General features: G+C 61.5%; 50 protein-coding genes and 1 tRNA gene (1 of these 51 running past the window's edge). 19 read left to right on the top strand and 32 right to left on the bottom strand.

Annotated elements, in window-relative coordinates; genetic code table 11:
- A protein-coding gene (locus CVS30_RS09560; RefSeq protein ID WP_110485107.1) for an ROK family glucokinase crosses the window boundary here: on the bottom strand, nucleotides 1–387 show its beginning. 618 nt of this gene lie to the left of the window's left edge; 387 of the gene's 1,005 nt are visible here — the first part of the coding sequence; the start codon lies at nucleotides 385–387; the stop codon falls past the left edge of the window.
- 194 nt (nucleotides 388–581) lie between these two features.
- Between CVS30_RS09560 and CVS30_RS09555 the strand changes: the two genes are divergently transcribed.
- Nucleotides 582–2,396, top strand: a complete 1,815-nt coding sequence (locus tag CVS30_RS09555) for an AMP-dependent synthetase/ligase (protein WP_110485106.1) — start codon at nucleotides 582–584, stop codon at nucleotides 2,394–2,396.
- Nucleotides 2,397–2,477: 81 nt separating this feature from the next.
- Here CVS30_RS09555 and CVS30_RS09550 read toward each other — a convergent pair whose 3' ends face one another.
- Complete coding sequence (locus CVS30_RS09550; protein ID WP_110485105.1) at nucleotides 2,478–5,873, bottom strand: pyruvate carboxylase; 3,396 nt, start codon at nucleotides 5,871–5,873, stop codon at nucleotides 2,478–2,480.
- A 652-nt stretch (nucleotides 5,874–6,525) separates the two neighbouring features.
- Here CVS30_RS09550 and CVS30_RS09545 point away from each other — a divergent pair.
- Entirely contained in the window at nucleotides 6,526–7,362 is an 837-nt protein-coding gene (locus CVS30_RS09545; protein ID WP_110485104.1) for a ParA family protein, read from the top strand.
- Between the two features lie 108 nt (nucleotides 7,363–7,470).
- On the opposite strand, the gene CVS30_RS09540 is transcribed toward CVS30_RS09545, so the two are convergent.
- The 5 genes from CVS30_RS09540 to gcvH form a co-directional block, all read right to left on the bottom strand.
- A complete protein-coding gene (locus tag CVS30_RS09540) occupies nucleotides 7,471–8,064 on the bottom strand; it encodes a MerR family transcriptional regulator (protein ID WP_110485103.1) in 594 nt (197 codons plus the stop codon).
- A 268-nt stretch (nucleotides 8,065–8,332) separates the two neighbouring features.
- On the bottom strand, nucleotides 8,333–8,842 hold the full coding sequence (locus CVS30_RS09535; protein WP_110485102.1) for a bifunctional nuclease family protein: 510 nt from the start codon (nucleotides 8,840–8,842) through the stop codon (nucleotides 8,333–8,335).
- A complete protein-coding gene (ftsR, locus tag CVS30_RS09530; protein ID WP_110485160.1) occupies nucleotides 8,842–9,564 on the bottom strand; it encodes a transcriptional regulator FtsR in 723 nt (240 codons plus the stop codon). The genes CVS30_RS09535 and ftsR overlap by 1 nt, the downstream gene beginning before the upstream one ends.
- 48 nt (nucleotides 9,565–9,612) lie before the next feature.
- Nucleotides 9,613–10,095: an FHA domain-containing protein gene (locus tag CVS30_RS09525; protein ID WP_110485101.1), complete on the bottom strand. Its 483-nt coding sequence runs from the start codon at nucleotides 10,093–10,095 to the stop codon at nucleotides 9,613–9,615.
- Between the two features lie 162 nt (nucleotides 10,096–10,257).
- Nucleotides 10,258–10,644: a glycine cleavage system protein GcvH gene (gcvH, locus tag CVS30_RS09520; protein WP_110485159.1), complete on the bottom strand. Its 387-nt coding sequence runs from the start codon at nucleotides 10,642–10,644 to the stop codon at nucleotides 10,258–10,260.
- A 208-nt stretch (nucleotides 10,645–10,852) separates the two neighbouring features.
- Here gcvH and CVS30_RS09515 point away from each other — a divergent pair, with 208 nt between their 5' ends.
- Genes CVS30_RS09515 through crcB form a run of 4 tightly spaced genes read left to right on the top strand, consistent with a single transcriptional unit; the run spans nucleotide 10,853 to nucleotide 12,887 of the window.
- Complete coding sequence (locus tag CVS30_RS09515) at nucleotides 10,853–11,548, top strand: TMEM175 family protein (protein ID WP_110485100.1); 696 nt, start codon at nucleotides 10,853–10,855, stop codon at nucleotides 11,546–11,548.
- A gap of 9 nt (nucleotides 11,549–11,557) precedes the next feature.
- Nucleotides 11,558–12,079 (top strand): universal stress protein, encoded by a 522-nt coding sequence (locus tag CVS30_RS09510; RefSeq protein WP_110485099.1) that lies wholly within the window; start codon nucleotides 11,558–11,560, stop codon nucleotides 12,077–12,079.
- On the top strand, nucleotides 12,076–12,510 hold the full coding sequence (locus tag CVS30_RS09505; RefSeq protein WP_181419762.1) for a fluoride efflux transporter FluC: 435 nt from the start codon (nucleotides 12,076–12,078) through the stop codon (nucleotides 12,508–12,510). Before CVS30_RS09510 ends, CVS30_RS09505 begins: the two co-directional genes overlap by 4 nt.
- Nucleotides 12,507–12,887: a fluoride efflux transporter CrcB gene (crcB, locus tag CVS30_RS09500; RefSeq protein ID WP_110485098.1), complete on the top strand. Its 381-nt coding sequence runs from the start codon at nucleotides 12,507–12,509 to the stop codon at nucleotides 12,885–12,887. The genes CVS30_RS09505 and crcB overlap by 4 nt, the downstream gene beginning before the upstream one ends.
- Before the next feature lie 6 nt (nucleotides 12,888–12,893).
- Here crcB and CVS30_RS09495 read toward each other — a convergent pair whose 3' ends face one another.
- On the bottom strand, nucleotides 12,894–15,416 hold the full coding sequence (locus CVS30_RS09495; RefSeq protein ID WP_245934537.1) for a helix-turn-helix transcriptional regulator: 2,523 nt from the start codon (nucleotides 15,414–15,416) through the stop codon (nucleotides 12,894–12,896).
- Between the two features lie 481 nt (nucleotides 15,417–15,897).
- On the opposite strand from CVS30_RS09495, the gene CVS30_RS09490 reads away from it, so the two are divergent.
- Nucleotides 15,898–17,694: an acyl-CoA dehydrogenase family protein gene (locus tag CVS30_RS09490; RefSeq protein WP_110485096.1), complete on the top strand. Its 1,797-nt coding sequence runs from the start codon at nucleotides 15,898–15,900 to the stop codon at nucleotides 17,692–17,694.
- A gap of 53 nt (nucleotides 17,695–17,747) precedes the next feature.
- The gene (locus CVS30_RS09485) at nucleotides 17,748–18,470 is read left to right on the top strand and encodes a lysoplasmalogenase family protein (RefSeq protein ID WP_110485095.1); all 723 of its coding nucleotides are present in this window, start codon (nucleotides 17,748–17,750) and stop codon (nucleotides 18,468–18,470) included.
- A 181-nt stretch (nucleotides 18,471–18,651) separates the two neighbouring features.
- Here the strand turns inward: CVS30_RS09485 and CVS30_RS09480 are convergent, their stop codons facing one another.
- Complete coding sequence (locus CVS30_RS09480) at nucleotides 18,652–20,778, bottom strand: HNH endonuclease signature motif containing protein (RefSeq protein ID WP_110485094.1); 2,127 nt, start codon at nucleotides 20,776–20,778, stop codon at nucleotides 18,652–18,654.
- Nucleotides 20,779–20,946: 168 nt separating this feature from the next.
- On the opposite strand from CVS30_RS09480, the gene CVS30_RS09475 reads away from it, so the two are divergent.
- Entirely contained in the window at nucleotides 20,947–21,639 is a 693-nt protein-coding gene (locus CVS30_RS09475; protein WP_110485093.1) for an HAD-IA family hydrolase, read from the top strand.
- A 151-nt stretch (nucleotides 21,640–21,790) separates the two neighbouring features.
- Here the strand turns inward: CVS30_RS09475 and CVS30_RS09470 are convergent.
- The 9 genes from CVS30_RS09470 to CVS30_RS09430 all read right to left on the bottom strand — a co-directional run bounded on the left by CVS30_RS09470 (nucleotide 21,791) and on the right by CVS30_RS09430 (nucleotide 29,716).
- Nucleotides 21,791–21,864, bottom strand: a tRNA-Pro gene (locus CVS30_RS09470).
- Between the two features lie 99 nt (nucleotides 21,865–21,963).
- Nucleotides 21,964–23,520, bottom strand: a complete 1,557-nt coding sequence (der, locus tag CVS30_RS09465) for a ribosome biogenesis GTPase Der (protein ID WP_110485092.1) — start codon at nucleotides 23,518–23,520, stop codon at nucleotides 21,964–21,966.
- Nucleotides 23,517–24,239 (bottom strand): lysophospholipid acyltransferase family protein, encoded by a 723-nt coding sequence (locus CVS30_RS09460; protein ID WP_110485091.1) that lies wholly within the window; start codon nucleotides 24,237–24,239, stop codon nucleotides 23,517–23,519. The genes der and CVS30_RS09460 overlap by 4 nt, the downstream gene beginning before the upstream one ends.
- Nucleotides 24,236–24,955, bottom strand: coding sequence for a (d)CMP kinase (gene cmk, locus CVS30_RS09455; RefSeq protein ID WP_110485090.1), 720 nt, complete (start codon nucleotides 24,953–24,955; stop codon nucleotides 24,236–24,238). The genes CVS30_RS09460 and cmk overlap by 4 nt, the downstream gene beginning before the upstream one ends.
- Nucleotides 24,952–26,055 (bottom strand): prephenate dehydrogenase, encoded by a 1,104-nt coding sequence (locus CVS30_RS09450; protein ID WP_110485089.1) that lies wholly within the window; start codon nucleotides 26,053–26,055, stop codon nucleotides 24,952–24,954. The genes cmk and CVS30_RS09450 overlap by 4 nt, the downstream gene beginning before the upstream one ends.
- A gap of 7 nt (nucleotides 26,056–26,062) precedes the next feature.
- On the bottom strand, nucleotides 26,063–27,220 hold the full coding sequence (locus tag CVS30_RS09445) for a pseudouridine synthase (RefSeq protein ID WP_110485088.1): 1,158 nt from the start codon (nucleotides 27,218–27,220) through the stop codon (nucleotides 26,063–26,065).
- 36 nt (nucleotides 27,221–27,256) lie between these two features.
- Nucleotides 27,257–27,910 (bottom strand): SMC-Scp complex subunit ScpB, encoded by a 654-nt coding sequence (scpB, locus tag CVS30_RS09440; RefSeq protein WP_110485157.1) that lies wholly within the window; start codon nucleotides 27,908–27,910, stop codon nucleotides 27,257–27,259.
- A 14-nt stretch (nucleotides 27,911–27,924) separates the two neighbouring features.
- Nucleotides 27,925–28,866 (bottom strand): segregation and condensation protein A, encoded by a 942-nt coding sequence (locus tag CVS30_RS09435; protein ID WP_110485087.1) that lies wholly within the window; start codon nucleotides 28,864–28,866, stop codon nucleotides 27,925–27,927.
- Between the two features lie 13 nt (nucleotides 28,867–28,879).
- Nucleotides 28,880–29,716, bottom strand: coding sequence for a ParA family protein (locus CVS30_RS09430; RefSeq protein ID WP_110485156.1), 837 nt, complete (start codon nucleotides 29,714–29,716; stop codon nucleotides 28,880–28,882).
- A gap of 240 nt (nucleotides 29,717–29,956) precedes the next feature.
- Between CVS30_RS09430 and CVS30_RS09425 the strand changes: the two genes are divergently transcribed.
- Nucleotides 29,957–30,697 (top strand): ABC transporter ATP-binding protein, encoded by a 741-nt coding sequence (locus tag CVS30_RS09425; protein ID WP_110485086.1) that lies wholly within the window; start codon nucleotides 29,957–29,959, stop codon nucleotides 30,695–30,697.
- A 3-nt stretch (nucleotides 30,698–30,700) separates the two neighbouring features.
- A complete protein-coding gene (locus CVS30_RS09420) occupies nucleotides 30,701–32,374 on the top strand; it encodes a DUF6297 family protein (RefSeq protein WP_110485085.1) in 1,674 nt (557 codons plus the stop codon).
- 293 nt (nucleotides 32,375–32,667) lie between these two features.
- Here CVS30_RS09420 and CVS30_RS09415 read toward each other — a convergent pair whose 3' ends face one another.
- A complete protein-coding gene (locus CVS30_RS09415; RefSeq protein ID WP_110485084.1) occupies nucleotides 32,668–34,032 on the bottom strand; it encodes a cation:dicarboxylate symporter family transporter in 1,365 nt (454 codons plus the stop codon).
- Nucleotides 34,033–34,159: 127 nt separating this feature from the next.
- Here CVS30_RS09415 and CVS30_RS09410 point away from each other — a divergent pair, with 127 nt between their 5' ends.
- The 3 genes from CVS30_RS09410 (at nucleotide 34,160) to CVS30_RS09400 (ending at nucleotide 38,038) form a co-directional block, all read left to right on the top strand.
- On the top strand, nucleotides 34,160–35,815 hold the full coding sequence (locus CVS30_RS09410) for a sensor histidine kinase (RefSeq protein WP_110485083.1): 1,656 nt from the start codon (nucleotides 34,160–34,162) through the stop codon (nucleotides 35,813–35,815).
- Nucleotides 35,812–36,522: a response regulator gene (locus CVS30_RS09405; RefSeq protein ID WP_110485082.1), complete on the top strand. Its 711-nt coding sequence runs from the start codon at nucleotides 35,812–35,814 to the stop codon at nucleotides 36,520–36,522. Before CVS30_RS09410 ends, CVS30_RS09405 begins: the two co-directional genes overlap by 4 nt.
- 232 nt (nucleotides 36,523–36,754) lie before the next feature.
- Entirely contained in the window at nucleotides 36,755–38,038 is a 1,284-nt protein-coding gene (locus tag CVS30_RS09400; RefSeq protein WP_110485155.1) for a dicarboxylate/amino acid:cation symporter, read from the top strand.
- 96 nt (nucleotides 38,039–38,134) lie between these two features.
- Here the strand turns inward: CVS30_RS09400 and CVS30_RS09395 are convergent, their stop codons facing one another.
- Nucleotides 38,135–40,036 (bottom strand): AMP-binding protein, encoded by a 1,902-nt coding sequence (locus tag CVS30_RS09395; protein ID WP_110485081.1) that lies wholly within the window; start codon nucleotides 40,034–40,036, stop codon nucleotides 38,135–38,137.
- A 202-nt stretch (nucleotides 40,037–40,238) separates the two neighbouring features.
- Here CVS30_RS09395 and CVS30_RS09390 point away from each other — a divergent pair, with 202 nt between their 5' ends.
- From CVS30_RS09390 to CVS30_RS09370, 5 genes are all read left to right on the top strand, one after another.
- Nucleotides 40,239–40,874 carry a GntR family transcriptional regulator gene (locus tag CVS30_RS09390; RefSeq protein ID WP_110485080.1) on the top strand — a complete coding sequence of 212 codons (636 nt, stop codon included), beginning with the start codon at nucleotides 40,239–40,241 and terminating at the stop codon, nucleotides 40,872–40,874.
- A 40-nt stretch (nucleotides 40,875–40,914) separates the two neighbouring features.
- Nucleotides 40,915–42,435, top strand: a complete 1,521-nt coding sequence (locus CVS30_RS09385) for an MmgE/PrpD family protein (RefSeq protein WP_110485079.1) — start codon at nucleotides 40,915–40,917, stop codon at nucleotides 42,433–42,435.
- Between the two features lies 1 nt (nucleotide 42,436).
- Nucleotides 42,437–43,366, top strand: a complete 930-nt coding sequence (prpB, locus tag CVS30_RS09380; protein WP_110485078.1) for a methylisocitrate lyase — start codon at nucleotides 42,437–42,439, stop codon at nucleotides 43,364–43,366.
- Nucleotides 43,367–43,398: 32 nt separating this feature from the next.
- Nucleotides 43,399–44,538, top strand: a complete 1,140-nt coding sequence (locus tag CVS30_RS09375; RefSeq protein WP_110485077.1) for a bifunctional 2-methylcitrate synthase/citrate synthase — start codon at nucleotides 43,399–43,401, stop codon at nucleotides 44,536–44,538.
- A 155-nt stretch (nucleotides 44,539–44,693) separates the two neighbouring features.
- Complete coding sequence (locus CVS30_RS09370) at nucleotides 44,694–45,023, top strand: cupin domain-containing protein (protein WP_110485076.1); 330 nt, start codon at nucleotides 44,694–44,696, stop codon at nucleotides 45,021–45,023.
- A 20-nt stretch (nucleotides 45,024–45,043) separates the two neighbouring features.
- Here the strand turns inward: CVS30_RS09370 and CVS30_RS09365 are convergent, their stop codons facing one another.
- The 12 genes from CVS30_RS09365 to CVS30_RS09310 all read right to left on the bottom strand — a co-directional run bounded on the left by CVS30_RS09365 (nucleotide 45,044) and on the right by CVS30_RS09310 (nucleotide 57,292).
- Nucleotides 45,044–45,556, bottom strand: coding sequence for an 8-oxo-dGTP diphosphatase (locus tag CVS30_RS09365; protein ID WP_110485075.1), 513 nt, complete (start codon nucleotides 45,554–45,556; stop codon nucleotides 45,044–45,046).
- Nucleotides 45,549–45,986 (bottom strand): rhodanese-like domain-containing protein, encoded by a 438-nt coding sequence (locus CVS30_RS09360; protein WP_110485074.1) that lies wholly within the window; start codon nucleotides 45,984–45,986, stop codon nucleotides 45,549–45,551. The genes CVS30_RS09365 and CVS30_RS09360 overlap by 8 nt, the downstream gene beginning before the upstream one ends.
- Nucleotides 45,987–46,095: 109 nt before the next feature.
- Complete coding sequence (xerD, locus tag CVS30_RS09355; protein ID WP_370800752.1) at nucleotides 46,096–47,025, bottom strand: site-specific tyrosine recombinase XerD; 930 nt, start codon at nucleotides 47,023–47,025, stop codon at nucleotides 46,096–46,098.
- 53 nt (nucleotides 47,026–47,078) lie between these two features.
- Entirely contained in the window at nucleotides 47,079–47,711 is a 633-nt protein-coding gene (locus CVS30_RS09350; RefSeq protein ID WP_245934535.1) for an NUDIX domain-containing protein, read from the bottom strand.
- A 60-nt stretch (nucleotides 47,712–47,771) separates the two neighbouring features.
- A complete protein-coding gene (gene pyrG / locus CVS30_RS09345) occupies nucleotides 47,772–49,478 on the bottom strand; it encodes a CTP synthase (RefSeq protein ID WP_110485072.1) in 1,707 nt (568 codons plus the stop codon).
- Nucleotides 49,479–49,538: 60 nt separating this feature from the next.
- A complete protein-coding gene (recN, locus tag CVS30_RS09340) occupies nucleotides 49,539–51,266 on the bottom strand; it encodes a DNA repair protein RecN (RefSeq protein ID WP_110485071.1) in 1,728 nt (575 codons plus the stop codon).
- Entirely contained in the window at nucleotides 51,263–52,336 is a 1,074-nt protein-coding gene (locus CVS30_RS09335; protein WP_110485070.1) for an NAD kinase, read from the bottom strand. Before CVS30_RS09335 ends, recN begins: the two co-directional genes overlap by 4 nt.
- A gap of 89 nt (nucleotides 52,337–52,425) precedes the next feature.
- Entirely contained in the window at nucleotides 52,426–53,250 is an 825-nt protein-coding gene (locus CVS30_RS09330) for a TlyA family RNA methyltransferase (RefSeq protein ID WP_110485069.1), read from the bottom strand.
- The gene (locus CVS30_RS09325) at nucleotides 53,247–53,453 is read right to left on the bottom strand and encodes a hypothetical protein (RefSeq protein ID WP_110485068.1); all 207 of its coding nucleotides are present in this window, start codon (nucleotides 53,451–53,453) and stop codon (nucleotides 53,247–53,249) included. Before CVS30_RS09325 ends, CVS30_RS09330 begins: the two co-directional genes overlap by 4 nt.
- The gene (locus CVS30_RS09320) at nucleotides 53,450–54,460 is read right to left on the bottom strand and encodes an HAD-IIA family hydrolase (protein WP_110485067.1); all 1,011 of its coding nucleotides are present in this window, start codon (nucleotides 54,458–54,460) and stop codon (nucleotides 53,450–53,452) included. The genes CVS30_RS09325 and CVS30_RS09320 overlap by 4 nt, the downstream gene beginning before the upstream one ends.
- Nucleotides 54,450–56,699, bottom strand: a complete 2,250-nt coding sequence (locus tag CVS30_RS18140) for a hypothetical protein (protein WP_220033904.1) — start codon at nucleotides 56,697–56,699, stop codon at nucleotides 54,450–54,452. The genes CVS30_RS09320 and CVS30_RS18140 overlap by 11 nt, the downstream gene beginning before the upstream one ends.
- A gap of 104 nt (nucleotides 56,700–56,803) precedes the next feature.
- Nucleotides 56,804–57,292, bottom strand: coding sequence for an SRPBCC domain-containing protein (locus tag CVS30_RS09310; protein WP_110485066.1), 489 nt, complete (start codon nucleotides 57,290–57,292; stop codon nucleotides 56,804–56,806).
- Between the last annotated feature and the right edge of the window lie 379 nt (nucleotides 57,293–57,671).

Below are 57,671 nucleotides of genomic sequence, written 5' to 3'. Positions count from 1 at the left end.
GGCCGCGTCGGCGTCGTTAGTTACTAGGACGGGGCGGTGCAGCATGGCCTCGAGCGTGTCGCGCAAGGGTTCGTCGCGCCAGGCGAGGTGGGGGCTAAAGACGACCCGGGCGCCGTCGAGGTCCATCCATCCTGCGGCACCGATACCCACGGATTCAATGGCGTGCCGGGAGCCCAACTCGGCGACGAGGTCGACGATGACCTGCTCCACGGCACGAGCATCGCGACCCGGCGTGACACGCCTGAGTTCTTCCACGATGACGCCGTGGCCATCGACCACACCAGCGGCGACCTTTGTCCCACCGATGTCGATCCCCAGGGCCAGCGGCACAGCGTCGGCGGCGTGGGAGCGTGCGGCGGAGATGGATTCGGAGCTAAAGGCAGGCATTGAACGATTCTACCCAGCACTGCTTCGCGGCATGCGCGCCCCGCTCCCGCGATGATGACTGGCCACCGAAATGGAAAGTATGAGCTCGATCACATAATGTTACTGGTAAGTAATATAGTTCGCCGCGCCAAACACGCGTTTCGCGGATAGAGTGAAGCAACACGATCGCAGAGCCACATATCAAAGGAGCTATTGTGCAAGAGATTTCCGTCCCGGCCAAGGTCGTCAGTCCCCCGACCATGAATACGACCGAGTTTGTGCTGCGCCAAGCCAAACTAGCCGCCAATCCCGCACTATTCTCCAAACGCAACGCTGACAACGTCTGGATAGATGTCTCGGCGAAGGAATTCCTTGCCGACGTCAGTGCGATCGCCAAGGGCCTGATTGCCTCGGGTATCAACGTTGGCGACTGTGTCGGGATTATGGCGCGCACCCGATATGAATGGTCACTCGTTGACTTCTCCATCTGGTTTGCCGGCGCCGTCTCCGTGCCGATTTATGAAACCTCGTCCCCGTCGCAGGTGGCATGGAATCTTGGCGACTCCGGGGCCGTGGCCGTGTTTGCCGAAACGGGAAGCCACGAAAACATCATTCGTCAGGCCGCACACAACGAGGGCCTGACCGCTTTGCAGCACGTCTGGCAGCTCGAGGGCGACGGTCTGGATGTTTTGCGTGAGGCCGGAGCGGATGTCAGCGACGAAACCCTGGAAGCGGCACGCACCGCCAACGGGCTCGCCGACGTGGCAACCATCATCTACACCTCCGGCACCACGGGCCGCCCCAAGGGCTGCATGCTCACGCACTCTAACTTTGTCGAGCTCAGCGAGAACGCCTTGGCCGTACTAGGTCAGAGCGTGGTTCCGCCTGGCTCACAGACCATCATGTTCCTGCCCCTGGCACACGTCTTTGCCCGCTACATCTCGGTCCTGGCCGTGGCCGGTGGCGCCAAGGTTGGCCACACCCCGGATATCAAGAACTTGCTCAACGATCTGCAAAGCTTCAAGCCATCGTTTATCTTGGCCGTGCCGCGCGTCTTTGAAAAGGTCTACAACTCGGCTTCGCTCAAGGCCGAGGGCGAGGGAAAAGGCAAGATCTTTGGCCTGGCCGCTCATACCGCGATCGATTATGCCCGTGCCGCGCAGGCGGGCAAGGTTGGCATCGTTCTCAAGGCCAAGCACGCCTTGTTCGACAAGCTCGTCTACAGCAAGCTCCGCGCCGCCATGGGTGGCAATGTCCGCCATGCCGTCTCCGGTGGTGGCCCGCTCGGCGAGCGTCTGGGCTACTTCTTCCAGGGCATCGGCCTGCAGATCCTCGAAGGCTACGGCCTCACGGAAACCACGGCCCCCATCACCGTCAACCGACCCGAGCGCATCAAGATTGGCACCGTCGGTGCGCCTCTGCCCGGCAACGCGGTGAAAATTGCTGACGACGGAGAGATCCTCACCCAGGGCGTCTGCGTCATGAAGGGGTACTTCGGCCGAGACGATCTGACGGCCGAGACCTTCATTGATGGCTGGTTCCGCACGGGTGACATTGGCGAGCTCGATGAGCAAGGCTTCCTGAAGATCACCGGACGCAAGAAGGAAATCATCGTCACCTCGGGTGGCAAGAATGTGGTTCCGGCCCTGCTTGAGGACCAGATCCGCGCCGATGCCATCGTCTCGCAGTGTGTTGTCATTGGTGAGCAGCGGCCCTTCATCGCCGCGATCGTCACCCTCGATGAGGAGGCGCTGCCGCAGTGGGGCAAGGCGCACGGCCTGAGCAGCGTCATCACAGTAGCCCAGGCAGCTAAGGATCCGATCGTGGTGGCCGCCGTGCAGAAGGCCGTTGACCGCGCGAACGGCACTGTCTCTGCCGCCGAGGCCATCAAGCAGTTCCGTATCGTCGACACCGACTTCACGGAGAACTCCGGCCACCTGACCCCGTCCATGAAGGTCAAGCGCGGCCAGGTCTTGCAGGATTTCAACACCGTGGTGGAAGAGATTTACCTGAGCAAGAAGCCGTCCTAAGCCCTGATCGGCTTAAGCAAAAGGGCCTCGGCGGTTCCGACCAGATCTGGTCGGAACCGCCGAGGCCCTTTGTGTCTCTGGCTAGCCGATGACGAGCAGCAGGTCCCCGCCTTGCACCTGGGCTACCCCAGAGACGGCCAGACGAGAGACCGTGCCGCCGACCGGCGTCGTAATGGAGGCTTCCATCTTCATGGCCTCAATCGTGGCGATCGTGGCGCCCGCCTCGACGACGTCGCCGACGGCCACCTTGACGCTGACAGCGCCGGCGAAGGGTGCCGCCACCTGACCCGGCACGGTTTCATCGGCCTTCTCGGCGGCCTTGACGGTGCTTTCGATGCTGCGATCGCGCACCGTGATGGGGCGGTTCTGGCCGTTGAGCTTGCACACCACCGTGCGCATGCCCTTTTCGTCGGCCTCGGAGATGGTCTCGAGCACGGCGATCAGGCGCACGCCCTTGCCCAGGTCAATCGTATGTTCCACGCCACGGCGCAGACCGAAGAGGTAGTCACGCGTATCCAGCACCGAGACATCGCCGAAGTCCTTGCGGATGGCCTCGAAGTCCTTCGTGGGGCCAGCGAAGAGCAGACGGTTCAGGGCCGCGCGTCGCGTGGGGCTGTCGCCAGTGAGTTCGGCGCTGTCCTGCTCGCTCAAGGTACCCATGCGTTCCACCACGGTACGTCCCTGAAGCGCCTTCGTGCGGAAGGGCTCGGGCCAGCCGCCGGGAGGAGTTCCCAGCTCGCCACCGAGGAAGCCGATGACGGAGTCCGGGATGTCGTAGTTCTGCGGGTTCGCCTCGAAGTCGGCCGGGTCGGCCTTGATGCCCACCAGGTGCAGGGCCAGATCGCCCACCACCTTGGACGACGGCGTGACCTTGACCAGGTGCCCTAGGATGCGGTCCGCAGCCGTGTACATGTCCTCGATTTCCTCGAAGCGCTCCCCCAGACCTAGGGCGATCGCCTGCTGGCGCAGATTGGACAGCTGACCTCCCGGGATCTCGTGGAGGTACACGCGGCCCGTGGGTGCGGCCAGGCCCGATTCAAACGGGGCGTAGAGGCGACGAATTGCTTCCCAGTAGGGTTCCAGCGAGCTGACGGCCGCCAGATCGATGCCGGTGTCACGCTCGGTGTGCGCCAACGCGGCGACCAGGGCCGAGGCTGAGGGCTGGCTTGTGGTGCCGGCCAAGGCAGCCGAGGCGACGTCGACGGCGTCGACCCCGGCATTGATGGCCGCCATCAACGTGGCGAGCTGGCCGCCTGCCGTGTCGTGGGTGTGCAGGTGGACCGGAAGCTCAAAGCGCTCACGCAAGGCCGTGACAAGCTTGGCTGCGGCCGCCGGGCGGAGCACCCCTGCCATGTCCTTGATGGCCAGGATGTGCGCTCCGGCGTCAACAATGCGCTGCGCCAGTTCCAGGTAGTAGTCCAGCGTGTAGATGGTTTCGGCGGGATCCAGCAGATCGCCCGTGTAGCAGAGTGCCACCTCGGCCACCGCGGTGCCCGTGGCCCGGACGGCCTTGATAGCCGGTTCCATCTGAGCAACATCGTTGAGCGCGTCAAAGATGCGGAAGATGTCGATGCCACTCGCGGCAGCTTCCTGGACAAAGGTGTCGGTCACTTCGGCCGGGTACGGCGTGTACCCCACCGTGTTGCGCCCACGCAGCAGCATCTGCAGGCAGACGTTGGGCAGGGCCTCACGGAGTTTAGTCAGACGCTGCCACGGGTCTTCACCCAGGAAGCGCAGGGAGACGTCGTACGTGGCGCCGCCCCAGGCCTCAACGGAGAGGAGCTGCGGCGTCAGCACCGATACTGCGGGTCCGGCGGCGAGCAGGTCCCTTGTGCGCACCCGGGTCGCCAGAAGCGACTGGTGCGCGTCACGGAAGGTGGTGTCGGTGACAGCGACGGCGGTCTGTGCGCGCAGGGCTGCAGCGAAACCTTCCGGTCCAAGCTCGGCGAGCAGCTGGCGCGATCCCGCAGGCGCCGTGGCCACATCGACGGCCGGGAGTTTGCTGGCAGGATCGGCCAACACCGAGAGCTCGCCGTGGGGCTTGTTGACGGTCGTGTCGGCGAGCCAGCTCAGCAGCTTCGTACCACGGTCCGAGGACACCTGGGCGTTGAGCAGTTCGGGACGTTCGTCGATGAAGGACGTGGCCACGTCTCCGGCATTGAACGCCGGATCTGCCAAGACGGCCTGCAGGAAGGAAATGTTGGTGGAGACGCCTCGGATACGGAACTCGGCCAGGGCACGACGTGCGCGGGCAACGGCTGTCTTGTAGTCGCGTCCACGGCAGGTGAGCTTGACCAGCATGGAGTCAAAGTGCGGGCTGATCTGGGCACCGGCGTAAATGGTTCCGCCGTCGAGCCGGACACCGGCACCACCTGCGGAACGGTACGTCGTGATCTCGCCAACGTCAGGACGGAAGCCGTTAGCCGGATCTTCCGTGGTGATGCGGCACTGCAGCGCGGCGCCCTTGACCTGAACGGTGTCCTGACTCAGGCCGAGATCGGCCAGGGTCTCACCGGCGGCAATGCGCATCTGCGCCTGCACGAGGTCCACGTCGGTGATTTCTTCGGTCACGGTGTGCTCAACCTGGATGCGCGGGTTCATCTCGATGAACACATGCTGTCCGGCACGCTCACCCACCGTGTCAACGAGGAACTCAACGGTTCCAGCGTTGACGTACCCCATTGCCTTGGCGAACTTCACGGCGTCGGAGTGCAGCGCCTTACGGATGCCCTCGTCTAGGTTCGGGGCCGGGGCGATCTCAACAACTTTTTGGTGGCGGCGCTGCAGCGAGCAGTCCCGCTCAAAGAGGTGGATGACGTTGCCTTCGTTATCGGCAAGGATCTGGACCTCAATGTGACGGGGGCGCAGCACGGCCTGCTCGAGGAACATGGTGGGGTCCCCGAAGGCAGCATCGGCTTCACGCATGGCGGACCTGAGGGCTTCTTCCAGGTCCTCAGCCTTCTCCACGCGGCGCATGCCACGGCCACCACCACCGGCAACGGCCTTGGCGAAGATGGGGTACCCAATCTTTGCTGCAGCGCCGAGCAGGTAGTCCAAATCAGCGCTGGGCTCGCTGGACTCCAGAACCGGGATCCCAGCCTCGCGGGCAGCGTTGATGGCGTGAACCTTATTACCTGTCAGCTCCAACACTTCAGCGGGCGGGCCAACAAAGGTAATTCCAGCGTCCCGAGCCGCAGCGGCCAGGTCCGGGTTTTCAGAGAGAAAGCCATAGCCGGGGTAGATGGCATCCGCGCCGGCTTCTTTGGCGACGCGGATAACCTCTGCCACGTCCAGGTAGGCACGAACAGGGTGGCCCTCTTCACCGATCAGGTAGGCCTCGTCGGCCTTCTGGCGGTGGATAGACGTCCGGTCCTCATACGGGTAGACGGCCACGGTCTTGGCGCCGAGCTCGTAGCTGGCACGGAATGCCCGGATCGCGATTTCACCGCGGTTGGCAACCAGAATTTTCGAAAACATCTCACTCCTGTGTGAACATTGGTGGCGAAACGCGTGCCCCACACTTGGCAGGTACGCGCCTCACCCGTGAGGGCTGCGGCGCTGGCCCGGGAGGCCAGAAACGTGCCGCACTAAAAACCGCCCAGTAGAAATTTGCTGTAGTTCTGTGACACAAAGTGGTGCCAGTGTGACCCCTGGAACTATTTCACAGCAAATCGTGTGGTGCACATCACTCACGGTGGCGTAACAATACGGCATGGATCACTCATCCCTCCGACCACCCTCGCGGACGGCGGCTGCAGCACAACCTCCGACGCCAGCACGCCACCTTTTTGCGGGCTCCCCTTTAATCGTTCCAGAGGTGTGAGTCTCGTAACGATTTTGATCCAGATGGATCGATTTTCGCACCTCGTGCCTCGAAAGCTCCCCCAAAGAAGCAAATCCCAGTGTGCGCCACATATGATGAAGGTGGGGCTGCGCAGCAACCCCACCGCGCCGATCAGAAAAGTCGGCCACCATCAGGTTGTTTGCGCTCTGGCGATCCGGCAAATTCTCAGCGTTGTTTGTCAAGGGGTTCTCCACATCGCGAACGTTCCACAGCTATTGTATGTGTTGTAGCTAACAGCAAACGGCGCATGATTGAGTAAGCAACGCAAAGGGTAATGGTTCATCCGTGCAAGTAGTGAGTATCAGCAGCCTCAAGGGCGGCGTCGGCAAGACCTCAGTCACGCTCGGCCTAGCCTCAGCGGCTTTGGCAGCCGGCATCCCCACCTTGGTGATCGATCTCGATCCCCACGCGGATGCCACGACCGGTTTGGGCGTCAATGCCCGCGACCAGCTCGATATCGGCCAGATGATCAAGAACGCTCGCAAGGCAGATCTGGGTGCCAATGTTGTTCCCAGTGGCTGGCTTGCCGCTCACCAGCACGACGGCGGGACCACGCCAACGCTCGACGTCGCCATGGGCTCTGCCTTCAGTGGGATTTACGACCGCCCCGACTTGGGCAAGCGCGATCTTCGTCGCCTCTCAACCGTGCTGGCCAATGCCGACCGTGATGGTCGTGCCCCGTATCAGCTGGTTCTCATCGATTGCCCACCATCGCTCAATGGTTTGACGCGCATGGCCTGGACCGCCAGCAGCCGCGTGTTGCTGGTTGCTGAACCCGGGCTCTTCTCGGTAGCTGGCACGCAGCGCACGCTTCGGGCCATCGAACTGTTCCGCACCGAATTTGCCCCGGCACTGGTTCCGGCGGGCATTGTGGCCAACCGCGTCCGTACCGGTTCCAATGAGCACGCTTACCGTTTGGGCGAGATGAAGACCATGTTTGGTGATTTGCTACTCTCCCCTACGATTCCAGAGCAGGCTAACTGGCAGCAGATTCAGGGTGCCGCGCATCCCGTGCATCAGTGGCCCGGAGACTCGGCCAAGAACGCCTCGGCACTCTTTGATCGGCTTCTGGATTCCGTCCTGACGCAGAGCGCAACGAGAAGCCGCCTCTACCGCGGCTAGACGCAGGGCGTCGGGGAGCGATCTGGGGCATTCCGCCCTGAGTGCTGCGCAAGGTACCGCGCCGGAATGTACCCCGTTGGAAGGTACCGGATTGGGTGAAGAGTTAGCTTAAGAGATCTTGCGTGCTACGCGGCGCTGGCTGAGCTCATCGTCAGGGAAGGCCTCAAGGGCGGCATGTTCGCTGGGCAGGGCAGCAAGGCTACCTTCTACCTCGCGCCAGACACGCCCAACGGCAATGCCGAAGACACCCTGTCCACCCTGAACGAGGTCAATGACCTCATCGGCCGAGGTGCACTCGTACACTGAGGCGCCGTCGCTCATCAAGGTGATCTGCGCCAAATCTTCCACGCCACGTTCCCGCAGGTGCTCCACGGCGGAACGAATCTGCTGCAGGGAGACGCCAGTATCGAGAAGTCGCTTGACGACCTTCAAGACCAGGATGTCGCGAAAACCATAGAGTCGCTGTGAGCCGGAGCCGGCTGCGCCGCGAACGGCAGGCTCGACGAGTCCCGTGCGCGCCCAGTAGTCGAGCTGACGGTAGGTGATTCCGGCGGCCTTGCAAGCCGTAGGGCCACGGTAACCGGCATTGAGGTCAAGGACGGGCAGGTCCTCTGTGAACAGCAGACCCTGCGAACCTGCGCGCAGTGCAGCACTGGAGGCAGCGACCATCGTCGGCTCGCCGGCATCACTCTTAGCACTCACGTGGATCCTCCTGTTCACAGTCCCCCTGCAACGGTTGGCCAGTAGGCGTCGGAAAGAGCGCAATGCACTTCTGAGGGAGCGCCGCTGGGGGCGCTTAACTCAAGTGTGCCCGCGCCAGCCGAAGCCTGCAATGGGGAACTCTCTACTTTGACGTTAGATCCCAGTCGGGGCAAGGTCAAAGACGTGCGCACAACATTTTCATCGTGTCGAAAGTTTCAGGCTCAGCTTTAAGGTTAGGTTAGGGCAAAAATCCGCGTGATTTCGCGGTTTACTTGTCAAAATCCTCGGGCTCGACGTCATTGAGAAATTCTCTAAATTGACGAACCTCACGTTCCTTCGCCTCGTCATCATCAGCGACCACGTCGGTGGATTCATGCGCCTCGTCACCGCCAATCACCACGCCGGCCTCCTCGATGAGGGATTCCGCGGCCAGAATGCGGCAGGGGGCGCGTTGGGCAATCGCAATCGCGTCCGAGGCCCTGGCCCCAATCGTGATCCCATTCTCGAAGTGCAGTTCGGCAAAAAACACGCCGTCTTCCACCTTGGTCAGGGCAACGTGGCGAATGCTGTGCCCCAGGGCCCGAACGACTCCGCACAGCAGGTCATGAGTCAGCGGGCGGGGCGGTACAACGCCTTGTTCGGCGAGGGCGATCGCCGTGGCCTCTGCCGCCCCAATCCAAATCGGGATGTGCCGTTCCCCTGCCTTTTCACGCAATAAGACCAGGGGTTGGTTTGAGGGCAGCTCGATTCGTACGCCCACAATCTCAACCTCAATCATCAGGATTCCATCTCCGCAATGCGCGTCTGCACGAGGGCGCTGTGCAGGCTCAGGCACAATTCGGCAATCTCACGGGCCGACTCTGCGGCACGCATCGCAGCCGTGCTGTCTTTTCTGGCCGACACCGGGCCAACAGCTCGTTCGACCAGACCGAATTCCCGATCCGCGGCAGCCTGAAAGGGCCGCAGATGCCGGGGCTCGAGTCCGTGGGCCGCCAATGCGGTACAGGCCTGGGCAACCTTTAAGGCATGATCGTCAAAACTGCCCTCGTGTGAGGCGATCAAGCCGTAGCTGATCATGGTGTCAAAGAGTTCCGCTCCGCAGCCAGATTCCGAACGTAGCTGTTCGGCAGTCAAGCGGCGTGTTCGGCCCTTGAGCTCACGGAGCACCTCGTCGGAGACCATCCGTGGGGCGATCGAGACCCCGGAGGGCAGATTCTGCGGCGTCAGTCCCTGATCAATGGCATCTAGGTATTCCCGAATGACTTTCAGGGGAAGGTAGTGGTCGCGCTGGAGCGCCAGCACAAACCGCAGGCGTTCGACGTCGGACTCCCGGAACTGGCGATATCCCGCGGCCGTGCGCTGCGGGGTAATGAGTCCCTTTTCTTCATAAAAACGAATCTTCGATGCCGTCACCGAGGGGAAGTCGGCGGTCAGTTGCGCCAGAACCTCACCGATGTTCAGGACAGCGGTGGCACCGGTTCGCCGGCTGGTGGACTGCACGTCCACCAGCCGGCGCCCCGCACCAGTCGTCACACTTGCCACAGCGCCCTAGGAATCTGCGGCGCTGGTGTTGGAGCTGAAGTAGTAGGTGAGGCGGAACTTGCCTATCTGTACTTCATTGCCGGTTCGCAGACGCACAGCGTCCACGCGATCGCCATTTACATAGGTGCCATTGAGGCTTCCTGCGTCAATTGCCTCAAATCCGCCGTCAATCTTGTTGAAGTTCACGTGGCGGCGCGAAACCGTCACGTCATCGAGGAAGATATCCGCGTCGGGGTGACGGCCGGCCGTGGTGACCTGACTGTCCAGCAGGAAGCGTGCCCCTGCGTTGGGCCCAACATGCGCGATGAGCAGTGCCGAACCGGCCGGAAGCGAGTTCACAGCGGCCTGCTCGTCGGGCGCCAGAACCGGCACCGTGGAAGGTCCGGTCTGGACGGGAGGAAGCTGAATTGAGGTTGTATCTGTCGCACCGGGCTGATCTTGGGAGATCGCCTGATCATTCACCCCGGCGCCGTTACCCGCGTCAACCATTGGTACTCCTCCTTGTTGAAAAATTCTTGCAGAGAAAGCGGTCGCTTTCTCAGTTACTAACAACGTATAAGCCGATACTGAAAATCATCTGGAAGGGAGAGCTGCTGCCGTATTACTCAACGGAATACCTTGAGTCGATCCCTGCCACATAATTCTTAGCTACTAGCCTACCTTTTCTTGGTACGCAGCTGCGCTGAGCAGGCTCTCCACACTGGAGGCATCGGCGAGCGTGATTTCGACCAACCAGCCGGCGCCGTACGGATCGGAGTTGATCAAGGACGGATCCGAGTCGAGGTTTTCATTGCGGGCCGTGACGGTTCCCGTCAAGGGAGCGTAAATATCGCTGACGCTCTTCGTGGATTCCACCTCGCCAATGACCGTATCTGCGGACACTTCGGTGCCCAAGTCCGGAACCTGAACATAGACAACGTCGCCGAGTGCATCCTGGGCAAAATCGGTGATACCAACCCGCACCACGCCCTCAGTCGAAGCGGCCTGAACCCATTCGTGTTCGGCGGTGTAGGACAGCTCTGCTGGAATATTGCTCATGATGCGCACCTTTCGGGATTCTTCGCGTGAGAGCGCGAGGAAAAAGTGAAGTCTAAAGTGAAACTAAAACACATTTGGCCGTGGATTTCTCCTTCGATCCACAACCAGTCTTTAGTGTGTGGACGTTCTTGACAAGTCGAAGGTACTTTCTAGCATTTTTATACGAAATGACGCAGCCTGTTGGCGGCAATTCTGAGATGATTCATCCATGACTGATTCCGCAGCCCCCACCCCGATTCCCGACACCGGCGATTCTAAGCCCCCGAGCGACACCCTCGGCAAAAAGAAACTGCCGGTGTGGCTTTTCCGCACGATTCTTGGCGCGATCATTGCCGTGATCCTCGTCGTTGGCTACTTGATCGCCTCCGTCACGGTTCCCCTCTACTGGGCCAAGTCGATCGGCAGCCAAATTGGGGACCAATGGGGCAATAGCATTCCCTTGGGCATGTTTTACGGTTTCGTCTTCTCCTTCATCCCCGTTCTAGTGGCCTGGCAGGCACACCATCGCAAGCTCAACAAGTGGGTGCGAATCTCCCTGGTGGTCTTGGGCATCATCCTCACGATCCCTAACCTGCTCACGCTCGGCGTACTGTTCGGGACCACTCAAACGGCGGTCAACGCCCGAGCCATCTGGGCCAATAGTGCCAATTGGTTTGGAACCTGGAGCAAAATCTTCATGGTCGTCGGCGTGGTGTGCGCCGTCGTCGTCATTATCCTGAGCCGCATGTGGCTTCGTCGGGGACGCAAGATCCGGGCCATCAAATCCGCCGAAAAGCTCGTCCGCGACAATGAAAACGCCAAGCTTCGGGCCGCTAGGAAGGCAGCCAAGGACCAGCCTGTTCCCACGTCCGACGGCGGGTTCCCGGCTTCGGCACCTTCCCCCACCGACACCCCCGAGGCCTAGGCGCAACATATGTCCTCGTCCGTGCCGTCTCCTACTGGGTCAGTTGTTCTCGTCGGTGTTCACTCGGGCCAGCTACCCGCCGTCGTGCTTGAGGCCGCCAAGCTGGCTGCCGCCTTGGACTGCCCGCTAGTCTGCGCCTACGCAAATCCGGCGCGCTTTGCTGTTCAGGAGTTGGACGACGGCACGGTCATTGCCGAGGCGCTCGACCCCGACTATATGGATCAACAGTCCTTGAGTGGACAGGCCGAGGAATTCCCCGAGCAACTGGCTGGCGAATTAGCAGAGGCGCTGCAGCTGTGTCGCGTCCCGTGGCGGAGCGTGCTGTTGGCGGGAGATCCCGCCCGCGCCTTGGCCCACTGCGCCGAGACCGTGGGTGCCAGCATGATTGTGGTGGGCACGCACGCAGACACACGGACTCCGCTGCGGGAGATCCTGCGGCTTTCCGTAGCGGCGCACCTGACCCGGCTGGCGAGCTGCCCGATCCTCGTGGTGCCCGTGCACCGCGACGGCACTGACAAAGGACGGCAGTGAAGCCCCCACTGATCCAATCCTTGATCTTGGTCGGCCTTGGCGGATCCTTCGGTGCTGCCGCACGGGAGGGACTCGTTCTGGCGATTCCGAACGACGGCGGCGTCCCCTGGGCCATTCTCCTGGCCAACATCGTAGGTGCCTTGATTCTGGGGCTGTTGCTCTCGACGCTGACGCGGCATGCGAGTCATGACCTGTCTCCTGCGCCACCTCGTCGAGGCGCCATTTTGCCACGCCGAAGGAGCCTGCAACTGCTGCTGGGCACCGGATTTTGTGGCGGTTTCACCACCTACAGCACCCTGGCCGTGGGATTCGTGAGCTTGTCGGGGACCGCATCACAGGGCCCAAGCGTGGCCGTTGCTTATGGCCTGGGCACCGTGGTCCTCGGCGGCGTGGCCACCTGGCTCGGCATGGCGTGGGGTAGCCGATCATGACACCCTGGGTTTTTATCGCCCTCGCAGTGACTGGCGGGATGGGCGCCGTCGGTCGTTTTCTCGTCGACGGCGCGATCGGCCGCCGTTTTCAAACGACCTTCCCCTGGGCCACCTTCAGTATCAATGTCTCCGGTTCTTTCGCGTTGGGGCTCCTCACCGCTCTTGCTGCGGGGCATCTGGTGAGCACCGAGTGGGCGCTCATCCTCGGCACAGGTTTCCTCGGCGGGTATACGACTTTCAGCACCAATAGCTACGAGACCCTTCGCCTCCTGAACGAAAAGCGCTACGTCGCCTCACTGGCCAATGCTCTGGGCACGCTGTTGGCAAGTGTGGCCGCAGCCGCTCTGGGTTTCTGGCTAGGTACCGTTATTTCCTGAGCCGGCTTATGACGAGGCGGTGAGTGCCGTCGCCAGTTCGGTACGATTCGCAATTCCGAGCCGCACGAAGATGTTCCCCATGTGGGTATCGACCGTGCGAACCGAAAGCTGCAGCTTCAGCGCGATGGCCTTATTCGACATGCCAGCTCCGGCCAGGGCAGCAATTTCGCGCTGCCGCTGCGTCAGGGTGGCAAGCTGCACAGGTGCCGGCAACCAAATTCCGACAGCGACAAGGCCGGCACCGCCGGCAGCGATCATGCCCGCGTCGCCCGCGATCAACGCCGCGGCGTGGCGCAGCATCGCTTGCGGAATCAGTCCCTCAATATCTTCGGCGGCGAGCTCAAGGGCGGGAAGCAGCTCGGCCCGCTCCCCCGGTTCGGCACACACGATGAGTAGATGCCGCACGTACAGCACACCGAGCGCGTGACCTTCCCGGGTGGCCCAGAGGAGGTAGGCGTCAAGGAAGTCGGCGAGCTGCGGGTCTCCCACAGCGTAACGCGCGAGCAGGATGCGGTATCTACTGTCGACCTCGATGCTGCGATTCATGACGGGTGCCACGCTGAGATAGTGTTCGACGGCGGCGCAAGCCAGTGCACGCTCCCCACACATGGCATAAGCGTGCGCCAGGCCCGCCCACGCCATGGCCTCGAGGCCGGTCGGGGCCATGAGCCCTAGGCGTGAAAGTCCGCCACGGAGCTGTTCTACCGCCTGCACCCAATCGCCAAAGATCAGGTAGATGTAGCCTTCACCGATTTGGTAGAGCCCCGAATGATGCCGCTGACCACCAGCGCCATCAAGGTCCGGCACGGTGAGCGCCATGGCCGGTTGGCCGGCCCAGACGGCCGCCCAGAATCTCGCCGCGACCAAGTCCGTGCGAGCAAAGGGATACCGCGCATGATCCGGACCAATGAGTGCCAGTTGTGTTTCGGCCACCGCCAGAGCGCTCTGGGCCTTTCCTGTTTGCCCTAGGGCATAGATGTACGACGGCGACAAGGTAATGTTCGCGGGTAGATCCGCTGCCGCGACTTGGGCGGCCCAGCCCGCCAATACTTCCGCGTGTCGCCCGCCGTGGCCAATTCGAGCCAGCTGGTCGATCGCCAATTCGGTCGCGGCATTTCCGGAAGGATCCAGGGTTTTGGCCGCGGCGGCTAACCCTTCGAGCGCACCATCTAGGTCTCGATAGTGGAGCTCTTGAATGTCTGCCCGGATCCTGGCAGCGTGCACCACGATGTCTTCCGCACGCTCCGGAGCTGCCGTGACCGTAACCTTGGAATCCTGACTTTCTTCCAGCAGGATCAGTAGTGAGTCAAGGTCGGCTTCGGCACTTTCGGACCATCCGGCGTCGCGATTAGACCGTGCACGCAGCAGGAGCGCCTCGATCTCCTGCTCCGCAGGAAGGTGTGGGTGTTCCAAGGCCAGCGTTGCGAGGGTCACGGCGCGTCCCGGTTGCGTGAGCTCCTCGGCGGCTGTGCCTGCGGCGATGAGCGTGGACACCCCGGGCATGACGTCACATTCCAATGCCCAATCAACCCAGCGCAAGAGTTCCTGCGGGCCGTGTTCTGGGCCCGGCTCGGGCATGAAGTCAAAGAGTTCACGTTTCCGCCGCGGGTACAGCAGAGAGCGCAACGTTTCTGCATAGAGGGGGTGGGCAATACTGACCGTAGCGGCGCCGTTGCCGTCTGTGACGAGGATGAGTCCGCGTTCGACGAGAAACTTCAGGTCGTCGTCGTTCGCTTTTGACGTCAGGATCCGAAGCGGCACCATTTCGGCCAGGGCCAGTAGGTCCATGACATCGCGAGCCGGGCCACCTAATGTCTTCAAATCCGTCGCGAGAAGGTCGACGAGACGACGATTTGCGCGGAGGGGCGCAACCCAGATCCAGGCATGCTCGGCATAAACCACATCCCCTGTTTCCACGATTGAATACAGCAGTTCTCGCACGTGGAGCGGATTTCCGGCCGTGGTCAACCAGAGTCGATACGCCATGTCATTCGACGCGGGGTCGGGCAGGACGGCGCGCAGGATCAGGCGCACACTGTCATAGCTCAGGGGAACAAGATCGCTCCGGTCAAGATGACCGCTACGCCACAGGGCATCGAGGGCACTGGGCAGTCCAGGATCTTCCCGGCAGGTTGCCACGAGTCGGATCTGTCCCGCCTCCACCAGGCTACGAAACACAGCTGCGCTAAATACATCGAGTAGGTGAATATCATCCAGCGCAAGGATGGGCGCCAGTGCGACTTCTGCAGATACTTCCGGATCGCCGGACGTGCTCGACGTGCTCAACAGTAGCTGGCCCAGGATTTGGGTGGCAACCATATCGACAGAGACGGAGCTGGGAATGGGAACACCAAGCCACTGCTCGATATAACTCGCCGAGGAGTCGCGTTCCAACGGGGCGGGGAGGCGCATAGCGCGCTGACCTATGGCATCAATCTTGGTTAACACCGCGGCCATGACGGTCGATTTCCCGAGGCCCGGGGCTCCCATCACGATGACGCCACCACTGCCAGCAACGAGACGTTGCATCAAGAGTTCAATGTCTGCTTCTCTGCCGACGATGGGCCAATTCGACCGCGGGGGCAGGGATTGAAGCAATGAGCCATGCGAGACCATAGGTTTTCCCTATTGAAGATTAGAGTAATCAAGCTGCGGATAGATGCCGCGCGTCAACCGTAGTTCTCCACCAAGGAGGACTTCAAGCGCGTTACGTGAACCACACTACAGCCCGAGAATGCCCTAGATTGCCCAAGAAAGGGACTTTAAACTAAGACGACCCGCAGAGCATCGGCGAGATACTCGTACGGGCCTAACCGCCGCTAACTCTGAGATGAGCGCCTTGGCTACAAAGAACATTACCTGCAGGAGATCCAATTGCTTGCACCCCGGGCCAACAATGAGCGCCAATTCACATTTTTCACTCCACGATTAGGGGTGTGAGGTGCGCAACAATACCGGCAAGTAATGAAAACCCGAGACAAATAAGTTACTCGAGGGTACGCTGACGAACATGAACGACTATCAGCCTCCCATTGCCGACATCGCCTTCGCCCTTGAGCATGTCGTGGGTTATCCAGACATCGCCGCTCTGCCAGGCTTCGAACACGCTGACTTGGATACCGTCGTCGAGCTCCTTGAGCAGTGTGGCGAGTTCATGGCCGAGGCAGTAGCCCCGACAAATCGTCAGGGCGATATTCAAGGATCCCAACTCCAGACCGACGGCAGCGTCGTGACTCCGAAGGGATTCAAGGAGCTGTATCAGCAGTACGTCGAGGCTGGTTGGGGATCCGTGCCGCTCCCAGAAGAATTTGGCGGAGGCGGCTTCCCGCGCACCATTGGGCTCGTCATCCAGGAGCTCATGACAAGCGCCAACATGGCGTTCTCACTGTGCCCCTTGCTGACCCAGGGAGCCATCGAGGCACTACTGCACTATGGCAGCGATGAGCTCAAAGCACGATACTTGCCGCCCATGGTCAGCGGCGAGTGGACGGGCACCATGAATCTGACGGAGCCTCAGGCCGGATCAGATGTTGGCGCCCTGACAACTCGTGCCGTCAAGAACGACGACGGCAGCTACGCCATCACAGGGCAAAAGATCTTCATCACTTATGGGGATCACGATATGGCCGATCAAATCGTCCACCTCGTCCTGGCGCGCACCCCCGGCGCCCCCGAGGGTACTCGAGGTATTTCTTGCTTCATCGTCCCGAAATTCCTGGTCAACGACGACGGATCTCTGGGCGAGAGAAATGGCATCAAGACTGTCTCCTTGGAGCACAAGATGGGGATCCACGGCTCCCCCACCTGCGTCCTGTCCTATGAGCAGGCCACCGGCTACCTCATCGGCGAAGAAAACAAGGGCATGCGCATTATGTTTGTCATGATGAACAGCGCACGACTTGGCGTTGGCGTTCAGGGCGTGGCGCTGGCCGAACGCGCCTACCAGCAGTCGTTAAGCTATGCACAGGATCGGCTGCAGGGTGTGGCCACTGGGTCGAAGGGAGCTAGCTCCCCCATCATTGATTTCCCCGATGTGCGGCGCATGCTGCTGACCCAGCGCGCATCCATCGCGGCACTCCGGTACCTCACCTTGCAGGACGCCATCTATGTGGATCGCAGCACCAACGATCCCGACCCGGCCGTGCGTGCCCGGGCAGATGAAATGGTTGGCATTCTTACCCCGATTTGTAAGTCCTTCGGGACGGACCTCGGAAATGAAATGACCTCGCTTGCCCTGCAGATCCACGGCGGAATGGGATTCATCGAAGAAACCGGGGCAGCGCAGCATGTTCGCGATGTGCGCATTGCCGCCATCTACGAAGGAACCAATGGAATTCAGGCCGCCGATCTCGTGGGCCGCAAATTGGGTATTCGAGGAGGCGCCTCAATCCTTGACTTCATCACCACCATGCGTGAGGTCGATGCAGAGCTGGAGACGGCCGGATCAGACTTCACGAGCATTCGGGAGGAGTTAGTCCGCCAATTCGACGCCTTGGAAGACGCGACCCACTGGATGCTCCGGACTGGGCAGGAAGATCCAGACGGAGTCCTCTCAGGTTCCACACCGTATCTGCGCATGTGGGGGCTGTGCACGAGCGCTTGGATGTTGACTCGGGCTGCCGCTGCGGCAGCTCGAACGGATGATGCTGATCTCGCCCATGAACAACTGGTCTTGGCGAGATTCTATGCTGCACAGATTCTGCCGCAAGCCTCGGGTCTTCTGGGTGCTGCTACCGCTGGATCCGATGATCTGTTCGCACTTGATGCCCAAGGACTTTCGGGTCATGCCCGCAAGGCCCAGCGCTGACGCGATCAGTTCCCACAGCGTCACCGTTCACCGCCTGCACTTAAGGAATGCCCATGGGGTCTGCAGTGACCATTCCGATCCACGAAACCCGACGCATCATGATGGGGTTCATTCCCTACGTCATCGCTAGCGTTGTCCATGTTGGTGCTCGTTTTGCCAATAATGAAGCCCTCGCAGCACCCACCAAGCTATTGCTCCTACCCCTGCTGATTGTGGCGGTTTTGGTGTCGCTGCGCTCCCTGGGCGGTGACTTTAGCGAACGGTACTTGGCCTCCAAAGGGGCCTGGACCTTGCTACTCCTCGGGCTGTTCTTCTCGTGGCTGGGCGACGGGGCGGGCACCTTCTTTCCGTTCGCGCCAACTGTGCCGATGATGCTGCTTTGCTTTGGCCTCGCCCACCTTTGCTATATGCGGCTCTTTTGGAAACATCTGACTGTCCGGGCCCTGTCGTGGTGGGCGTTGCTGTTCGCCGGATGGTGGGTGGTGCTCTTGATCATCATGTGGCCACGGGCCGGAGGGCTTGCCGTTGCCGTGGCCCTCTATGGGTTGGTGCTGGGCGGTACCGCCGTTCTTTCAACGAGGTGTCATGCCCTCGTGTTGTTCGGAGGTCTGTTCTTTCTTTCATCCGACACGATTCTCGCCTTTAGGCTGTTTGCCCTCGAGCTCATGCCAGATTGGACGAGCGGAATGGTCATGCTGACGTACACGATTGGTCAGGGCTTGATCACCGCAGGAGCCATCTTGACGTTGCATCAGATTCAAGCTCGTCGCCTGTAGTTGCAGGTGGCGTCTGCACCTGCCTGGCTGGCTGACCTTCTGACCGACTGACTGGCTTGCTGGCTTGCTGGCTTGCTGACCGACTAACTCGTTGGCTGGCTCTCGAGCTAGCGGCTGAGACATCCCTGAGCTGAGCTCCTGCGGTGTCCAGGCTTAGTCGCCAATCCCGGGCTCCAGCAGATCATTCTTTGTGTTTCTTGAGGGATTTCTTGATGCGTTTCTGGAGCCAGCGCGGATACTGTGGTGGTTCTTGAATTCGTTCGAGTGGTGGCTCGAAGACACCGGTGGGCGTCACCCAGCTGACCCTGCCATCATCCGTGATTGTTGGTGTCCAGCCTCGTAGGGTGATCCCGTCTCTGGCTGGGTCGTCATAGCGGCGATACCGCCCCTGCTTGTCCTTGTCATCCTTGAAGTGCCGCATGTAATGATGGTGGCGACACGTTGGACGAACATTGTCCATAGTGGTCCTGCCGCCTTTCTCAAATGCCACCACATGATCAAACTCGGTATCCATCACCGGATTCGTGCACCCTGGATAATAGCAACTTCCAGCAATCGCTTGCAGGATATCTCGCTCAACGTCACGCAGCACATACCGCTCCGGCGCCAAAGGCAACACTTCACCCGTGATCGGATCCGTCAACACCCGTACGAACGAGCCAGCATCCACCAACAACTTCCGGGCGATATCTGCCGGAACGGGCCCGCCACCTGCGGTCACGCCCAGCTCCTCGGTCATACCCAATAACCCCAAGAAGGGAACCGTCACGATGACTCTGGCTCTCGGTAACGGTGGTCCCTCCACAACCGCACCCTGGCGTAGCGACCGCAGTAGCTCGAAATATTCTAGGTTTTGGTCCTCGATCACTCCATCAATCACGCCATCAACAAATCCGGATCCATCCCCTGGTAGTTCAGTGGCAGAAGATGAAACAGGAGGTTCAGCCACTACCGGCGAAACGGGCGATTCACATACGAACAATAAATCCGGGGAATCAGCTGAGGCAGTAAAGGACTCTGAAATCCGGTGCTCCCATACTGGCTCGTCATCATTATCTACGTCGTCAACGCCGCTGATATCCGCATTGAGGCCGCCTACGACGCCATCACCTGGCTTGGGAGTAATCCAAGGTGCGAGGTATGGGGCAGTGCTGGGTTTCTGTGCGGATGCGTCACTTTGGGAGTTGATGGTCAATTTTGGACCGTTGCTATAACTATTCGCGGGTATGTCTTGTCCCATCAATAACATCGCTCCCACATCGGCCTTCAGCTGGCTCAACGTCCGATGCTCCACACCCTCAGCCGCGCCGGTATTTCCTTGGCCATCAGCATGCCGATCCGGCGCTTGGATCGAATCAGCCATCAGGACGGCCTTGTCCCGGGAATCCTTCATGATCGCACGAGCGATCCTGGTGCACCTAGTCATAATCGATTCCACAGCCAACGACGGCAGATAAAAGGTCATCCACGACATCCCATCCAACCCCGGTTCACTCCCCACCCGGCGCTTGAGGAAAGCTTCCTTCACCCGGGCGCTCAATGAATCAGGGAAAAGCGATTCCCGGGCCCGCCGGGCCCTAGAGGTAAACCCCGCCGCCGTGGTCCCGACCGCCAAAGCCAGCAGCCGCTCTTCAAAGCCGGCTATTTGCTTTTCATCGACTCCTGGAGACGCTTGTGCGGTGGCTATCTCGGTCAGGACACACGTAGCATGCCTCCACGACACCACGCCTGAGCGTAATGCCTCAAAGGTGCTTGGGCGGTCCTTCAGCAACTCCACACTATGATGCACCAATCCCGCAGCGGTGACCTCAGGAACATGCAATACCAGGGCAATATTCGTCACCGCACTACTCTCAGAGACTCCGGTCTGCCACGCATCCAGCCGGAGAGCAGCACCCTCAACCGCTGCCGCACTCATGACCTGATCACACAACACCGCCTTACAGGCAGCCAACCCATCTTCAAGCAGCTTGATCTGCTTCAAACCAGCCATGGCCGCATCGTACACACCACGCGCCACCTCAACCCTTGACCTCGGCGCGACAACAGCCGCTGGAGCAGACAATGCCACAGCATCTGGCTCTGGTGCAGAAGAGGCTTCTGGTGCCGATTCAGGCGTCGAATCAGGGGAAGTCGCGGCACCAGATACTGCGGATGCGGGAAGGAACCCTGGTAAACCATCCAACGCAACATTGTCAGACCCAAAGGGTTCAATAGAAGTAGGAAAAGTAATCGACGCAAGCCACGCAGCCACCTCATCAATGGCTATGTAACCCCGGTTTCCGGGTAAACACTCCCGACTACTCATACATCCCACACTACTCCCGTCGTAACCTATCCGCAATAGTTACGGGAACAAAACTACTAGCCATCCGCCGAAGAGATCAATCGCAGGAAGACTCCCGCCACATCCAGCGATGGCAGTCATATTTCGGACTTTAGAGGGTTGCGTGCAGCTCACAGCTAGGGTTGTGGCATGAAGCAACCGCACATCTCCCCCGAGCCCAAGCTCCAGCCCGGGCTTCAACAGTTAACAGTGTCCGGAATCCTCTTTGATCTCGATGGGACGCTGATTGACTCAACGCCCGCCACCGAACGCGCATGGCGGACCTGGGGCGAGCTCATGGGGTTAGAAAACTTCCGCTACGAAACTCACGGAGTTCCCGCTCAAGCGCTGGTCGAGCAAACTATTGAACCGGCTCGGCAGTTCGAGGCCTTTGAACTCATCAAGCAACTTGAAACCGCCGATACCGAGGGGGTTCTCGCCAAGGACGGCGCCCTGAAGCTTCTTGGGTCACTCCGGGACGATTCTTGGACGATCGTCACGTCGTGCACTCAAGGGTTGGCGAATGCGCGAATGGCAGCCGCCGGGGTTTCCGGTCCCCGACACATGGTGACCGCCGATCAGGTCACCCAAGGTAAGCCACACCCGGAGCCCTTCTTGCTAGGAGCGAGCCGACTAGGGGTAGACATCAGAGACTGCCTCGTCGTCGAGGACGCCCCAGCCGGCCTGACATCAGGAAAGGCAGCAGGGGCACTCACCCTTGCCATCGCCGGGACTACCACGGCCAGCGAGCTCGACGCCGATTATGTGGTTAGCAGTTTGTCGGATGTCAGTGCCGAGATCCTCCCGGACGGCAAGATCCGGATGACCATAAGAACTGCGTAAATTCCGACCCGAACCCGAAGACTCAGCGCGAAGACTTGGCAGCAAGGCCTCAATGGGCCTATCAGCCTGGGCTCGGGCAACAAAAGTAGCAGGGCAACAAAAAACCGCTCAAACCCTGAGTTTCCTCAGTGTTTGAGCGGTTTTTGTTCGGTCGGGCTGACAGGATTTGAACCTGCGACCCCTTGACCCCCAGTCAAGTGCGCTACCAAGCTGCGCTACAGCCCGAAATGTTCAACGTTTGGAATGTATCTCCCTTGGCTGAACCACCTGAAATAGTTTACTCCATAAAATTCATGACTTTTACCAATTCAGATGTGATCCGCATTACTTCTTGCGGCTGCGCTTTTCACGCACGCGCATAGCAACTTCGATGGGGGTACCTTCGAAGCCAAAAGTCTCGCGGAGACGGCGTGTGATGAAGCGACGGTAGCCGGGATCCAGGAACCCGGTGGTGAAGAGAACAAACTTCGGCGGGCGGCTGGAAGCCTGCGTACCGAAGAGAATTCGAGGCTGCTTACCGCCACGCACGGGGTGCGGGTGCTCGGAGACGAGCTCGCCCAGGAACGCGTTCAAGCGACCGGTGGGGATACGACGGTCCCAGTTCTCCAGTGCCAGGTCCAGAGCCGGAACCAGCTTGTCCTTGTGCCAGCCAGTCTTGGCCGAGATGTTGACGCGCGGAGCCCAGTCGACGTGAGCCAGGTCGGTCTCAATTTCGCGTTCGAGGTACTTACGACGCTCATCGTCCATAAGGTCCCACTTGTTGTACGCAAGGACAACGGCGCGACCGGATTCGATCACGAGCTGCAAGATGCGAACATCCTGCTCGCTGAGGATCTCATCGACGGCCAAGAGAACTACGGCAACTTCTGCCTTTTCCAGGGCGGTCTGCGTACGCAAGGATGCGTAGAAGTCTGCACCCTGCTGCATGTGAACACGACGGCGGATACCAGCGGTGTCCACGAAGCGCCAGGTGCGGCCGCCCAATTCGATGAGCTCATCAACCGGGTCGCGGGTGGTGCCGGCAACATTGTCAACGACAACGCGCTCGGAGCCAGCCAGCTTGTTCAGCAAAGAGGACTTACCAACGTTGGGGCGACCCAACAAGGCAATACGGCGCGGCCCGCCGGTGCGCTCGACACCCTGAACTGCGGAGAACTCGGGCAGAACTTCCATGACGCGGTCGAGCATGTCGGCAACGCCACGGCCGTGAACAGCTGAAACCGGCAGCGGCTCGCCGAGGCCAAGGCCCCAAAGGAGAGCAGAGTCGGCTTCCTGAACCAGGTCATCGATCTTGTTACCAACCAAGATGACGGGCTTCTTGGACTTGCGCAGCATGCGCACGATGGCCTCATCGGAGGCGGTGATGCCCACGATGGCGTCCACGACGAGCAGCACGGCGTCAGCCATTTCAACGGCGATCTCGGCCTGCTCGGCAACCCGCAGATCGAGTCCACGAGCGTCGCGCTCCCAACCACCGGTGTCGATCAAGGTGAAGTTGCGGCCGTTCCATTCGGCCGTGTACTGAACACGGTCACGAGTAACACCGGGGGTGTCCTCAACGACGGCTTCACGGCGACCGAGGATACGGTTAACCAAGGTGGACTTACCCACGTTAGGGCGTCCCACAATGGCCAGAACGGGGTCCTGACGCAGGGCATCGAAGTTGGCTCCGTCGTCGAACTCGCCCGAAAGCAGGGCGGCGTCCTCTTCGTCGAGCTCGTAGTTGGCTAGGCCAGCAAGAAGGCCGGCCGCGCGTGCATCGGCGTCCTCGTCTGAGATGGCCGCTACCTTCTCGGCGATCTGGTCCGTACCCGTGGGCACGTATTCCGGGTGGCCAAATTCACCATCACCGGAGGGTGCGGTTGACTTGGGGTCGCTCATGGTTGCTGTCCTTTATGCTTTGAAGATAGGTGATCATCCGCAGGCAAATCCTGCCCTGTTGCGGCTTGCGATGCGGCAATGTGTGCCGCCAGCCGCAGGCGGATTTGTTCGGTTGCTCTGTCCATTGAAACACGCCCGGAAACTCCGGGTTCACGCGTGATTGACAATGGTTCCCCAAACACTACGTGTAGTTGACGACGTGGTGTTGGAATTTTATCGCGATGTTCCCCGCTGTGCCTTGTTCCCAAGATCGCAACAGGGACGACGACGGCGGCTGAGTTAAGTGCCAGCCACGCTACGCCGCTATTCATACTGGCGGCATCCCCGGTCCCCCGGGTGCCTTCAGGAAGAATGCCAACGCAATCCCCTCGATCGAGGACTGCCTTGGAGTACTGCAATGCTGCCCGGTCGCCTTCCCGATTGACAGGAATTTGACCTGATGCGTGTAAAACCCAGCCGAGAAATCCCCGAAACATATTATGGCGGACCAATACATGCATATACCTCGAACTGGCACCGACCATCACCGGGCCATCTAAGTAACTCAGGTGGTTTGCGGCAAAAACCACAGCACCCTGAGCCGGGATATTTTCACGTCCCAGAACCGTGGTTTTGTACACCACGTGATCCAGGAAGCGGCCAATCGGACGGCTCCACAGGGCTTTCCAGCGCGGCGGTGGCGCCGTCAACCCCCGTAGTGACCGTTCCTTTTCATTCATGCAGGCTGGCCCGCATTGACTGCCCGGCGAACCACGGCGATGACGGCGTTGATGGTTTCCTCGAAGTCGAGGTCCGAGGAGTCAACCGTGTAGACACCGTCGGCGGCCCGCTGGAAATCAACCACGGTGGCATCCTTGGCATCCCGCTCCAGAACCTGCTCGGCCAGCTGCTCGGCGGTTTGTGTCCCACCCAGCTGCAGGCCACGACGGCGCAGGCGAGCTTCCTCGCTGGCCGTCAGGATCAGTCGCGCCTCGGCAAGAGGTGCGACGACGGTCGTAATGTCCCGCCCCTCCACCACAATGCGGTGGCCATGGTCGGCGATGAGCGCCTGCTGGCGGCGGACCAATTCGGCACGGGCACCAAGCGTTGTCGCTACGGAGCTCACGGCCGCTGAAATCTTCGGCTCGCGGATAGCGTCGGTGACGTTGACCCCGTTGACCTTGAAGAATTCGGTCTCCGGCACCATGCTCTGCTCCATCTTGATGGTGCGAGCCGCCGCTTCAACGGCCACCGCATCCTCCAAGTTGATCTGGGCATTGATGCAGTGCCAGGCAACGCTGCGGTACATGGCACCGGTGTCCAGGAACGCTAAGCCGAGGCGCTGTGCCACGGCCTTACTCACGCTGGACTTGCCCGATCCGGATGGACCGTCAACAGCGACCACGAGGGACTTGCCCAGGCGAATCGGCTGCTCTGCTACTTCTGCGATACTCATTGAATTACCTTCCAACCACGTGCCGTCAATTCATCTACCAACAGCACGCGCCGCGAAGGCAGTACCGAAAGTTCCACCATGCCCACCTGCAGTCCGGCCGAGTGGTCCAGCCGCAGGTCTTCAAGGTTTACGCCAATCTCACCGATTTCGGTCAACAGTCGTGCAATCTGCCCCGGCTTGTCATCGACCAGCACCGTGAGCCAGGAGTACTGCTGTGCGGGGCCACCGTGCTTACCAGGAATCCGGCTCTGCCCGGCATTTCCCTCGGCCATGAGCTGAGCCAAATCCAGGCGTGCACCGGGTGCCGTCGGAGCACTCAGGGTGTTGATCAACCGGTCAAGGTCGGTCCGCACACCCTTCAAGATCTCCAAGAGCTGCGGCGCATTCGCACCCAAAATCTGCACCCACAACGAGGGATCGCTAGCCGCAATCCTGGTCACATCGCGCAAACCATTTCCGGAAAGCGACAAGGCATTCGAGGGAGTCTCCTGCAAGCGACTAGCCACGAGCGATGCCATGACCTGCGGCAGATGCGAGACCAGGGCCACCGCGCCGTCGTGCTCTTCAGGACTGAATCGGAACACGACAGCGTCCAGATCAATCGCCAAAGAATGCGCAACCTTCAGCGCGTGTGCCGTGCTCTGCTCCGAAGGGCACAGCACCCACGGCATGGAGTTGAAAAGCTCTCCGCGCGCGGCTACCGGGCCGGAACGCTCGCGCCCCGCCATGGGGTGCGTGCCAACATAGCGAGATAAATCCTTCTCCGTGATGTCTTCACGAGCCGTGAGCTCGTTCAGGACCGAGGCCTTGACACTGGCAATATCAACCACGACGGCGGACGGGTACCGCAGGAGGGCACCGGCCACTACCTGCGCGGTGACATCCGGCGGCGCGGCCACGACAACCAGCTCGGGAACGAGCGTTTCGGCAGCATCGAAGGCACGCCCGGCGCCAATATCCACGGCCACAGCCTGAGCTGAGGGCGAAGGGTCGCTCAGGACAACATCAATGCCGCGGGCGCGAAGCCCCAGACCGATGCTGGCCCCCAGCAGACCGCTGCCAAGCACCAGCACCGGACCTAACAGGTGCGAAGGATTCATCCGGTGCTTACATCCCTACGTCTGCGAGCAGGTAACCAACCTCGTGGCGACCCAGAAGACGGACACTGCCCTGACGCTGATCGCCCAAGGCGATGGGGCCGAACTTCACGCGAACCAGGCGCTCCACCGGGTAGCCGACAGCGTCGAACATACGGCGCACGATGCGGTTCTTACCGGAATGCAAAACAACCTCGGCGAGCACGTGGCCCGGGGTGGAGTCCACGAGGCGGAAGGAGTCAACCTTCTGCCAACCGTCTTCGAGCTCCACGCCGTCCTTGAGCTGGGCGCCGATGCCGTGAGCCATCGGGCCCTTGACCTGGACCAGGTAGGTCTTGGGGATCTCGTACTTGGGGTGGCTCAAGCGGTTGGCGAGCTCGCCGTCGTTCGTCAAGATCAGCAAGCCCTCGGTGCCCGTGTCCAAACGACCCACGTGGAAGAGACGCTCGCTGGTCTGGCGCTTCTTGAGGTAGTCGCTGATGCACGGGCGACCTTCGGGGTCATCCATGGTGGAAACGACGCCCTTGGGCTTGTTGAAGACCATGTAGACGAGGGAATCGTTAGTCTGGATGGTCATGCCATCGACGACGATTTCAACGGTTTCCGGGTCAACACGCAGGCCGAGCTGGTTGACGGTTACGCCGTCAACCTGGACGCGACCTTCGAGGATCATGTCCTCGCACAGGCGGCGAGAGGCAACGCCGGCCATGGCCATGACCTTCTGCAGGCGTACACCCTCGGCATTGTGAATATCGATGTCATCGGTGGTGCGCAGGGGACGACGGTTCTGCTCGGTGGGGCGGTTCTTGGACGAGCTGACGGTGCGACCGTACTGCTCGTTCTTGAAGGGGCGCGCACCGGACTGGCTGGGCTTGCGGGCAGCAGGCTTGTTGGCCGACTTCTTGGGTGCACCGGAACGGTAACCTTCGGCACTGGCGGCCTTGGCCCTGTCGGCGTTGTAACCTGCGGCACGCAAAGCGCCCTGGCTCAGGCCATCATCGCCCTGCTTCTTCCGTGGCGCGCCGGACTTGGGTGCGCCAGACTTGAAGCCGCCTGACTTCGGCGCTCCCGACTTGAATCCACCCGTGCGGGGTGCGCCGGCGCGGGAATTGCCACCACGCGGCTGGTACTGTCCGGAAGAGCTTCCGGAGCGGGGTGACGGTGTCATAAGTTTGTCCTTAAAGTGCTAAATATTGTGGTCATGCTAAAAGTGTGAATCATCAAAATCTTGGAGGTTTTCAAGACCGGGCAGGTGCGGTGCAATTTGCGGCAACTCGTCCACGCTGCCCATTCCCAACCGTTCCAAAAAATACGCCGTGGTCCGGTACAGGAATGCCCCGGACACCGGATCGGTGCCCACTTCCTCAACCAACCCGCGCTGCGCCAGCGTCCTCACCACGGAGTCCACGTTCACGCCACGGATGGCGGAAACTCGGGCCCGTGTGACCGGCTGGCGGTAAGCTATCACCGCCAGGGTCTCCAAGGCTGCTTGCGTGAGCCGGGCCGTTTGGCCGTCCACAACAAATGCTGACACTATCTCGGAGTAGGCTGCGCGTGAATAAAAACGCCATCCTCCGGCTAATTGCCGAAGTTCAAAGCCGCGAACCGGTACAGTGCCACCTTCCTTAGTATAGCCGTCGTACTCCCGTGCCAGTTCGTGTAATAGCTCACGTACCGTGGGTGTGGGCAAGCCCACCACGGCGGCCAGCTGCTCTTCAGCAACTGGTTCGTCAACCACCATGAGGACTGCTTCCAGGGCAGCCTTGACACTGTCGCGGGATTCCAAGAGTTCTCGGCTGGGCTCTGGGGCGTGGGTGGCTTGGGGAGCCTCAGGGGCATCGCCCTGGTTGGCGTTCATTGCGTCGTCTGCGCTCATGAGCGGTCCTCACTGTCATCATCGAAGTCGCTGACACCGGCACTCACGCTGGCGCCGCTGAGCGAGGCCTCGTGAATCGGGCCGGCACTCCACCACACCAGCAACTCCCCCAGTGGTGTCGGCTGTTCGAAACTGACCTGCTGATCGCGAAAGAGTTCCAGCAAGGCTAGGAAGCGGGCAATGACCACCATGGAGGAGTCTGCATCCACGCTCAGCATGGAAAAGGACAGCGGCCTGGCCTGCCAGGCGGCTGCGGAGGGGTCATCCTGGGCGGGCATACCCTCCGTCAGCATGGCCCTGATGATGCTGGCCTGTTCCCGGACACTGACGGAGGGTGCGTGCAGATGAGCCACAGCAACCTCGGTGCTGGGCGCTTCCTTGAATTCCATGGCCGCAATGGCCAGCTTCGCGAATTGCTCCGGGGTATGGCGCCAGACCAGCTCCGGCAGGAGGGCGGCGAATTCCGGTTCCAGCGCTACCTGACGGGGGAAGCGTCGAGCCTCACGCTCCAGTTCACCACCCATGAGGGTGGCGACTTCCTTGAACGCTTTATATTGCAAAAGTCTCGCGAACAAGAGGTCACGGGCCTCCAAAAGGGCCAGGTCGTCGTCGTTCTCTACGTCGCCAGCCGGCAGCAACCGCGCCGCCTTGAGGTCCAGCAAAGTGGCGGCCAAGACGAGGAATTCGCTGGCTTCATCCAGCGCCCATTCTTGGCCAAGGTCCGCCAGGGCCTTCAAATAACTGATGAATTCATCGGTCACTGTGGCGATGGCGACATCGGTGATGTCCATCTCATGCTTGGAAATTAACGCCAAAAGCAGGTCGAAGGGGCCGGTAAAATTATCCAGCCGCACCTCGAAGCGCTGCTTGGCGGACGTGTCGGCGCTGCTGGCCACACTTTCCAGGGGTACTCCTGCCGCGATCCCCGCGACGTCCATAGTTGACTTCAAGTTAGGGCGAGCCGCCTCGGGCGATCAGTTCCTTGGCCAGACGACGGTAAGCATCGGCTCCGGGATGGTTCGCCGCGTACGAGGTAATCGGCTCAGCGGCCACGGAGGCGTCGGCAAACTTGATGGTGCGCTTGATGACGGTCTCGAAGACCTTGTCGCCGAAGGCCTCGACCAGGCGGGCCAAGACTTCGCGGCCATGGAGGGTGCGGGCGTCGTACATCGTGGCCAGCACGCCGTCGACCTGCAGGCCGGGATTCAAACGATCCTGGACCTTGTCGATGGTCTCGACGAGCAAAGCGACCGCGCGCAAGGCAAAGAACTCGCAGATCAGCGGGATGATGACACCGTGAGCGGCCGTGAGCGCGTTGACGGTCAGCAGACCAAGGGAGGGCTGGCAGTCGATGAGGACGACGTCGTAGTCATCTTCGACCTTGCGCAGCGCACTGGCTAGAACCTGCTCGCGGGCGACCTCGTTGACAAGCTGTACTTCCGCGGCCGAGAGGTCGATATTGGCCGGCAGGATGTCAATGTTTTCAACGCCGGTCTCGATGATGGCGTCGCGGATATCCACTTTCCGGTCCATCAGCACGTTGTACACGGTGATGTCGAGCTCGTGAGGGTTGGTGCCAAAACCGGCAGAAAGTGCACCCTGCGGATCGAAGTCCACCAGGAGGACCTTGCGACCGGCTTCTGCGAGCGCAGCGCCAAGGTTGATCGTGGAGGTGGTCTTGCCGACGCCACCCTTTTGGTTGACCATCGCGATGATACGGGCGGGGCCATGGGAGTTGAGAACCGGCGGTTCGGGGAATTCCGTCAGGGGACGCCCCGTGGGGCCCATTACGTCCTCGCCGGCAAGTGCCGTTGCACCCTGCTCGTTGCTCACCTGTCAGTCCACACTTTCGCTGCTTAGTAATACTGCGCTATCTACTGCACTACGTTACCGGGTGCCGGGGTCATGTTTTGAACATTTACCGCCGATAGCTTTTGAGCCTTGACCCTCAAGTTGAAGCTGAACGTTCCTCAAGGGGCTCCCGCATAAGTCTAGCCGGTACCCGGGCGAGCCTATACTTCGTTAGTGATGAGCAAAGCAACGAACGACCCGAAAAATCCCGCACCGAGTCCAGCGCGCAAGGACGTGGTGCGTGCCGAAAAGCTGCAGGCCGGCTATTCCGGGAAGGCGGTGTGCGGGGTTGTCAGCTTCAGCCTCCACTCTTCCCAGTCCCTGGCTTTGGTGGGGCCCAACGGCGCCGGTAAGTCAACGGTGGTCAAGACGCTGGTGGGCCAGCTTGAGGCCGTCTCCGGGACCACCCTGATCAACGGCGCAGAGGTGGACGACCGAACCCTGGACTTTCGCCGCGAGGTCGCGGTGGTCTTCGACGATGACGCCTTCTTCCCTTCCCTCACTGTTGAGGAGCATCTAGCCATTGTGGCAGCCGGGCACGGCGTGGGCGATGTGGAAGAGGTCATCGCCTCTGAGCTGGAGTTTTTTGGCCTCACGGAGCAGGCAAAGTCGCGCCCCTACAATCTCTCCTCCGGACAACGGCGGCGCATGCTGCTCGCCGCGGCCTTTGTCCGCCCCCGTTCCCTCCTGGTTCTCGACGAGCCCGAGCAGCGTCTGGACACGGCCATGCGCCATCGCCTTGCGAGCCGGCTCCGGGCGGAGGTCGACGCGGGACTGGCGCTCATGGTCGTGACCCATGATCCGGACTTCCTTTCAACGGTGGCCACCAAGGCCATCTTTATCTCCGACACGATCCATGCCATGACACCCTCCCAGGCGGCAAAAGCCATCGCCTCTGAGAACCCGCACGCGGACTGATCCATGAGTACGCAAGCCAAAGAGCGCTTCAGCGCCAAGGAAATCCGCAACTACACCTTTCGGGCAGGCCTGAGCCGCACCGAAGGTGGCCTCATGGAACTCATCTCCGAGGTCTATACCTCCCTGCTGGGCGGGCTGACCCTGCTGACCATGGCGGGAGCACTTATCGTTGCCCTCCGCCATAGCCTAGGTGTCGGTGACGAATCCGCTTTGGTGGCGTCCGCCGTGGCGCCTGGTTTTCACTCGGTGACACTCCTGCAGGCCGGGGCAACCGTGCTGCTCACGCTCGCGGCCGCGCTGCTGTCGGTGGAGATGACCATGGGCCCCATCGCCATGACACTGCCGCAGACCGCGTGGTGGCTGGGACTGCCCGTCCGCCGCAGAGGATTCATTCAGCCGGGCTTCCTCACCTCGCTGCTATGGCCCACGATTGCGGCCGTCATCGTGGTGTTGCCACTCTCGCTCGGGATGGCGAAGTCACCCACGCCCGGTTGGATCGCGCTGGCGACCCTCTGCGGGGCTGCGCTGGCCTGGCTGCTCTACGGTCTCGCTGCCTGGTGCCAGGTTTCGGCTCGCGGCGCATGGCTCAAGAAGATCACGGGCGCTATTACGCTCCTCGCCCCACTGACGCTCGTGAGCACCGCCCTGTACAACAACGTGGCCGGGAAGCAGGCCATCACGGCCGAGCAAACAGCCTGGATGAAGTACCTACCCACGAGCTGGCCCTTCCTCGTGGCCGACGGCGAACTCTGGCCGCTGCTCATCGTGGCCCTCGCGCTGGGGTTGCTGGTGTTGGTCTATGTCAATCTGGAGCGCATCTCCACGGCAGCACTGAAGGAAAGTGCCGCCGCGGGCGCTTACGCGGCTAGCTCATTGCTGTCGATGGATCCCACGGAGCTCTCGCGCTCGCTGAGCACCGGACCGTCCACCGGCAAGAGCAAGATTCGACTCAAACTCATCTTCACGGGCGGAACGGCGCACGCCCGGAGCATCAAGACCTTGCTCAGCACCCATGCGACGATGGCACTGCGTTCCCCCGCTACTCTGCTCCGCGTTCTGGTCTTAGCGGCCATCCCCGCGTCGCTGGCCTCGATTGAATTCCTTGGCAATGCCGTGCTGATCGCCGTGGCTTTGTACCTGTGCGCGAACTTCGCTTCGACGGCTCTGGGCGCAACGGCTCGCTTCTCTGCCGGAAACCCCGCCGTGGATACGCTCATGCCACTGCCAGCTAAAACGGTGCGCCTTGTGCACTACGCGATCCCTGCCGTGGCCATGACACTCTGGGCACCTATCAGCGCCGGGCTCCTGCTGGCCCTAGGCGTGGGTTCGCCCCAGCTGCTGCTCCTAGCTCTCCTTGCCGGGCCCGGACTTGGCGCAGCCACCTTGCGGGCAGCCTTCAAGGCCGCACCTGACTGGAATATGCCTCCCGTCGCCGCCCCCATGGGCCCGATCCCGACCGGCGCCATCAAGTCGTTCCTGATTGGACCGGACCTGACGCTCATTGTGCTGTTGCCCGTGCTGATCTGTCTGATTTCCGGCGGCGTACCGCTTGTGGCCTTCCCGGCACAAATGACTCTGACCTGGCTTGCGTTCTTGTGGGGCACGCATTTGCGTAAACCCAAGTCCGCCAAGGACGGTGGCCTGTTCGGCGTGCCGGTTGCCGGCCCGACGAAGTAACTCATGTCCTGATTTCCCTGCCCGGGGCGGATTCCCTCCGCCCCGGGCATTCTTTTAAGCAGCTCCAGCGGGTCCTGCGTGACTTCAGAATTCTCTTAAGCAGCTCCTGCGGGTGTCTCGTGACTTCAGAATTCTCTTAAGCAGCTCCTGCGGGTATTGCGGCGTCTAACCCACGGGAGCTGCTTAAGAGAATTCCAGAACGTGCCCCGACCCGCAGGAGCTGCTTAAACGAATGCGGGTGGCCATCCTTCTCGAGGATGACCACCCGCAGGGTGACTCAGAACGCTCCGGTGTTAGACGGCAGCCGGGACGCGCTGATCTTGACTGGGAGATTCGGGGGTTCCGCCGTCGTGCGTGGAACCGTGGCCATCCTCTTCCATCGTGGTCTCATCAAAGGGACGCTGACCGGCAAGGACGGCGCGAGCCTGGTCCATGTCGATCTCGTTGGTCCACTTGCCGATGAGCAAGGTAGCCACGGCGTTACCCGTGAAGTTGGTGAGCGCGCGGCACTCGGACATGAACTTATCGATTCCCACGATGACACCCATGCCGTCGAGGAGGATCGGCTTGTGGGCGGCCAACCCAGCGGCCAGCGTGGCCAAACCGGCACCGGTAACACCGGCGGCACCCTTGGAGGCGATGATCATGAAGACGAGCAAACCAACCTGTTCGCCGAGGTTCATGGGGATACCCATGGCGGTGGAGATGAACAGGGCGCTCATGGTCAGGTAGATGGCCGTACCGTCAAGGTTGAAGGAGTAGCCGGTGGGAACCGTGATGCCGACGACGGGCTTGGAGACGCCAGCGTGCTCCATCTTGGCCATAAGGCGCGGCAGGGCGGATTCGGAGGAGGACGTGGCGAAGATGAGCAGGTATTCGCGGGCCAGGTAACGCATCAGGGTGAAGATGTTCAGCCCTGTGACGAGGCGCAGGATGGAACCCAGGATGATCACGATGAACAGGGCGCAGGTGAGGTAGAACGCACCCATGAGGATTGCCATGGAACCAATCGCTGCCCAACCTGTGGCACCGACGACGGCGGCGATGGCACCAAAGGCGCCAACGGGAGCCAGCCACATGATCATCATCATGAGTTTGAAGACGACCTTTTGAATTTCCTTGACACCATTGAGAACGGGTTCGCCCGCCTTGCCCATGGACTGCAGCGCAAAGCCCACCATGAGCGCAAGAACCAGCGTCGGCAGCACGGGAATGTCGCTGGGGATCATCTCCATCAGGAATTTGACGGTGGAGTTTTCCTCGCCGCCGGCCGCACCCTCGTAGGGCTTCAGATGCAGGCCGGATCCGGGGTGGATGATGTTTCCCACTACCAGACCGATTGCTAGGGCTACCGTGGACATGGTCATGAAGTACAGCAGCGCCAGTCCGCCGACCTTACCGACTGTGGCGGCCTTCGCGATCGAGCCAACACCAATCACCAAGGTGCAGAAAATAATCGGGGCAATGACCATCTTGATCAACGCGATAAACATGGTTCCCAGCGGCTTGAGCGCTTTACCAACTTCGGGTGCCAGCAGGCCGATGGCCGCACCAAAAACGACGGCGGCAATGACGGCAATGTAGAGCCAATGGGTCTTATCCATTGTGCGTCGCGTGGGCTTGGCAAGACTGTCAGTCCCTCGTCGTTGAGAGCTCATGGTGACTCCTTGTGTAACTGGTGATTAGCATTAGGGGTTGGGGCGTGCAATCCGCCTCACATAAGATTGCCTGCCAACGTGACTTATCTCACCGTTGTGTTCATATTGGTCGCACGAAAGGTGATCCATGTTTTGGCGTGGCTGGAGTATCGCCCGCAGGTTGTTCATTGCCAACCTGCTTTTTGCCGTGCTCATCGCCGCCGGCATGGCCGGGGTTATGGTCTCTGACGCGCACAATCGGATATATGAACAGACGGGCCTGCGCATGCTGTCGGTGGCCACATCCTTGGCCGATGCGCCGTCGGTCATTGCCGGAGCGTCCACCGCAAACCCCTCGGCGGCACTGCAACCCTATGCCGAGGCCGTCATGGGAAACGCTGGCGTGGATTTTGTCACGATGATGAATATTGACGGCGTTCGTTGGACTCACCCCTCCCCGGAAGAAATCGGCGGTCACTACACCGGATCGATCTCGCAGGCGAGGGCCGGCCAGCCTTACACCGAGACGACGCTTGGCACCCTGGGGCCCTCTGTTCGGGCCATCGTACCCATCAAGGATTCCTCCGGGAAGGTCTTGGGTATGGTTTCCGCAGGTGTCACCGTGGAAAACGTTGAGGTGCTCATCGCCGCCCGTCTGCCCATGGCATTGGGGCTGGCGGCGGCGCTCATGCTGGCAGGTTCACTGACCGCCTGGGTCCTGGGGCGCTATCTAAAACGAGTCACCTTCGGATGGGGGCCAGCCGAATTGGGCCAGCTCTTCGCCTACTACGAATCGGTGCTGCATTCGGTGCGCGAGGGGCTGGTGCTGGTTGACCAGCGCGGCTCCATGGTCCTCTACAACGATCATGCCGCGCTGCTCCTTGGCATGAATCCGACCCCAGCACAGAGGGGCACTCCCCCATCATTGGCGTCCCTGAAGCTGCCCGAGTCCTTGACGGAGCTGCTCCGTACCGGCCGGACAGCCACCGATGAGGTCCATCTCGCCGGAGATCGCTTGCTGGTCGTCAGTCAACGCCCCGCCCTGGTGCCCGGAAGTACCGAACCTGCCGGAACCGCAACCACATTCCGTGATCACACCGAACTGACTGCCCTGGCCGGGAGTCTCAGCAGCACCCAAACGCTCGTGGAGGCGCTACGGTCGCAAACCCACGAACACGCCAACCGGCTGCACGCCATCATCTCGCTCATCGAGCTGGGGCGCCACAACGAGGCGTTGGCCTTTGCGAATTCCGAACATTCAAGCAATGTGGCCCTCGGAGGAGAATTTATGAACACCCTCGATGAACCCTTTATTGAAGCCTTGCTATTGGGCAAGCGCGCACAAGCCGATGAACGCGGCGTCATCCTCGAACTGACGGCGTCCGGTTCGCTACCGCCGGACAGGCTTGATCTGCGCGAATTGGTCACCCTTATGGGCAATCTGGTCGACAACGCCATTGACGCCGTGGCAGAAGACGCGGCAGCACCTGGAGCCGATAGTGCTGCAGGTTCCGGAGCTTCTCCGACCGTGTGGGTCGATCTGCTCGTCGCCGACGGCACCTTGACCCTCACGGTGGCCGATAACGGCCCCGGACTGCCCACGACAGATCTTGACATCCTCGGGCGTATTGGAACCACCGATAAAACGTCCGTCTCCCCGGGTGGCAGGGGCTATGGCATCGCGCTCATCCGCCGGGCCACCGCCGCCCTCGGTGGCACCATCACAGCTGAGAATGACGGCGGCGCCGTCATGACCGCCGTCGTGCCTCTCGAGCCAGCCGCAGAAACCCAAGGAAAGCCATGACCGGAACCATCCCCATTCGGGTGCTCGTGGTGGACGATGAGCCGATCGCGCTGGCCGCCCACGCCGACTATGTGCGACGTCTGAGCGGCTTCGAGGTCGTGGCCGAGGCGCAGGGCATGGGCGCCGCGCTGGCCGCGCTGAACGACTCTGATGTCCCCGATATTCAGCTGATTCTGCTCGACATGAACCTGACCGATGGGCATGGTCTGGACCTGCTGCGACGCATTCATGGGTTGGGGCTGGTGCCGGACGTCATCGCCATCACGGCCGTGCGGGAGGTGCATGTGGTGCGCTCGGCCATTGCGCTGGGCATCTCGGCGTATCTGATCAAGCCGTTTACCTTTGCCGCGTTCCGGGAAAAATTGGAAAGTTACCAAAGCTTTCACACCGTGCTCACGGACAGATCACAAACCTCGCAGGATGCGATCGACCGTGCCATGTCGGCTCTGCGGCCCTCAGGGAAGCTGACCCTACCTAAGGGCATGCTGCCTGAGACGCTGGGGGCCGTAGTGGATTGGTTGCGTGCAGCACAGCAACCAGCCTCGGCGACAGAGGCGGCGGCGGCCCTGGCGATGTCACGCGTGACGGCACGGCGCTACCTTGACCATCTTGTGGAGACCGGATCCGCCGTGAAAGCACCGCGGCACGGTTCTCCGGGGCGCCCGGAGCTGGAATACCGCTGGTCCCGGACACCGGGGTGGCACTGACGTCCAAGAAGCACACTGAGGGTCCAACTGAATCATCAGCCCGGGCTTCGGCGAGGGGTCCGGGCTGACCACTTCCCGAAGCACCAGCTTCGCCCCGGGTGTAGTCGCCCGCGGTCCGGGACCCCCCAAGTTTCAAGGAATGGCCCGCCCCGTCTAGTATTACTGAGGCGTGTTCCGCGCCACACGGACGCACAACGAGGTGCGTGCCCAATTCTGTGATCCTGAGGTCCCTATGAAGCTACTTAAATCGATCCCCCTACTCGGCTGGATCATCATCGCCATTGTTGTAGGCATTCTGACCGGACCGGTCATGCCCACCTGGCTTGGCAACGTCTTTCTCACCTACAATTCCATTTTCTCAGGCTTCCTGAGCTTTGTGGTGCCGCTGATCATCCTCGGGCTGGTCATGCCCGCCATCGCAGAACTGGGCAAGGGCGCCGGGAAATGGCTAGGCGTCACCGCCCTGGTCGCCTACGGCTCAACCATCGTCGCCGGGTTCCTCGCCTACTTTGTCAGCCGCTGGCTCTTCACGTCACCGCTGTCGGGAGGCGGGCTAGAGGCCTTCGGCGAGAATTCCGGCTCAGGATTCAGCCCCTTCGTCTCCCTGGTCTCCAGTGCCGGCGATTCGGCGACGGAGATCGTACTCGCACCCGTCATCGACGTCATGAGCGCACTCGTTCTGGCCTTTATCCTCGGCATCGGATTGACGGCCTTTCACAGTAAGGTGCTCTTTCGGGGAGCTATCGAGTTCCGCACCATCATTGAGGCCGTGATTCGGCGCATCATCGTGCCGGCGCTGCCGCTGTTCATTTTCGGCATCTTCATGGATCTCTCGGCCAGCGGCTCTGCCGTGACGGTAGTAACGAAGTTCCTCCTCGTCGCCGTCGTCTCCTTTGCCTTGACCTTCGTTGTCTTGCTGCTGCAGTACTCACTGGCCGGCGCAATGTCGGGCATCAACCCCTTGAAGGCCTTGTGGAACATGCGCGACGCGTACTTCACGGCACTGGGCACCTCATCCTCGGCCGCAACCATCCCCGTGACCCTCGCGTCAACCAAGAAGAACGGCGTCTCCGACTCTGTCGCGGGCTTCGTGATCCCGCTGTGCGCCACCATCCACCTTTCGGGCTCGATGGTCAAGATCACCTGCTTCTCCATCGCGGTGCTGTTGCTCACCGGCGGTGACGTCTCGTTTGGCGCTTACATGCCGTTCATTCTGATGCTTGGCATCATGATGATCGCCGCCCCCGGTGTTCCTGGCGGCGCGATCGCCGCAGCCGCGGGACTGCTCGTGCAGATGCTCGGTTTTGGCGAGGTCGAGGTGGGGCTCATGTTCGCCGCCTACATTGCCCTCGATAGCTTCGGCACCGCAACCAATGTGACCGGCGACGGTGCACTCGCCTTGATCATGAACAAGCTCACTCGCGGCAAACTCGGCTCGCAGCCGCAGGACCCGGCGGACGAGACGATTGAGGCAGGCGAGGGCAGCGAGGCTACCTCGCATTCCTTGGCCCAGTAACCCGCCAGGACGAACCCTAACGAGTCAGACCCAGCCCTGGTGAAAACACACAGGGCTGGGTCTGACTCGTTAATCCACGCCGTGCCAGCACTACGCCTAGGTTCGGGCGCTCAGCACCGGTAGGAGCGCCTCGATCACGGCCGGATCCTCAATGGTGGAGGGCACCGTGTAGTCGTCGCCGTCGGCAATCTGACGCATGGTCTTGCGCAGGATCTTTCCCGAACGGGTCTTGGGCAGGGCATCCACCACCACCGCGGTTTTGAAATCGGCCACGGGACCAATCTCGCGCCGCACCAGCGCCACCAGTTCCGTCTGCAGATCCGCCGGAGCCAGGCTCACCCCGGACTTGAGCACCACGAAGCCAACAGCTTTTTGCCCCTTGAGTGCATCGGCAATGCCGATCACGGCGCATTCGGCAACGGCCGGGTGCGTTCCAAGGACCTGCTCGATGGCGCCGGTCGAGAGCCGATGTCCAGCCACATTGATGACGTCGTCGGTGCGGCCCATGACAAAGACGTAGCCGTCCTCGTCCTGGTAACCCGAGTCTCCCGTGACGTAGCAACCCTCGAAGGCGCTCAAGTAGGAATTGATGAAACGCTGGTCGTCATTCCACAGCGTGGGCAACGTTCCGGGAGGTAGCGGCAGCCCCAGCACAATGTTGCCCTCCTCCCCTGTGGCCACGTCAACGCCCCCGCCGTCCACGATCCGCAGATCAAAGCCGGGCATCGGCACGGTGGGCGAACCTGCCTTTAGGGGCAGCGGCTCGAGCCCGCGCGGATTCCCCACAATGGCCCAGCCGGTCTCGGTCTGCCACCAGTGATCCACCACCGGGACCCCGAGCACCTTCCCGGCCCAAAGGTATGTATCGGTGTCCAGCCGCTCACCGGCGGTAAACAGCGTTTGGAGGCTGCCGACGTCGTACTTCTGCAGCAGCTCCGCCTCGGGATCCATCTTGCGAATGGCCCGCAACGCGGTGGGTGCCGTAAACAGGGCCTTGACCTGGTGCTGCTCGATGACCCGCCAGAAAGCGCCGGCGTCGGGGGTGCCCACGGGCTTGCCCTCGTACATGACCGTGGTCGCCCCGGCCAGCAGCGGCCCGTACACAATGTAGGAATGCCCCACGACCCAGCCCACATCCGAGGCCGTCCACCAGACATCTCCCGGGCCAATGTCATAATGATTGGCCATGGTCCACAGAAGTGCGACGGCGTGACCCCCATTATCGCGGACCACCCCCTTGGGTGCCCCGGTAGTCCCCGAGGTGTAGAGCACGTAGAGCGGGTCCGTCGCGTTCACCGGCACGGGCGCGGCAGGCTCGGCGACTGCGAGCGCAGCCTCCCAGTCCACGACGGTCAGGCCGAGAGCCTGCGGATCGGAGGTGAAGCCGTTGCGGTGCTTGATGATGACAGGGAGTTCGGGGACTCCTGCCTTAGTCAGCGCCTCGGCCACCGTGGGTAGGTATTCAACGTGCCGGTTGGGTTCCAATCCCCCTGAGGTGGTGACAACGACCTTGGGCCCGGCGTCCTGAATGCGCACGGCCAACTCGCTTGCGGCAAAGCCACCAAAGACAACGGAGTGGATGGCTCCGAGACGGGCAGTCGCCAACATGGCGATGGCGGCCTCGGGGATCATGGGCAGGTAGATCAGGACACGATCACCCTTACCCACGCCCTGGGCCCGAAGCACTCCGGCAAAGCGGGACACCTGTTCGGTCAGCTCTGCATAGGAGTACATCTTTTGCGTTCCCTCCATGGCCGAGTCATGGATCAGGGCCGGCTGATCTCCGCGGCCTGCGGCCACATGCCGATCTAGGGCGTTATAGCACGTATTGAGTTCACCGTCGGCAAACCATCGACCGCGGGGAGAGTCCTCTTTGTTATGCGCCTGTGTGGGCGGCACTACCCAATCGACGGCCTGTGCGGCCTGCAGCCAGAATCCATCCGGATCGCTCATGCTGCGCTGGTATTCATCCCGGTAGCTAACGGCGTTTGATGCCATGGTGACTCTCCATCCACGTTGATGTGATGTGAATCATGCTACCGTCGCCTCGCGATCAATAACAAGCCCTATGTATACATAGTTGAGATGAACTTCGGGAAAATTTCTAAGTTTTGCCCCAATAGCCTGTTGTTTGTATACACTGAGTGGGTATTATGTTGGCTAAGTGCACGTCCTGCACTTCAATGACGAGGGAGGGAATATGAGAGCTAGCGACCGCGCTTATGCCACCCTGCGCAGCGATATCATCAACTGGCGACTGACACCCGGGACGGTTCTGGGCGAGGTCGAACTCTCTGAGCGCCTGAGCGTCTCCCGTACCCCGATACGAGAGGCACTGGCCAAACTCACGGCCGAGGGCCTGAGCGAACCGCAAAGCGGGCGTGGTGTGGTGGTCAGCGAGATTTCCCTGGACCACCTTGAGGAACTCTTTGAACTCCGCGCCGCCTTGGAGTGCAAAGCCGCCGAACTTGCAGCCCAGCGCCGCGACCCAGTCATCTTCCTGGCGCTGTATGAGAAGCTCAGCAATGCCGGTGAACTGATTACAGCCCAGGATCCCGACCGGGCCGACTACTACCAGCTGGCGGGCGAGCTCGACAGCGCGGTGGATGCCGCCGTCGGAAATCACTATCTCAACCTGGCCCTGAAGAACCTCCGTGTTCATCTGGTCCGGGTACGCCGGCTCAGCAAGGACAACCCCGTCAGGCTGCGCGATGCGGCCAGGGAACATGCGGCCATCGCCCTCGCGATCGCCCATGGCAACCCCGCCGTGGCCAGCGCGGCCACCACTGTCCACCTGGACAACAGTCTGCGTCATCTACTGAGCACGGCCTCCTAAACTTCCCCCACTTTTTGATTCACCCTGCGAAAGGAACACCATGACAATCGAGCACAACGTCCGCGTTTACAAGAGCGAAGAGAAACTGGCCCGTGAGGATCAGCTGGCGCACAAGATCGCCAAGGTTGCTGCCGACCCCGTGGCTGTCACGGCAGAAGTCACCGACATGATCATCAACCGCGTCATCGACAACGCCTCCGTTGCCATCGCGTCTCTGAACCGTGGCCCCATTGTTGCGGCCCGCGCCCAGGCACTGACGCACGCTCCGTCCACGGGCGGCTCCGGCGCCTCCGTCTTCGGCATCACGGAAAAGGTCTCCCCCGAGTGGGCGGCCTGGGCCAATGGCGTGGCAGTGCGCGAACTGGACTACCACGACACCTTCCTGGCTGCCGAGTACTCCCACCCCGGGGACAACATTCCGCCGATCCTGGCCGTCGCCCAGCACACGGGCGCCTCGGGTGCCGATCTGATCCGTGGCATCGCCACCGGTTACGAGATCCAAGTGGATTTGGTCAAGGCCATCTGCCTGCACAAGCACAAGATTGACCATGTGGCCCACCTCGGCCCGTCCGCCGCGGCAGGCATCGGCACCCTGCTGAACCTTGAGGTGGAGACCATCTTCCAGGCTGTGGGCCAGGGACTGCACACCACCACGGCCACGCGCCAGTCCCGCAAGGGCGAAATCTCCACCTGGAAGGCACACGCCCCCGCGTTTGCCGGCAAGATGGCCGTCGAGGCTGCCGACCGTGCCATGCGCGGCCAGACCTCACCCGTGCCGATCTATGAGGGTGAAGACGGCGTGATCGCCTGGATGCTCGACGGCGCAGACGCCCAGTACACCGTGCCTCTGCCCGCAGAGGGTGAGGCCAAGCGCGCCATCATGGATACCTACACCAAGGAACATTCCGCCGAGTACCAGGCCCAGGCCTGGATCGACCTGGCCCGCAAGCTCCACGGCGAGCACCCCGAGGCCACGGATCCGGCGAACGTGGCCAGTGTGCTGATCAAGACGAGCCACCACACCCACTACGTGATCGGTTCCGGCGCCAACGATCCCCAGAAGTACGATCCCACCGCCTCACGCGAAACCCTTGACCACTCCATCCCGTACATCTTCACGGTGGCCCTGCAGGATGGCGCCTGGCACCACGTTGACTCCTACTCACCCGAGCGTGCCGGCCGCCCCGACACGGTGGAGCTGTGGCACAAGGTGACCACGGAAGAAGATGCCGAGTGGACGCGCCGTTACCACTCCCTCGATATCGCCGAGAAGGCTTTCGGTGGCTCCGTGGAGATCACGTTGAATGATGGCACGCTCATCACCGACTCCATCGCCGTGGCCGACGCTCACCCGCTCGGTGCCCGGCCCTTCGCCCGCGCGCAGTACATCAACAAGTTCCGCACCCTTGCCGCAGGCCTCGTCGAAGACGCTGAAATTGACCGTTTCATCGCAGCAGCGGAAAACCTGCCGAACCTGGCCGCAGGTGAACTGAATCAGCTCAACATCACGGCCGCTCCCGGCGTGATCGATCTGGCAGCCGCCCCTCAGGGGTTGTTCTAACATGTTGTACTCCAAGAAAACTCCCGAGCAGAAGCGCCGCGATCTGCGGGCCATGCTGGTTCCCGGCGCAGCCGTACAGTTCCCCGGAGCCTTCAACCCGCTCTCGGCGCGCCTCATTGAGGAAAAGACGTTCGACGGCGTCTACATCTCCGGCGCGGTCCTCGCCAACGATCTGGGCCTGCCGGACATTGGCATGACCACGCTGACCGAGGTGGCCGCACGCGGCGGGCAGATTGCCCGCATGACGGATCTGCCGTGCCTCATCGACGCCGACACCGGTTTCGGTGAGCCCATGAACGTGGCCCGCACCATTCAGGAGCTGGAGAACGCGGGGCTGGCCGGTTGCCACATTGAGGACCAGTTCAACCCCAAGCGCTGTGGCCACCTAGACGGCAAGAACATGGTTGATCTAGACACCGCGGTCAAGCGCATTGCCGCCGCCGCCGATGCCCGCCGGGATGAGAACTTCCTCATCATGGCCCGTACTGACATCCGTGCCGTGGAAGGCCTCGACGCCGCGATCAACCGGGCCAAGGCCCTAGTCGACGCCGGCGCTGACGCCATCTTCCCCGAGGCCATGAAGTCCGTGGCCGAGTTTGAGGCCGTCTGCAAGGCCGTCAACGTGCCGGTCCTGGCGAATATGACGGAGTTTGGCAAGAGCGAGCTCTTCACCCGCGATGCTTTGGCCGCCGCTGGCGTGGCCATGATCATCTACCCCGTGACGTTGCTGCGCAGCGCCATGGGGGCGGCCGAGCGTGTCTTGGACGCCATCAACGCCGACGGAACACAGGAAGCCGCCGTGCCGGAGATGTTGACCCGGGCCCGGCTCTATGAATTAGTTGACTATGAGGCCTACAACCAATTCGACACGGGAATCTTTAACTTCCAGGTGCCCGGCTTGGACATCGAAAGTAACAGCTCAAACCTTTAGGCAACAAATTCTTTTGAAGAAGGAGTACCACCGTGAGTGAAGAAGAAGTACGCAAGGGTCTTGCCGGAGTCGTCGCCGACTACACCGCCGTCTCCAAGGTCAACCCCGAGAGCAATTCACTGCTGTACCGCGGTTATCCCGTTCAGGAACTGGCTGCCCAAAAGTCCTTTGAAGAGGTTGCGCTACTCCTGTGGACCGGGGAGCTCCCGTCGCCGGATGAGCTGAGCCTCTTTGAGGCCTTCGAACGCAGCAACCGTGCACTGGATGCCAACGTTCGGGCCGCGATTGATCTATTGCCGTTGGATTGCCACCCGATGGACGTTGGCCGCACCGCCGTTTCGGTGCTGGGCGCCAACCACCCCCTGGCTAGCGATTCTTCTCCCGGGGCGGAACTGGACAAGGCCAAGTCACTCTTTGCCCAGTTCCCTGCCGTGGTCGCCTATGACCAGCGCCGCCGTCGTGGTTTGGAAGCAGTGGACCCCCGGGACGATCTGGACTACTCGGCGAACTTCCTGTGGATGACCTTCGGCGAGGAGGCAGCCCCGGAGGTCGTGGATGCCTTCCGCGTCTCCATGGTGCTGTACGCCGAGCACTCCTTCAACGCCTCGACGTTCACGGCCCGCGTCATCACCTCGACGCTCTCGGACCTGCACTCGGCTGTCACCGGTGCCATCGGCGCGCTGAAGGGTCCATTGCATGGCGGTGCCAACGAGGCCGTCATGCACACCTTCACGGAGATCGGCATCCGTGCCGATGAGTCCCGTGAAGAGGCCGCCGCCCGCGCCAAGGCGTGGATGGAGGACGCACTGGCCGCCAAGAAAAAGGTCATGGGCTTCGGGCACCGCGTGTACAAGCACGGCGATTCCCGCGTGCCCACCATGAAGGGTGCCCTCGAGCGCATGATCGCGCATTACGAGCGCCCCGAGATGATGGGCCTGTACGACGGGCTCGAGCAGGCCATGGACGAGGCGAAGGCCATCAAGCCGAATCTTGACTACCCGGCCGGCCCCACCTATCACCTCATGGGTTTCGACACGGATATGTTCACGCCGATCTTCATCGCCTCACGCATCACGGGCTGGACCGCGCACATTATGGAACAGCGCGCCTCGAACTCGCTTATCCGCCCGCTCAGCGCTTACAACGGTGTTGCCGAGCGCCACCTGGGCTAGTTCACTTTCGGCGGATCGTCTCCGCAAGAGGCCCGACGGCGGGAGCCCACTTTCCAGCGGAAGGTGGGCTCCCGCCGTCGGGCGGTTAAGGCCAGCGCACACTGCACTGAGGTACGGTGAGGGGACTAAGCAGGTGGCACGGGCAAGGGAGCATCGTGGAAAAGTCATCATTGGTAGCGCTGGCCCGGGAACTTCTGGCCGATGCGCACCTGACGAGCAGTGGGCGCAGCGCCAGGACGGTCTACGGCGGGCATGAGCGGGTGCTGCGGCAAACCGTCGTGGCCCTGACCGCGGGAAGCGCCTTGGCCGAGCATGAGAATCCCGGCGAGGCCACGGTGCAGGTGCTCAGCGGCAAGCTGGTCCTCAAGGCTGGCGAGGTGTCGTGGGAGGGCTCCCCCGGCGATCATCTGGTGGTGCCGCTTGTTCGGCACTCAGTGCAGGCGCTGGAGGACTGTGCGTTCCTGTTGACGGTCGCGAAAGTCTAGTCGCCGCGACCGCTGCGGATTCAGCTGCCGGACTCCTCCACCAGGCGGCGCTCGCGCGGCGGGGTGTGGGTGCTGGTGGCGACGGTTTCATCGTCGTCGTTGAGGACCACGCGCCAATGGCCGCGCTCCCCTGCCAAAAATGCGGGAAGCCAATGGCTGGCGTCCGCCCACATCTGTGTCAGGGGCAGCTGATCCACGCGGTACCACCGGGGCGCAATCTCGCTGCTTTCGGTGGCGACGCCGCCAAAGCGATTGCACAGGAAGACTGTGGTGAACATATCCCAGGCAGGTTTGGCGGGGAACACGAATTCCACGGACCCGGCAGGAATGAGGTCCATAGCCTCGATCGTGAGGCTGCTTTCCTCGGCGACCTCGCGGCAGATTGCCGCCACGACGCTTTCGCCCGGCTCTACGTGACCGCCAATGCCCACAACCTTGCCCGCGCCAAATCCGGTCTTCTTTAATCCGAGCAGCACCTCCGGGTGGCCGTTGTGGGTGCGGAGGAGGAAACACAGGGTGACGGATTTAGTCATCTGTCGAGCATACGGGCTGGATGGCATTGCCGTGGTCGGCGGTGACCAGCGGGTCGGTGCTCGCCTGCGTGACACCGGCGCTCGTCTCGAGCTCCAGGCCATTGCGGATCCAGTATTCAATGCCGCCGATCATTTCCTTGACGGGGTATCCCAGCTCGGCAAAGGCCAGGGCAGCGAAGGTGCTGCCATTGCAGCCCGGACCCCAGGAGTACACCACAACAGGTGTTCCCTCGGGAATTAACACATGGGCCTGCTGCGGGATGAACGCCGTGGGAAGATGCAGCGCGCCGGGGACATGCCCGTGCTCCCACGAGGCATGGCGCCGCGTGTCGACGAGGACAAAGCGCTCATCGGGGAGCTGCTCGTGGACGTCCATGACGTCAATCTCAAACTCTAGTTTGCTCCGGAAATACTCACTGGCCGTGCTCATCTCTCCACCTTAATTCGAGACTGCAGTTGTTAGACCATTCTCAAGGTTTTTGGAGTGTTGTGGTTCAAAAAGTGCGTCCTGCTTTGGAAGGGATCAAGAGCGGGACGGTTTAGCCTAGGGCCCGGGGATGCGAGGCGGCGTAGACCTCGCGCAGCGTATCTGCCGTGACGAGGGTGTACACCTGCGTCGTCGTAACCGAGGCATGGCCCAGCAGCTCCTGGACGACACGCACGTCGGCGCCGCCTTCCAGCAGATGCGTGGCAAAGGAGTGACGCAGCGTGTGAGGAGAGACCTCCACCTCAACTTTGGCGTGCTCGGCGACGGTTTTGAGAATGGTCCACACGCTCTGGCGGCTGATGCGGCCGCCTCGGGCGTTGAGGAACAGCGCCGGGGTTCCGCCACCCTTGGCGACAAGAGCCGGACGTCCCCGCACCAGATAGGCGTCGAGGGCGCGCAGAGCATAGGAGCCGATCGGGACGATGCGTTCCTTCGAGCCCTTACCAAAGAGGCGCACGAGCGAGGGCCCATCTTGCCGAGCATCGGGCAAGACCAAATCGTCCACGTCCAGGCCCACGGCCTCGCTGATGCGAGCACCCGTGGAGTATAGAAATTCCAGCATGGCCGCATCGCGCAGCCCGGCGGGAGTGTCGGATCCGGCAGCCTCAAGGATGCGCGTCACCTCGTGCACGCTGATGGCCTTGGGGAGACGACGGCCTGCCTGAGGCGGGTGGATGTCTGCGGCCGGGTCGGCGTCGCAGACTCCTTCTAAAGCCCAAAATTTATGGAGGCCGCGCACGGATACGATGGTGCGCGCCATGGAGCGCACGCCTAGGACCGAGCCCCCATCGGCCCCGTCGGAGAGGGCCTGCGCGAAGGCACTGACGTGGTGCCGGGTGATCGCCGAAGGGGCCGAAATATGGGCCGCCGTAAGGAATTTTTCATAGCGCGCCAAGTCTCGCCGGTAGGCTTGCAAGGTGTTGGCGGCCAAGCCACGTTCAACACCCATGTGAAGCAAATACTCGCTGATGGCACGGCTCAGAGGGGACCTCGTGCCGGGTACCGTGGGCGCTGGGGCGGGCCCTGCTGCCGTGGTCACTGCTGGCGGTTGGCCGGGTGTTCGGGCCACGGCGCGGAACCGGGGCGCAACTGCGCAAAGTTAGTTCGGACCGCCTGAGCAGCGGCCAAAATACCGACGACGGCGGACGGGTTATGAATGCGTCCAGAGAGGACGGCTGCGGCGGCCTCGTCGAGGTCAATCCAGGCGAATTGAATCTCGGCTTCTTCCTCGGTGCGGACATGCCGCTGATCTTCCGGAACCAGGGAGATATCCCGGGCCAGGTAGATCCGAATGGCCTCGCTGGAGGAGCCAGGTGAATTAAAGAAGTCCGTCAGGACGTCCCATTGAGCGGCGGCGAGATCGGCTTCCTCAGCCAGTTCGCGAGCCGCTCCCACAACATAATCTTCGCCTTCAATGTCCAGCAGACCGGCGGGAATTTCCCACAGGTTCATCTGGACGGGGTGCCGGTACTGCCGAAGCAGGAGCACCTGGTTTTTCTCGTTGAGGACGACCACCGCCACTGCCCCGGGATGCGCAATGTAATCCCGGGTCAGTGGGGCAGATTCACTCGTGAGTGAAAAAGTGTCTGAGACAACGTCCCAGATACGGCCTTGGTACACCGTGGATTGCGAATGAAGAATTCGAAGGCTTTCCTCATCAGCAATCACTACCGGTGAGTCAACTGGTGCAGTTCCCGCTCCAGTATACGGCGTACCAAGGCTGCTCACTTAGACCTCCAGCAGGCGTGTTGCGTTCTGACGATCCAGCGCCGCGGCAATCAGACCGGCAAAGAGCGGGTGCGGCCGAGTGGGGCGCGAGCTCAGTTCGGGGTGTGCCTGGGTGGAGACGTAGTACGGGTGAACGTCGGCAGGAAGCTCAACAAATTCAACAAGCTTGCCATCGGGTGAGGTACCCGAGAAGACCAAGCCTGCAGTTGCGATCTGGTCACGGTACTTGTTGTTGACCTCATAGCGGTGACGGTGGCGTTCGGAAACGTCCGTGGTGCCGTAGGTCTTAGCAATAACCGAGCCCTCGGTGAGCACGGCCGGGTAGAGGCCCAGACGCATCGTTCCGCCAAGGTCGCCCTTGCCGTCGACGATGTCCTGCTGCTCTTCCATCGTGGCGATCACGGGGTAGGTGGGGTTGTCGTCGAACTCCGAGGAGGACGCGCCTTCCAAACCAACCACGTTGCGTGCATATTCGATGACCATGGTCTGCAGACCCAGGCACAGTCCCAAGGTAGGGATCTGGTTTTCGCGGGCGAACTTCAGGGCGCCCAACTTGCCTTCGAGTCCACGGATACCGAAGCCACCGGGAACGCAGATCGCGTCGACATTAGCCAAGGACTTCTTGGCACCTGCCTCCGTGGCGCATTCGTCCGAGGGAACCCAGCGGATCTTAACACGGGTTTCATTGGCGAATCCACCGGCGCGCAGGGCTTCGGTGACGGAGAGGTAAGCATCCGGCAGGTCGATGTACTTACCGACCAGCGCAACCTCTACGTGGTGTGCGGGGTTGTGCACGGCTTCGAGGAGCTTGTCCCACTTGGTCCAGTCAACGTCCTTGAACGAGAGGCCCAGGGCACGCACGATGTAGGAGTCCAGGCCCTGCGCATGCAGGGTCTTGGGGATGTCGTAGATGCTGGGAGCATCGGGGCAACCGATAACTGCCTCAACATCAACGTCGCAGGCACGGCCGATCTTGGCCATCATGGCTTCGGGCAGCACGCGGTCTGAACGCAGGATGATGGCGTCAGGCTGAATACCCAAGGAGCGCAGCGCAGCAACAGAGTGCTGGGTGGGCTTGGTCTTCAGTTCCTGGGACGGTCCGATGTACGGAACCAGGGAAACGTGGGCGAAGAACACATTGCTGCGTCCTACGTCCTGGCGTACCTGGCGTGCGGACTCCATGAACGGCTGGGATTCGATGTCACCAACGGTGCCACCAATTTCGGTGATGATGACGTCGGGGGCGTTCTCGCCTTCGGCAGGAAGACGCATGCGACGCTTGATTTCATCGGTGATATGCGGGATTACCTGCACAGTGTCACCCAAGTATTCGCCACGGCGTTCCTTGGCGATCACCGTGGAGTAAACCTGGCCAGTTGTAACGTTGGCCGAGCCTTCCAGGTTTTCGTCGAGGAAGCGCTCGTAGTGACCAATGTCCAGGTCGGTTTCGGCGCCATCGTCTGTGACGAAGACTTCACCGTGCTGGAAGGGATTCATTGTGCCTGGATCCACGTTGAGATAGGGATCGAGCTTTTGCATTGTGACCGAGAGGCCGCGTGCACGCAGCAGGTGACCGAGGCTGGAAGCCGTCAGACCCTTACCGAGCGAGGACGCGACACCGCCGGTGACGAAGATGTGTTTGGTCGTCTTGGACTGACCACTGAACCGGGAATTTGATCGTTGCACCACGGAATTCGAGCCTATCATCTAATGAGCGATTTTTCGTGCCTGCTCGGTTGGTTAATTTTTGCGATGCCACTGCGAAAACTACTTCTGCGAACGTGCTCCTTGAGCCAGTAATTCCTTGGCATGGGCCTGTGCTGTCGCGGAATCTTCCTGTCCAGCAAGCATTCTGGCCAGTTCCACAACCCGTTCCTCGTACGTCAAAAGCCGCACATTACTGGTGGTGATGCCTGTTGAGTTTTTACTCACAGAACTCTTCGTCACGAGGATATGTTGGTCCGCGAAGGCCGCAACCTGAGGCAGGTGCGTCACGACCAGAACCTGCACATGCTCGGCCAACATCGCCAGGCGGCGCCCAATTTCCACGGCGGCCTTGCCACCGACACCCGAGTCCACTTCATCGAAGACAAAGGTTGGAACAGGGTCGACGGCGGCCAGCACGACTTCCAGCGCCAGCATGACGCGTGAGAGCTCACCACCGGAGGCCCCCTTGCCCAGGGGGCGCGGTGAGGCGCCTGCGTGAGGAGCCAGCAGGAAGGCGATATCATCCTCGCCGTGGATGCTGCGCTCTGCCGTGTTGATCTCGATGACCAGCTTGGCGTCGGGCATGGCCAGGGCCTTGAGCTCGGCGCTGACGGCCTTGGCCAGCTTGTCGGCGGCCTTGCGGCGCATGGCGCTCACCTCGGCGGCCAAGACTCCCAGCTCGGCGAGAGCGGCGAGCTCCTCGGCCTCGAGGGATTCGATCCGTCCGGAGTCATCGCTGAGCTCAGTCAGCCGCACTCGCGCCGTATCTGCCCACTCGATGACCTCATCGATCGTGGGCGCATACTTGCGCACGAGCACAGCCAGTTCCCCGCGACGATCCTCGACCTCGGACAGGCGTCCCGGGCCGTCGGAATCCAGCGAGGTGGCATAGCTGGCCAAGTCCCGGGCAATATCGGCCAGGAGATAACCCACCTCGGAGAGCCGCTTGGTGGTTTGCGTCAGTTCCTCATCGGCATCTGCCACGCTCTCCACGAGCCGTTTGGCCGTGTCCACGAGACCTGCCGCATCCACGCCGTCACCATAGTCGGCGGCGCTGAGGGCCTCGTGCGCCCCCAAGGTGGCCTTGCGCAGCTCCTCCACATTGCCCAGCTTGACGGCCTGCGCCTTGAGAAGTTCATCCTCGGCCTCTAAAGGTGCGACGGCGTCAATCTCGGCTAGCGCCGTGGTCAGGGAGTCCGCCTCCCGCAGGCGTTCCCGGCTCGCGGAGCGCAGCTCGGCAAGCTCGGCCTGAACGGCACGCCACCGATTAAAGACACCACGGTAGCTGGCTAGTTTTGCCGAGAATCCTTTGTTGGCCTCGGCGGCAAATTTATCGAGCGCCTCTCGCTGCGCCGACGGGTTCTTGAGCCGGATCTGATCCGACTGCCCGTGCACGGCCACGAGGGCCTCCCCCAGCTCATTGAGGACGCCGATGGGGGCACTGCGACCACCCACGTGGGCGCGGCTGCGCCCATCGGCGCTCACGGTGCGCGCCAGGATCAGTTGGGCTCCGCCGTCGAACTCGTCAATGTCGGCGCCGGCCTCGAGGGCGCGCTGCAGGGCCGGGTGTCCTTGGGGCAGCGTCAAGGTGGCCTCGGCCGAGGCATTCTTGGCGCCATTGCGGACGGCTCCGGCATCGGCCCGATTGCCCAGCAACAGCCCGACGGCGGTCACGACCATGGTCTTACCGGCGCCGGTTTCACCACTGACGACGCTCAGCCCGGGACCCAGCGGAAGGGTTGATTCCGAGATGACGCCCAGATCGCGGATGCGGATTTCTTCAATCATGGGCGCTCCTCCCCATAGAAGGCAGTGGTGCCGGAGTAGCTGCTTTCCGGCGGGATTCTCAGGTCTGGCACCGGCGGGACGGGTCCCGTCGGAGGTCCCTCGAGTGAGGTTTTAGGCTTAGGGGTCTTGATGATCGGCAGCTGGGTGGTGGGCGTCTGCGAAACCTCAACGGCCGGGCCACGCCAACCTTGCACGGGCAGCTCAAACTTCCGCACCAAGCGTTCGGAGAACGTGGACTGCTGGGTCCTGGCGAGTTTGACCGGTTTGGTGGATCGGGTGACCTCGATGCGGGCCCCGGGCAACAGATCCACGGTCCGCCGACCATCACACCAGATGACACCGTAGGCGCCGTTGCGGCTCAGAACTTCCACGGCCAGGGTGGAGGACGGGGATACGACAAGTGGCTTGGCGAACAAAGCGTGAGCGCTGATGGGAACCATGAGCAACGCCTCAACACCGGGCCAGACCACGGGGCCGCCGGCGGAAAAGGCGTAGGCGGTGGATCCTGTGGGGGTGGCCATGACCACGCCGTCGCAGCCGAAGGAGGTCAGTGGGCGACCATCAACCTCGGTGACAACCTCGATCATGCGTTCGCGGTTGCCTTTTTCCAGGGCCACCTCATTGAGTGCCCAGGTATGTGCCACGACCTTGCCGGCCACCTTGACCAGGACGTCTAGGCACATGCGCTCCTCCACGGAGTACCTGCGCTGCACCACGGCCGAAACCGTTTGAATGAGTTCCTCGCGTTCGCTTTCCGCCAGGAAGCCCACATGGCCAAGGTTCACGCCGAGCAAGGGAACATCGTAATCGCGCACAATCTCTGCGGCCCGCAGAATAGTTCCATCGCCGCCCAGGACCATGACCAGCTCAATGTCTGCCAGGGTCACGTCCCTGTCGAGGATTTCCATCCTGACACCGGAGACGCCCAGGTAGCCGGTCATATCGGCTAACTCTTCGGCGTACATGACCGGGACAATGTTGTTTGCATGAAGCTCAACGCACGCCTCAAGGGCTGCAAGCATCGATTCTTCTCGGCCAGTGTGGGCCAGAATCAAGACGCGCCGTGTCATGTGCTGTTTCCTCATCATGTTGGTTGCGAATCTGCCGGAAGCCGATCCACCGCTAGCAGGACATCATGGCGGGGCCGCCTCTTGCAAGCTTAGGGCCAGAGTTGACTCAAGAGCCGCTCCACCGCGTTGTCCTGTTCTTCTATGCCATCCTGCTCTTTGATCTTATGCGCAGGGGCTGACACAGTTCGGGTAGCCAGCAAGAAATATTCAACATTTCCCTCCTGGCCAGGCAGGGAGCTGGTCCCAATCCCGTCCAAGGTGAGGCCGTTGGCAACCGCCGAATGGGCCACCAAGGCGACGGCCCGGCGTCGTTCATTCTCACTACTGACAACACCGGTGCGGGCCAAATTGTCCTTGCCGACCTCAAATTGCGGTTTAACCATGAGCAACAGCTCACCACCGGGCTTGGTGGCGAGAGTCAGCGGGGCCATGACCTTGGTCAGGGAAATAAAGGAAAGGTCGCAGACGGTGAGGTCGGCGAGAGCGCCCACATCGCCGGGCTGCATAAAACGAATATTGAGGCCCTCGTGGACCTCTACCCGCGGATCGTGGCGCAGGGAGTCCACCAATTGGTCATGTCCCACGTCGACGGCGGCAACACTGGCCGCACCTTTTCGCAGGAGCACGTCGGTAAATCCACCGGTTGAGGCCCCAGCGTCGAGGCAGCGTTTTCCTGCCACGGTGATCTGGGAAAAGTGGGCGAGGGCGCCGGCAAGTTTATGGCCGGCGCGTGAGACGTAGTCCTCTTCATGTCCGGGGAGCACCTCGATAACGCTGTCGGCATCCACGGCTAGCGCGGACTTGGTAGTGGAGGTACCTGCGACGATGACACGGCCAGCCTTGATAAAGGTTGCCGCGACCGTGCGTGAACGTGCAAGTCCTCGGTTGACGAGTTCTTGATCAAGACGGGTCATGAAGCGGCTCCGCTCAGCTGCGTGTGGGGGTCGGAGTTGAGCTCTTGTTCGAGCCCAGCAATGACAGAAGAATAGAGTGCTTTGTGCTCATCAGCCGGCAATTGAGCCGTCTGAGCGGCTGTCGAGATTAACGCGTCGACGGCATGATCGCCCGTAGGCAGGGACGTTGAGGTCCCTGCCTCGGACTCACGTGGAAAACTCATGGCAGCGTGGAACCCCAGCTAAGGATGGGATCCGTTGCGCTCGTGGTGTCCGGGACCACGGCCCACCATGCGGCACAGGCAGCCCGCCAAGCGTCAACATCCTCCGGAGTTCCGGCGATATGCACCATGGACTCCCCCGATTCGGCAAGCTCGACGGTCGCAGCAGCGGCACCACAGGTGACCGTCGCGCCGTCGTGCTTAATCTGCGGATACGGGAGGAAGAAGTCCGCCAGGGTGGGGATGATGAATCCCGGACGCTGCGCCGTGCAGGCACGCAACGCGGTTTCGCCCGAATCCACACCGGTCAGGACCAACGCTGTAGCCATGCCAGCGTTGTTGCCGCCCAAGATATCGGTGTCCAGTCGGTCGCCAACCACCAGCGGGGACGTGGCCCCAAGCCGGTTGGCGGCCGTGTAGAACAGTGGCGCCTCGGGCTTGCCTGCCACCAAAGGATCATGATCGACGGCGGCACGAACCACCGCGACAAGGCTCCCGTTACCGGGGGCGATGCCACGATCCCGCGGAATCGTCATGTCCGTATTGGTCGCGATCCAGAGCGCACCGGCATTGATGGCGTAGGAGGCTTCGGCCAAATCCGCCCAGCCCAACGTCGGATCAAAGCCTTGGATGACAACGTCCGGGGCATCAAGGGCGCTTTCAACAACCTTCATGCCAAGACTCTCGACTTCCTGTGCCAAAGCGGAGCTGCCGGTGACAAGCACCTTGCTGCCCTCAGGGAACTTCTGTGCCAAAAGGGCAGCACCTGCCTGGGCGGAGCTGACAACCTGATCATCGGCAGCGGGCGCACCGAGTTCGCGTAGATGAGCCGCGACCTGCGCTGGCGTACGTGAGGCATTATTCGTCACGTACGCCAGCTTCACATCGATCGCTGCAAGGGCGTTCAATGCCTCGATCGCACCGGGAATGGCGTTCGGACCGGCGTAAACTACGCCGTCCAGATCCGCCAGAACGGCATCAAAATCAGTCAGCAACGTTTTAGTTGTCACTGTGATTGTGCTGCTCTGAATCCTCGTCTTCCGAGGCGTCAGCTTCTTCGGCGCTGTCAGCGTCGGACTCGGCATCGTCAGATTCGAAGTAGGAGGACTCTGCGTCATCCACGTTCGTCTCATCAGCTTCCTGAGCATCGCCCGAGGTGAGTTCGGCAGCAGCCTTGGTGTCGTCGTCGTTCATCACGGGGGCAACAGGTGCATCCATGACGTCGGAGACGCGCACACGCGGGGATTCCAAGGGCACATCGTCGTCATCGCCGAGATCCATGATGATCTGGTCGGTGGTGTCGTCGATGCCGAGAGCTTCCTCGGCAACCAATGCCTGACGTTCCCAGACCTTGGCTTCATCCTTGCGACCAGCGGCGCGCAGGACCATGCCGTAGGCACGGAACAGACGCGGGCTGAAGGAGAAGGCGCGGTTCATGTCCAGCTGCGGGATCTCCAGGGCAGCCAGGGCTGCGTCCATCTCGCCCAAGTCGCCACGGGCACCTGATTCAACAATGGCCAATTCGACCTTGCCGGCCATGTCCAGAGTTGAGGCATCCTCTGACTGGATCAGATCAAGCGCACGGTCCGGACGGCCCAGACCGCGTTCGCAGTCAGCCATGAGCGGCAGGTGCACGTTCGAGCCACTGATGCGGCGGTAGGTGCGCAGCTCGCGAAGAGCCTCACCGTACTTGCCAGCGGCGTAAGCCGTCATAGCAACAGCTTCACGAACACAGGCCAAACGGCCACCGCGACGGCTTGCAGCCAGGGCGTGCTCGAAAGCAACCTCCGGAACGAAGTCGATCAATCGGCCGGCCATCACGAGGTGCTTTGAAACCCACTCGTTGTTGCGCTCGTCCAAGATGCGGAGCTGGGCGCGGGTAACCTTGTCCAGTTCCTGACCCGTTACATCGGAATCGATTTCCGGTGAACGCTCGCGGTCGGGGCGGTTGGAGCTGCGCAGATCGGCAGCGTTACGCTCCGGTGCCGTGCGAGGACCCGTGCTGGAGCTACGGTCATCGCGGCCACGGGCCGGGCGATCGTTGCTACGTGCCGGACGATCACCGAAGGACGGACGATCATTGCTACGGGCCGGACGATCACCGAAGGACGGACGATCGTTGCTACGTGCCGGACGTGCGTCGCGGTCGCCGAATGAACGGCCGCCCTGTGCGCCACGGTCGTCACGGCTGCCGTATGACGGGCGATCGCCTGACGGGCGGCCACCCTGAGCACCGCGGTCATCGCGGTTGCCATAGGGGCGGTCGTTGCTACGGGCGGGGCGGTCACCGTAGGAAGGACGGTCATTGCTACGAGCAGGGCGCGAGTCACGGTCACCGAATGAACGGCCACCCTGAGCGCCACGATCGTCACGGCTGCCGTATGACGGGCGGTCGTTGCTGCGTGCCGGGCGGTCACCGTATGAAGGGCGGTCGTTGCTGCGTGCCGGGCGGTCACCGTATGAAGGGCGGTCGTTGCTGCGTGCGGGGCGTGCGTCGCGGTCACCGAATGAACGGCCACCCTGGGCGCCGCGGTCGTCACGGCTGCCGTATGAAGGGCGATCGTTGCTGCGTGCCGGGCGGTCACCGTATGAAGGGCGATCGTTGCTGCGTGCCGGGCGGTCACCGTATGACGGGCGATCGCCTGAGGGACGGCCACCCTGTGCGCCGCGGTCGTCACGGCTGCCGTATGAAGGGCGATCGTTGCTGCGTGCCGGGCGGTCACCGAAGGACGGGCGATCGCCTGAGGGACGGCCACCCTGAGCGCCACGATCGTCACGGCTGCCGTATGACGGGCGGTCGTTGCTACGTGCCGGACGGTCACCGAATGCGGGGCGGTCGTTGCTGCGTGCCGGGCGGTCGCCGTATGACGGACGATCGCCTGAGGGACGGCCACCACGCTCGCCGAACGGCTTGCGGTCTTCACGGCGTCCGTTAACCATGGGGCGATCGGCTCCACGGTTTTCGCGGTCACCATATGAGGGACGGTCGCCACCGGAACGAGCCGGACGATCATCACGGTTACCATAGGCGGGACGTGAGGAACGCTCAGCTGAGGGGCGTCCGCCTTGTCCACCCTGGCCACCGCGGTTGTCTCGGTCACCGAAGGAACGCGCTGGGCGATCGGAGTACGGACGCGCCGGCTGGCGGTCGTTGGTGGGGGGACGCTGCGTGTAGGGGCGATCGCTGCCACCCTTGTTTTCGCGTCCGCGAGAATTGTCCTCGCGCTTGCCGTCGTATTGCTCAGCCATGTCGACTCCTAAACCTTCGAGCGCACTAACTGGCACAGTAACAGCCGCTCTTCACTATTGATGATTATCGAAAAATCTCTGGATCTATTGGTCCATCTACCAGTCTAGTCGAGCTTCGCCGCTCCACCCATGAATCTGGCGTATCTGGACAAGATGAGTGACCAATCACAAACAAAGACGTTGTCCGAGTCACTTTCAGAGGACATAGCACGCTCGCAACTGATCGTCACCTGGGTCATTCCACCATCCACTGCTTCAAATCGGATGTCAACGTCAGAAGTTCCAAATTCCTCCTGGCCGAGAGTCCAACGGAATCTGATGAATTCGGGCGAATCCCACTCTTGAACATCGGCCCAAATTATCTCTTCTCCATCTTCAGACTCTTCTACGAGGTGATCGCGAAGGATAGCTACATGGCTACCCTCGCCGAACACACTCATTTCAGAAACTGGCCACCAAAGATGAACCGCATCGGTGAAGCCATCAAAGGCCTGATGCTCGGGAACATCGAGAACTACAGCACCCTCGTACGGTACAACTGACGGAGGAGATACATAGTCAGGCTCATGAGCGTGTGAAAAAAGATTGTGCATCTAGCAACCCTACCCCTCACGATTCCAGTTATCCCCAACTCCATCATTATGAAGACCAAAGTGCGCCGACGTCTTTATCATTCCGCCTACTAAACCTCGTGGAATGTGCCAGCACTTGGCTTAGGATCGTTCTGAGCGAATGATTCTTCCCACATTCAATAGCAGCATCAGCTTCAAGATCCTTGACCAATTGCTCCTCACTCACGGCCGGCCAAGATGGTGGTGGTGTTAAAGGGCGATAGCCACCCCGGTGTGGGGTGGCTATCGTTTTTGTTTGTCTATGAAGGGAGGCCCCGCACCGTGTGGTGTGGGGCCTCGACCTTGTTACGTGTTGTCCGGCGGTGTCCTACTCTCCCACATCCTCACGAATGCAGTACCA

Origin of the sequence: Arthrobacter psychrolactophilus, from assembly GCF_003219795.1 — a bacterium.
Taxonomy (GTDB): Bacteria; Actinomycetota; Actinomycetes; order Actinomycetales; family Micrococcaceae; genus Specibacter; species Specibacter psychrolactophilus.
This window is presented reverse-complemented; position numbering and strand designations above follow the sequence as displayed.

What these genes read in the sequence shown, in the direction of transcription:
- pyrG (WP_110485072.1), bottom strand. Translation starts at nt 49,478, where the DNA reads ATGATAGGCTCGAATTCCGTGGTGCAACGATCAAATTCCCGGTTCAGT.
- CVS30_RS09365 (WP_110485075.1), bottom strand. Translation starts at nt 45,556, where the DNA reads ATGACTAAATCCGTCACCCTGTGTTTCCTCCTCCGCACCCACAACGGC.
- scpB (WP_110485157.1), bottom strand. Translation starts at nt 27,910, where the DNA reads ATGAACGCCAACCAGGGCGATGCCCCTGAGGCTCCCCAAGCCACCCAC.
- der (WP_110485092.1), bottom strand. Translation starts at nt 23,520, where the DNA reads ATGAGCGACCCCAAGTCAACCGCACCCTCCGGTGATGGTGAATTTGGC.
- CVS30_RS09495 (WP_245934537.1), bottom strand. Translation starts at nt 15,416, where the DNA reads ATGCAACGTCTCGTTGCTGGCAGTGGTGGCGTCATCGTGATGGGAGCC.
- recN (WP_110485071.1), bottom strand. Translation starts at nt 51,266, where the DNA reads ATGATTGAAGAAATCCGCATCCGCGATCTGGGCGTCATCTCGGAATCA.
- CVS30_RS09325 (WP_110485068.1), bottom strand. Translation starts at nt 53,453, where the DNA reads ATGAGTTTTCCACGTGAGTCCGAGGCAGGGACCTCAACGTCCCTGCCT.
- CVS30_RS09405 (WP_110485082.1), top strand. Translation starts at nt 35,812, where the DNA reads ATGACCGGAACCATCCCCATTCGGGTGCTCGTGGTGGACGATGAGCCG.
- CVS30_RS09480 (WP_110485094.1), bottom strand. Translation starts at nt 20,778, where the DNA reads ATGAGTAGTCGGGAGTGTTTACCCGGAAACCGGGGTTACATAGCCATT.
- CVS30_RS09310 (WP_110485066.1), bottom strand. Translation starts at nt 57,292, where the DNA reads ATGCACAATCTTTTTTCACACGCTCATGAGCCTGACTATGTATCTCCT.
- CVS30_RS09410 (WP_110485083.1), top strand. Translation starts at nt 34,160, where the DNA reads ATGTTTTGGCGTGGCTGGAGTATCGCCCGCAGGTTGTTCATTGCCAAC.
- CVS30_RS09450 (WP_110485089.1), bottom strand. Translation starts at nt 26,055, where the DNA reads ATGAATCCTTCGCACCTGTTAGGTCCGGTGCTGGTGCTTGGCAGCGGT.
- CVS30_RS09360 (WP_110485074.1), bottom strand. Translation starts at nt 45,986, where the DNA reads ATGAGCACGGCCAGTGAGTATTTCCGGAGCAAACTAGAGTTTGAGATT.
- CVS30_RS09525 (WP_110485101.1), bottom strand. Translation starts at nt 10,095, where the DNA reads ATGGTTGACGCGGGTAACGGCGCCGGGGTGAATGATCAGGCGATCTCC.
- CVS30_RS09390 (WP_110485080.1), top strand. Translation starts at nt 40,239, where the DNA reads ATGAGAGCTAGCGACCGCGCTTATGCCACCCTGCGCAGCGATATCATC.
- CVS30_RS09430 (WP_110485156.1), bottom strand. Translation starts at nt 29,716, where the DNA reads ATGGGCCCCACGGGGCGTCCCCTGACGGAATTCCCCGAACCGCCGGTT.
- CVS30_RS09420 (WP_110485085.1), top strand. Translation starts at nt 30,701, where the DNA reads ATGAGTACGCAAGCCAAAGAGCGCTTCAGCGCCAAGGAAATCCGCAAC.
- CVS30_RS09435 (WP_110485087.1), bottom strand. Translation starts at nt 28,866, where the DNA reads ATGGACGTCGCGGGGATCGCGGCAGGAGTACCCCTGGAAAGTGTGGCC.
- CVS30_RS09485 (WP_110485095.1), top strand. Translation starts at nt 17,748, where the DNA reads ATGGGGTCTGCAGTGACCATTCCGATCCACGAAACCCGACGCATCATG.
- CVS30_RS09445 (WP_110485088.1), bottom strand. Translation starts at nt 27,220, where the DNA reads ATGACACCGTCACCCCGCTCCGGAAGCTCTTCCGGACAGTACCAGCCG.
- CVS30_RS09475 (WP_110485093.1), top strand. Translation starts at nt 20,947, where the DNA reads ATGAAGCAACCGCACATCTCCCCCGAGCCCAAGCTCCAGCCCGGGCTT.
- CVS30_RS09535 (WP_110485102.1), bottom strand. Translation starts at nt 8,842, where the DNA reads ATGATTGAGGTTGAGATTGTGGGCGTACGAATCGAGCTGCCCTCAAAC.
- crcB (WP_110485098.1), top strand. Translation starts at nt 12,507, where the DNA reads ATGACACCCTGGGTTTTTATCGCCCTCGCAGTGACTGGCGGGATGGGC.
- CVS30_RS09385 (WP_110485079.1), top strand. Translation starts at nt 40,915, where the DNA reads ATGACAATCGAGCACAACGTCCGCGTTTACAAGAGCGAAGAGAAACTG.
- CVS30_RS09510 (WP_110485099.1), top strand. Translation starts at nt 11,558, where the DNA reads ATGTCCTCGTCCGTGCCGTCTCCTACTGGGTCAGTTGTTCTCGTCGGT.
- CVS30_RS09460 (WP_110485091.1), bottom strand. Translation starts at nt 24,239, where the DNA reads ATGAATGAAAAGGAACGGTCACTACGGGGGTTGACGGCGCCACCGCCG.
- prpB (WP_110485078.1), top strand. Translation starts at nt 42,437, where the DNA reads ATGTTGTACTCCAAGAAAACTCCCGAGCAGAAGCGCCGCGATCTGCGG.
- CVS30_RS09425 (WP_110485086.1), top strand. Translation starts at nt 29,957, where the DNA reads ATGAGCAAAGCAACGAACGACCCGAAAAATCCCGCACCGAGTCCAGCG.
- CVS30_RS09330 (WP_110485069.1), bottom strand. Translation starts at nt 53,250, where the DNA reads ATGACCCGTCTTGATCAAGAACTCGTCAACCGAGGACTTGCACGTTCA.
- CVS30_RS18140 (WP_220033904.1), bottom strand. Translation starts at nt 56,699, where the DNA reads ATGGCTGAGCAATACGACGGCAAGCGCGAGGACAATTCTCGCGGACGC.
- CVS30_RS09335 (WP_110485070.1), bottom strand. Translation starts at nt 52,336, where the DNA reads ATGACACGGCGCGTCTTGATTCTGGCCCACACTGGCCGAGAAGAATCG.
- CVS30_RS09415 (WP_110485084.1), bottom strand. Translation starts at nt 34,032, where the DNA reads ATGAGCTCTCAACGACGAGGGACTGACAGTCTTGCCAAGCCCACGCGA.
- cmk (WP_110485090.1), bottom strand. Translation starts at nt 24,955, where the DNA reads ATGAGTATCGCAGAAGTAGCAGAGCAGCCGATTCGCCTGGGCAAGTCC.
- CVS30_RS09490 (WP_110485096.1), top strand. Translation starts at nt 15,898, where the DNA reads ATGAACGACTATCAGCCTCCCATTGCCGACATCGCCTTCGCCCTTGAG.
- CVS30_RS09400 (WP_110485155.1), top strand. Translation starts at nt 36,755, where the DNA reads ATGAAGCTACTTAAATCGATCCCCCTACTCGGCTGGATCATCATCGCC.
- CVS30_RS09395 (WP_110485081.1), bottom strand. Translation starts at nt 40,036, where the DNA reads ATGGCATCAAACGCCGTTAGCTACCGGGATGAATACCAGCGCAGCATG.
- CVS30_RS09515 (WP_110485100.1), top strand. Translation starts at nt 10,853, where the DNA reads ATGACTGATTCCGCAGCCCCCACCCCGATTCCCGACACCGGCGATTCT.
- CVS30_RS09550 (WP_110485105.1), bottom strand. Translation starts at nt 5,873, where the DNA reads ATGTTTTCGAAAATTCTGGTTGCCAACCGCGGTGAAATCGCGATCCGG.
- gcvH (WP_110485159.1), bottom strand. Translation starts at nt 10,644, where the DNA reads ATGAGCAATATTCCAGCAGAGCTGTCCTACACCGCCGAACACGAATGG.